The organism is Enterobacter cloacae complex sp. IR53041 (assembly GCF_049238285.1).
GTDB classification, from domain to species: domain Bacteria; phylum Pseudomonadota; class Gammaproteobacteria; order Enterobacterales; family Enterobacteriaceae; genus Enterobacter; species Enterobacter roggenkampii.
On sequence record NZ_JBMKHB010000013.1, the window covers coordinates 56,083 to 111,712 of the forward strand.

General features: G+C 56.3%; 60 protein-coding genes and 1 pseudogene (2 of these 61 running past the window's edge). 40 read left to right on the forward strand and 21 right to left on the reverse strand.

Annotation, left to right across the window (positions count from 1 at the left end; genetic code table 11):
• From ACOTXF_RS11415 to ACOTXF_RS11430, 4 genes are all read right to left on the reverse strand, one after another.
• A protein-coding gene (locus ACOTXF_RS11415; RefSeq protein ID WP_045416238.1) for a MurR/RpiR family transcriptional regulator crosses the window boundary here: on the reverse strand, positions 1-505 show its 5' portion. It extends 266 nt beyond the left edge of the window; the window shows 505 of its 771 coding nt (coding positions 1-505); its start codon is at positions 503-505; the stop codon falls past the left edge of the window.
• Positions 505-1,350, reverse strand: a complete 846-nt coding sequence (sseA, locus tag ACOTXF_RS11420) for a 3-mercaptopyruvate sulfurtransferase (RefSeq protein ID WP_023344686.1) — start codon at positions 1,348-1,350, stop codon at positions 505-507. The genes ACOTXF_RS11415 and sseA overlap by 1 nt, the downstream gene beginning before the upstream one ends.
• 90 nt (positions 1,351-1,440) lie before the next feature.
• Positions 1,441-2,808 (reverse strand): 6-phospho-alpha-glucosidase, encoded by a 1,368-nt coding sequence (locus ACOTXF_RS11425; protein ID WP_048962903.1) that lies wholly within the window; start codon positions 2,806-2,808, stop codon positions 1,441-1,443.
• Positions 2,809-2,820: 12 nt separating this feature from the next.
• Positions 2,821-4,365: a PTS transporter subunit EIIC gene (locus ACOTXF_RS11430; protein ID WP_045335336.1), complete on the reverse strand. Its 1,545-nt coding sequence runs from the start codon at positions 4,363-4,365 to the stop codon at positions 2,821-2,823.
• A gap of 288 nt (positions 4,366-4,653) precedes the next feature.
• Here ACOTXF_RS11430 and ACOTXF_RS11435 point away from each other — a divergent pair, with 288 nt between their 5' ends.
• The 17 genes from ACOTXF_RS11435 to ACOTXF_RS11515 all read left to right on the forward strand — a co-directional run bounded on the left by ACOTXF_RS11435 (position 4,654) and on the right by ACOTXF_RS11515 (position 29,002).
• Complete coding sequence (locus ACOTXF_RS11435; protein ID WP_047746003.1) at positions 4,654-9,606, forward strand: alpha-2-macroglobulin family protein; 4,953 nt, start codon at positions 4,654-4,656, stop codon at positions 9,604-9,606.
• 1 nt (position 9,607) lies between these two features.
• The gene (gene pbpC / locus ACOTXF_RS11440) at positions 9,608-11,935 is read left to right on the forward strand and encodes a peptidoglycan glycosyltransferase PbpC (RefSeq protein ID WP_045416227.1); all 2,328 of its coding nucleotides are present in this window, start codon (positions 9,608-9,610) and stop codon (positions 11,933-11,935) included.
• Between the two features lie 88 nt (positions 11,936-12,023).
• A complete protein-coding gene (locus tag ACOTXF_RS11445; RefSeq protein WP_047746002.1) occupies positions 12,024-14,402 on the forward strand; it encodes a DMSO/selenate family reductase complex A subunit in 2,379 nt (792 codons plus the stop codon).
• Positions 14,399-15,028, forward strand: a complete 630-nt coding sequence (locus ACOTXF_RS11450) for a DMSO/selenate family reductase complex B subunit (protein ID WP_045416223.1) — start codon at positions 14,399-14,401, stop codon at positions 15,026-15,028. The genes ACOTXF_RS11445 and ACOTXF_RS11450 overlap by 4 nt, the downstream gene beginning before the upstream one ends.
• Positions 15,021-15,809 (forward strand): dimethyl sulfoxide reductase anchor subunit family protein, encoded by a 789-nt coding sequence (locus ACOTXF_RS11455; protein WP_232926730.1) that lies wholly within the window; start codon positions 15,021-15,023, stop codon positions 15,807-15,809. The genes ACOTXF_RS11450 and ACOTXF_RS11455 overlap by 8 nt, the downstream gene beginning before the upstream one ends.
• Positions 15,809-16,684, forward strand: a complete 876-nt coding sequence (locus tag ACOTXF_RS11460) for a 4Fe-4S binding protein (protein ID WP_045416218.1) — start codon at positions 15,809-15,811, stop codon at positions 16,682-16,684. The genes ACOTXF_RS11455 and ACOTXF_RS11460 overlap by 1 nt, the downstream gene beginning before the upstream one ends.
• 121 nt (positions 16,685-16,805) lie before the next feature.
• Positions 16,806-17,237 (forward strand): nucleoside-diphosphate kinase, encoded by a 432-nt coding sequence (gene ndk, locus ACOTXF_RS11465; RefSeq protein ID WP_003860625.1) that lies wholly within the window; start codon positions 16,806-16,808, stop codon positions 17,235-17,237.
• Between the two features lie 169 nt (positions 17,238-17,406).
• The gene (locus ACOTXF_RS11470; protein WP_014171168.1) at positions 17,407-18,573 is read left to right on the forward strand and encodes a bifunctional tRNA (adenosine(37)-C2)-methyltransferase TrmG/ribosomal RNA large subunit methyltransferase RlmN; all 1,167 of its coding nucleotides are present in this window, start codon (positions 17,407-17,409) and stop codon (positions 18,571-18,573) included.
• Positions 18,574-18,865: 292 nt separating this feature from the next.
• On the forward strand, positions 18,866-19,882 hold the full coding sequence (gene rodZ / locus ACOTXF_RS11475; protein WP_023325867.1) for a cytoskeleton protein RodZ: 1,017 nt from the start codon (positions 18,866-18,868) through the stop codon (positions 19,880-19,882).
• Between the two features lie 26 nt (positions 19,883-19,908).
• Positions 19,909-21,027, forward strand: a complete 1,119-nt coding sequence (ispG, locus tag ACOTXF_RS11480) for a flavodoxin-dependent (E)-4-hydroxy-3-methylbut-2-enyl-diphosphate synthase (protein ID WP_008502138.1) — start codon at positions 19,909-19,911, stop codon at positions 21,025-21,027.
• 80 nt (positions 21,028-21,107) lie between these two features.
• Positions 21,108-22,382: a histidine--tRNA ligase gene (gene hisS, locus ACOTXF_RS11485; RefSeq protein ID WP_032622984.1), complete on the forward strand. Its 1,275-nt coding sequence runs from the start codon at positions 21,108-21,110 to the stop codon at positions 22,380-22,382.
• 13 nt (positions 22,383-22,395) lie between these two features.
• Complete coding sequence (locus tag ACOTXF_RS11490; RefSeq protein ID WP_008502136.1) at positions 22,396-23,016, forward strand: YfgM family protein; 621 nt, start codon at positions 22,396-22,398, stop codon at positions 23,014-23,016.
• Positions 23,017-23,026: 10 nt separating this feature from the next.
• Positions 23,027-24,205, forward strand: coding sequence for an outer membrane protein assembly factor BamB (gene bamB, locus ACOTXF_RS11495; RefSeq protein WP_008502135.1), 1,179 nt, complete (start codon positions 23,027-23,029; stop codon positions 24,203-24,205).
• Positions 24,206-24,317: 112 nt separating this feature from the next.
• Complete coding sequence (gene der / locus ACOTXF_RS11500) at positions 24,318-25,793, forward strand: ribosome biogenesis GTPase Der (protein WP_008502134.1); 1,476 nt, start codon at positions 24,318-24,320, stop codon at positions 25,791-25,793.
• A gap of 300 nt (positions 25,794-26,093) precedes the next feature.
• Positions 26,094-27,638, forward strand: a complete 1,545-nt coding sequence (locus ACOTXF_RS11505; protein ID WP_232926726.1) for a peptide MFS transporter — start codon at positions 26,094-26,096, stop codon at positions 27,636-27,638.
• Positions 27,639-27,695: 57 nt separating this feature from the next.
• Entirely contained in the window at positions 27,696-28,730 is a 1,035-nt protein-coding gene (locus tag ACOTXF_RS11510; RefSeq protein ID WP_232926724.1) for an oxidoreductase, read from the forward strand.
• Positions 28,731-28,780: 50 nt separating this feature from the next.
• On the forward strand, positions 28,781-29,002 hold the full coding sequence (locus tag ACOTXF_RS11515) for a zinc ribbon domain-containing protein (RefSeq protein WP_023325863.1): 222 nt from the start codon (positions 28,781-28,783) through the stop codon (positions 29,000-29,002).
• Here the strand turns inward: ACOTXF_RS11515 and ACOTXF_RS11520 are convergent.
• The 3 genes from ACOTXF_RS11520 to xseA are packed head-to-tail and all read right to left on the reverse strand — an operon-like array spanning position 28,999 to position 31,801.
• Positions 28,999-29,349 (reverse strand): protealysin inhibitor emfourin, encoded by a 351-nt coding sequence (locus tag ACOTXF_RS11520; RefSeq protein WP_023294287.1) that lies wholly within the window; start codon positions 29,347-29,349, stop codon positions 28,999-29,001. The two genes, ACOTXF_RS11515 and ACOTXF_RS11520, sit on opposite strands and share 4 nt — an antisense overlap.
• Positions 29,350-30,369, reverse strand: a complete 1,020-nt coding sequence (locus tag ACOTXF_RS11525) for a M4 family metallopeptidase (RefSeq protein ID WP_025912812.1) — start codon at positions 30,367-30,369, stop codon at positions 29,350-29,352.
• Between the two features lie 58 nt (positions 30,370-30,427).
• Positions 30,428-31,801 carry an exodeoxyribonuclease VII large subunit gene (gene xseA, locus ACOTXF_RS11530; protein WP_232926722.1) on the reverse strand — a complete coding sequence of 458 codons (1,374 nt, stop codon included), beginning with the start codon at positions 31,799-31,801 and terminating at the stop codon, positions 30,428-30,430.
• 158 nt (positions 31,802-31,959) lie between these two features.
• On the opposite strand from xseA, the gene guaB reads away from it, so the two are divergent.
• The 3 genes from guaB (at position 31,960) to ACOTXF_RS11545 (ending at position 36,517) form a co-directional block, all read left to right on the forward strand.
• On the forward strand, positions 31,960-33,426 hold the full coding sequence (gene guaB / locus ACOTXF_RS11535) for an IMP dehydrogenase (RefSeq protein ID WP_008502128.1): 1,467 nt from the start codon (positions 31,960-31,962) through the stop codon (positions 33,424-33,426).
• Between the two features lie 67 nt (positions 33,427-33,493).
• Positions 33,494-35,071, forward strand: coding sequence for a glutamine-hydrolyzing GMP synthase (gene guaA / locus ACOTXF_RS11540; RefSeq protein WP_008502126.1), 1,578 nt, complete (start codon positions 33,494-33,496; stop codon positions 35,069-35,071).
• A 192-nt stretch (positions 35,072-35,263) separates the two neighbouring features.
• Positions 35,264-36,517, forward strand: coding sequence for a tyrosine-type recombinase/integrase (locus tag ACOTXF_RS11545; protein WP_270588778.1), 1,254 nt, complete (start codon positions 35,264-35,266; stop codon positions 36,515-36,517).
• Here ACOTXF_RS11545 and ACOTXF_RS11550 read toward each other — a convergent pair.
• The 11 genes from ACOTXF_RS11550 to ACOTXF_RS11600 form a co-directional block, all read right to left on the reverse strand.
• Complete coding sequence (locus ACOTXF_RS11550) at positions 36,514-37,065, reverse strand: phage N-6-adenine-methyltransferase (RefSeq protein ID WP_247169859.1); 552 nt, start codon at positions 37,063-37,065, stop codon at positions 36,514-36,516. The two genes, ACOTXF_RS11545 and ACOTXF_RS11550, sit on opposite strands and share 4 nt — an antisense overlap.
• The gene (locus ACOTXF_RS11555) at positions 37,062-37,253 is read right to left on the reverse strand and encodes a DUF1382 family protein (protein ID WP_270588775.1); all 192 of its coding nucleotides are present in this window, start codon (positions 37,251-37,253) and stop codon (positions 37,062-37,064) included. The genes ACOTXF_RS11550 and ACOTXF_RS11555 overlap by 4 nt, the downstream gene beginning before the upstream one ends.
• Positions 37,250-37,408 (reverse strand): DUF1317 family protein, encoded by a 159-nt coding sequence (locus ACOTXF_RS11560; RefSeq protein WP_270588774.1) that lies wholly within the window; start codon positions 37,406-37,408, stop codon positions 37,250-37,252. Before ACOTXF_RS11560 ends, ACOTXF_RS11555 begins: the two co-directional genes overlap by 4 nt.
• A complete protein-coding gene (locus ACOTXF_RS11565) occupies positions 37,401-37,697 on the reverse strand; it encodes a PerC family transcriptional regulator (protein WP_032634921.1) in 297 nt (98 codons plus the stop codon). Before ACOTXF_RS11565 ends, ACOTXF_RS11560 begins: the two co-directional genes overlap by 8 nt.
• Before the next feature lie 109 nt (positions 37,698-37,806).
• The gene (locus ACOTXF_RS11570; protein WP_048982975.1) at positions 37,807-38,070 is read right to left on the reverse strand and encodes a helix-turn-helix transcriptional regulator; all 264 of its coding nucleotides are present in this window, start codon (positions 38,068-38,070) and stop codon (positions 37,807-37,809) included.
• 49 nt (positions 38,071-38,119) lie between these two features.
• On the reverse strand, positions 38,120-39,061 hold the full coding sequence (locus tag ACOTXF_RS11575; protein ID WP_316937083.1) for a RecT family recombinase: 942 nt from the start codon (positions 39,059-39,061) through the stop codon (positions 38,120-38,122).
• Entirely contained in the window at positions 39,058-39,879 is an 822-nt protein-coding gene (locus ACOTXF_RS11580) for a PD-(D/E)XK nuclease-like domain-containing protein (RefSeq protein WP_316937082.1), read from the reverse strand. The genes ACOTXF_RS11575 and ACOTXF_RS11580 overlap by 4 nt, the downstream gene beginning before the upstream one ends.
• The gene (locus ACOTXF_RS11585) at positions 39,876-40,175 is read right to left on the reverse strand and encodes a hypothetical protein (protein WP_316937081.1); all 300 of its coding nucleotides are present in this window, start codon (positions 40,173-40,175) and stop codon (positions 39,876-39,878) included. The genes ACOTXF_RS11580 and ACOTXF_RS11585 overlap by 4 nt, the downstream gene beginning before the upstream one ends.
• A 7-nt stretch (positions 40,176-40,182) precedes the next feature.
• Positions 40,183-41,217, reverse strand: coding sequence for a hypothetical protein (locus tag ACOTXF_RS11590; RefSeq protein WP_316937080.1), 1,035 nt, complete (start codon positions 41,215-41,217; stop codon positions 40,183-40,185).
• Positions 41,214-41,363: a hypothetical protein gene (locus ACOTXF_RS11595; protein WP_162843058.1), complete on the reverse strand. Its 150-nt coding sequence runs from the start codon at positions 41,361-41,363 to the stop codon at positions 41,214-41,216. Before ACOTXF_RS11595 ends, ACOTXF_RS11590 begins: the two co-directional genes overlap by 4 nt.
• A gap of 151 nt (positions 41,364-41,514) precedes the next feature.
• Positions 41,515-42,105 carry a helix-turn-helix transcriptional regulator gene (locus ACOTXF_RS11600; protein ID WP_270588767.1) on the reverse strand — a complete coding sequence of 197 codons (591 nt, stop codon included), beginning with the start codon at positions 42,103-42,105 and terminating at the stop codon, positions 41,515-41,517.
• 154 nt (positions 42,106-42,259) lie between these two features.
• On the opposite strand from ACOTXF_RS11600, the gene ACOTXF_RS11605 reads away from it, so the two are divergent.
• The 15 genes and pseudogenes from ACOTXF_RS11605 (at position 42,260) to ACOTXF_RS11675 (ending at position 50,503) form a co-directional block, all read left to right on the forward strand.
• Positions 42,260-42,490 (forward strand): hypothetical protein, encoded by a 231-nt coding sequence (locus ACOTXF_RS11605; RefSeq protein WP_270588765.1) that lies wholly within the window; start codon positions 42,260-42,262, stop codon positions 42,488-42,490.
• A 149-nt stretch (positions 42,491-42,639) separates the two neighbouring features.
• Positions 42,640-42,849 carry a hypothetical protein gene (locus tag ACOTXF_RS11610; protein ID WP_023242720.1) on the forward strand — a complete coding sequence of 70 codons (210 nt, stop codon included), beginning with the start codon at positions 42,640-42,642 and terminating at the stop codon, positions 42,847-42,849.
• Positions 42,849-43,631, forward strand: coding sequence for a DnaT-like ssDNA-binding domain-containing protein (locus ACOTXF_RS11615; protein WP_247169855.1), 783 nt, complete (start codon positions 42,849-42,851; stop codon positions 43,629-43,631). The genes ACOTXF_RS11610 and ACOTXF_RS11615 overlap by 1 nt, the downstream gene beginning before the upstream one ends.
• Entirely contained in the window at positions 43,628-44,413 is a 786-nt protein-coding gene (locus ACOTXF_RS11620) for a replication protein P (protein WP_421635263.1), read from the forward strand. Before ACOTXF_RS11615 ends, ACOTXF_RS11620 begins: the two co-directional genes overlap by 4 nt.
• Positions 44,414-44,530: 117 nt before the next feature.
• Positions 44,531-44,875, forward strand: a complete 345-nt coding sequence (locus ACOTXF_RS11625) for a DUF1064 domain-containing protein (protein ID WP_270588752.1) — start codon at positions 44,531-44,533, stop codon at positions 44,873-44,875.
• A gap of 61 nt (positions 44,876-44,936) precedes the next feature.
• Positions 44,937-45,278 carry a hypothetical protein gene (locus ACOTXF_RS11630; protein WP_316381502.1) on the forward strand — a complete coding sequence of 114 codons (342 nt, stop codon included), beginning with the start codon at positions 44,937-44,939 and terminating at the stop codon, positions 45,276-45,278.
• Entirely contained in the window at positions 45,275-45,808 is a 534-nt protein-coding gene (locus ACOTXF_RS11635) for a hypothetical protein (RefSeq protein ID WP_270588751.1), read from the forward strand. The genes ACOTXF_RS11630 and ACOTXF_RS11635 overlap by 4 nt, the downstream gene beginning before the upstream one ends.
• Positions 45,809-46,300: 492 nt before the next feature.
• A pseudogene (locus tag ACOTXF_RS11640) lies at positions 46,301-46,612 on the forward strand (dATP/dGTP pyrophosphohydrolase domain-containing protein); the annotation flags it as partial.
• Positions 46,612-46,839, forward strand: a complete 228-nt coding sequence (locus tag ACOTXF_RS11645) for a hypothetical protein (RefSeq protein WP_270588750.1) — start codon at positions 46,612-46,614, stop codon at positions 46,837-46,839. The pseudogene ACOTXF_RS11640 and the gene ACOTXF_RS11645, both read left to right, overlap by 1 nt.
• 67 nt (positions 46,840-46,906) lie before the next feature.
• The gene (locus tag ACOTXF_RS11650; RefSeq protein ID WP_270588749.1) at positions 46,907-47,179 is read left to right on the forward strand and encodes a hypothetical protein; all 273 of its coding nucleotides are present in this window, start codon (positions 46,907-46,909) and stop codon (positions 47,177-47,179) included.
• On the forward strand, positions 47,172-47,501 hold the full coding sequence (locus ACOTXF_RS11655; RefSeq protein ID WP_270588748.1) for a hypothetical protein: 330 nt from the start codon (positions 47,172-47,174) through the stop codon (positions 47,499-47,501). The genes ACOTXF_RS11650 and ACOTXF_RS11655 overlap by 8 nt, the downstream gene beginning before the upstream one ends.
• Positions 47,494-47,832 (forward strand): hypothetical protein, encoded by a 339-nt coding sequence (locus ACOTXF_RS11660; RefSeq protein ID WP_270588746.1) that lies wholly within the window; start codon positions 47,494-47,496, stop codon positions 47,830-47,832. The genes ACOTXF_RS11655 and ACOTXF_RS11660 overlap by 8 nt, the downstream gene beginning before the upstream one ends.
• 210 nt (positions 47,833-48,042) lie before the next feature.
• Positions 48,043-48,372: a hypothetical protein gene (locus tag ACOTXF_RS11665; RefSeq protein ID WP_270588745.1), complete on the forward strand. Its 330-nt coding sequence runs from the start codon at positions 48,043-48,045 to the stop codon at positions 48,370-48,372.
• Between the two features lie 56 nt (positions 48,373-48,428).
• Complete coding sequence (locus ACOTXF_RS11670) at positions 48,429-49,031, forward strand: terminase small subunit (protein ID WP_270588744.1); 603 nt, start codon at positions 48,429-48,431, stop codon at positions 49,029-49,031.
• Positions 49,028-50,503: a terminase gene (locus ACOTXF_RS11675; RefSeq protein ID WP_270588742.1), complete on the forward strand. Its 1,476-nt coding sequence runs from the start codon at positions 49,028-49,030 to the stop codon at positions 50,501-50,503. Before ACOTXF_RS11670 ends, ACOTXF_RS11675 begins: the two co-directional genes overlap by 4 nt.
• 159 nt (positions 50,504-50,662) lie before the next feature.
• Here the strand turns inward: ACOTXF_RS11675 and ACOTXF_RS11680 are convergent, their stop codons facing one another.
• The 3 genes from ACOTXF_RS11680 to ACOTXF_RS11690 form a co-directional block, all read right to left on the reverse strand.
• On the reverse strand, positions 50,663-50,878 hold the full coding sequence (locus ACOTXF_RS11680; protein ID WP_270588739.1) for a hypothetical protein: 216 nt from the start codon (positions 50,876-50,878) through the stop codon (positions 50,663-50,665).
• A gap of 79 nt (positions 50,879-50,957) precedes the next feature.
• Positions 50,958-51,233: a DUF2829 domain-containing protein gene (locus ACOTXF_RS11685; RefSeq protein ID WP_250021023.1), complete on the reverse strand. Its 276-nt coding sequence runs from the start codon at positions 51,231-51,233 to the stop codon at positions 50,958-50,960.
• Positions 51,234-51,551: 318 nt separating this feature from the next.
• Positions 51,552-51,707, reverse strand: a complete 156-nt coding sequence (locus tag ACOTXF_RS11690; RefSeq protein WP_213782868.1) for a hypothetical protein — start codon at positions 51,705-51,707, stop codon at positions 51,552-51,554.
• A 351-nt stretch (positions 51,708-52,058) separates the two neighbouring features.
• On the opposite strand from ACOTXF_RS11690, the gene ACOTXF_RS11695 reads away from it, so the two are divergent.
• The 5 genes in view from ACOTXF_RS11695 to ACOTXF_RS11715 are tightly spaced (at most 14 nt apart) and all read left to right on the forward strand, a layout consistent with a single transcriptional unit that may run on beyond the window.
• Entirely contained in the window at positions 52,059-52,265 is a 207-nt protein-coding gene (locus ACOTXF_RS11695; protein WP_048982097.1) for a hypothetical protein, read from the forward strand.
• Between the two features lie 14 nt (positions 52,266-52,279).
• A complete protein-coding gene (locus tag ACOTXF_RS11700; protein WP_270588723.1) occupies positions 52,280-53,950 on the forward strand; it encodes a portal protein in 1,671 nt (556 codons plus the stop codon).
• Positions 53,947-54,243 (forward strand): hypothetical protein, encoded by a 297-nt coding sequence (locus ACOTXF_RS11705; protein WP_270588722.1) that lies wholly within the window; start codon positions 53,947-53,949, stop codon positions 54,241-54,243. Before ACOTXF_RS11700 ends, ACOTXF_RS11705 begins: the two co-directional genes overlap by 4 nt.
• Positions 54,244-54,245: 2 nt before the next feature.
• Positions 54,246-54,938 (forward strand): peptidase, encoded by a 693-nt coding sequence (locus tag ACOTXF_RS11710; protein ID WP_270588719.1) that lies wholly within the window; start codon positions 54,246-54,248, stop codon positions 54,936-54,938.
• A gap of 14 nt (positions 54,939-54,952) precedes the next feature.
• Positions 54,953-55,630, forward strand: the 5' portion of a protein-coding gene (locus ACOTXF_RS11715) for a major capsid protein (RefSeq protein ID WP_270588716.1). The gene runs 309 nt beyond the window's last position; only the first 678 of its 987 coding nucleotides appear in the window; the start codon lies at positions 54,953-54,955; its stop codon lies beyond the right edge, outside the window.

The following is a 55,630-nucleotide window of genomic DNA, read 5'->3' on the forward strand; positions in this document are numbered from 1 at the left end:
CATTGCTGAGAAAAATGTTCCGGCTGTCGCCCGGTCCGGAGATAAACGCCGTTTTGCCCATTACCTGTAGCTTCTTGGTCAGGTACTCCGCAAACAGATAAGAAAACCCGGCCCCGTAGAGAAAGAAGCTCTCTTTCTGGCGCAGCAGGTCGGAAAACTGCTGGCGTTTGTCCTGGGTAACCCACTGAAAGGTGTGCTGATAGTTGGCGATAAACTGGTTAAACAGCACCGGGAGTTCAGGACGCGACTGCGCCTGAGCGGCAATATGCGGCGTGTCGGAGAGCAGCTGCTTGCAGTGCCAGATGAATTCGCTAAAGCCGCTGAACCCCAGCTTCTGGCACAGCCGCATGATGGTGGCGGTAGAAACGAACGTCGCCTGTGCCAGCTCGCGAACCGTGATGTTGCCCACCAGCAGCGGATGCTCCGTGAGGTGGGCGAGGACGCGATACTCCGCGCGGGTCAATGACGCCCCGCGCGTTAACAGCGTGGCCAGGCGGTTATCCATTATTTCGCGGGTTCAACCGGCAGGTCGTCACGCGCGCCCCATTCGCTCCAGGCACCGTCATAGAGCGTGACGTCGCTTACGCCGAGCGTGGCGAGCGCCAGAATGACCACGCAGGCCGTTACGCCGGAACCGCAGCTGGCGATAATCGGACGATGCAAATCCACGCCCTGACGTTCAAAAATGGCGCGCAGCTCGTCGGTGGTTTTCAGCTCGCCCTCAAACACCAGGTCGCCCCACGGCACGTTCAGCGCGCCCGGAATATGTCCACGCTTCAGCCCTGGGCGCGGTTCATCCGCTTCGGCATTGAAGCGTGGAGCAGGACGGGCATCGACGATTTGCGCCGTTTTTTCATGGCTCACGACCAGCACGTCGGTCAGGCGTTTTACCACGTGGGCGTCAAAGGTCGCATCGAATTCGCCTTCCGGCAGCGTGACGTCACCCTGCTGAAGCGGCAGCTCGTCGCGCTTCCAGCCCGCCAGCCCGCCGGCAAGAATCGAGACTTTTTCCACGCCGAAGTTTTTCAGCATCCACCACGCGCGCGGCGCGGAAAAGAGGTTACCTTCATCATAGACAACGAGGTGTTTGTCTTTGCTGACGCCCAGCTCGCGCATCGCCACGGAAAACGCTTCCGGGCGCGGCAGCATGTGCGGCAGGGGAGAGGTGTGATCGGAGAGGGCTTCGATATCAAAAAATACCGCGCCAGGCAGATGCCCTGCGCGGTATTCACCGGGCACGTCACGATGCTCTTGCCCCGGCGGGGCCATACGCGCGTCGATAATCTGCACTTCCGGATCGCCGCCGTGCTCAATCAGCCAGTCGGCGGCGACAAAATATGAGGTGGACATGGGTTGCCTCCATTCTTTTCCGTAAAAAAGGATTGTCGGTGTTTTTTCTGACACCGACAAGTAAACCACGTTCAACTCGCGAGCAAGCCCCTATTTTTTCACCGGTTCGCCGTCCTGCCAGGCTTTTTGCAGCGCTGGCCAGTAGTCGCGGTTGGCCTCAATCATCTCATCCAGAATCGCTTTTGCATGTTCCATGGTCGGCACGGTGCGGTTCAGGGTAAATGCCTGCAACGCTTTTTCATAGCTGCCTTCGATAGTCGCCTCCACCAGCAGCTGTTCAGACGCGAGCTGCTGTTGCAAAAGGGTCTGATGGAACAGCGGCACCTGGCCGACGCGAATCGGTTCAGGGCCTTCGGCGGTGATATAAGCGGGAACTTCCACCACCGCATCGTACGGCAGGTTGGTAATCGCCCCGCGGTTTTCCACCATCACCAGATGGCGGCTTCGCAGGTTGAACGCCAGCGAACAGGCGACGTCAACGATAAATTCACCGTGGACGCCCACGTGGAAGGCATCCGGTAAAATTCCGGTGCGTTGATATTCTTCGGCGGCGGCGAACAGCTTTTTCTCGCGCCCGTTCATCACTTCGTTGGCGCGGGTATAGTCCGGGTTCTGATGCGCCACAATCTGGTTCGGCATCAGGTAATACTGCAGATACGGGTTCGGCAGATACTCGGGGAAGTTGTCCATGATCGGCTTGATATTGCGCCAGGTTTTCACCCACGACGGATCCGAGTGCTGCGGGTCGGTTTTAGCCGCATCTTCCGTCAGCAGGCCAAACTTCGCGATATGCTTACGCAACTCCGGGAGCTTGTCTTCGCCGTCCACCAGCACGCGGGTAAACCAGCCGAAGTGGTTCAGGCCGAAGTAGTCCACTTCCAGTTTATGACGATCCACGCCCAGAATGGCGCCCATATTGCGCATCGCGGCAACCGGCATATCGCAGATGTTCAGCACCCTTGCGTTCGGGCGCAGGCGGCGCACGCCTTCCGCGACGATCGCCGCCGGGTTGGAGTAGTTCACGATCCAGGCTTTCTCATGCGCGTAGCGATCGACCAGATCGATAAGCTCCACCATCGGCAGGATCGTGCGCAGGCCGTAGGCCAGCCCGCCGGGGCCGCAGGTTTCCTGGCCCACCACGCCGTGACGCAGCGGGATCTTCTCATCCTGCTCACGCATTTTGTACTGGCCGACGCGCATCTGGGCGAAGACAAAATGCGCGTTGCTAAAGGCCACTTTCGGGTCGCTGGTGACGGTAAATGTGATGCGCTGACTGTGGTCGCGAATGACCTTCTCGACGACCGGCGCAATGGTGTTCTGACGCGCTTCGTCGATATCGTAAAGGCGAATTTCGGCCAGCGGGAAATCCTGCAGGCGCACCATCAGGCTTTTCACAATGCCTGGCGTGTAGGTGCTGCCGCCGCCGGCAATCGACAGAATGAATGGGGGTGTTAACATCTTTAGCTCCTTTCAGAGAAACGTCTCAACGGCTTCTCGCATTTTTTTGACATGCAGCCCGTAGACCACCTGAACGTTGTTACCTTGTTTGATAATCCCTTTCGCGCCAGTCGCCTTCAGGCGCGGCTCGTCGATGATGGCGACGTCCTTCACCGTGACGCGCAAGCGGGTGTAGCAGTTGTCCACCACTTCAATGTTTTCCCGACCGCCCAGCCCCACCACGATGGACTCGCCCAGACCGTCGTTATTGCCCTTCGCCTGGTACTCCTGCTTGCTGTAGAGGCGCGTCTCCTGGTCCTCATCTTCACGGCCCGGCGTTTTCATGTTGAAGCGCAGGATCAGGAAGCGGAACACCACAAAGTACAGGGCGAACATGATCAGCCCGACAACGATGTACATCGGCCAGTTGGACTTGGCCGTGCCGAGCGGCAGGTTGTAAAGGATGAAGTCGATAATCCCGTTGGCACCGATGGCGTGAACGCCCAGCAGCGAGAACAGCATCATGCCGATGCCGGTCAGCACCGCGTGCACCATGAACAGCAGCGGGGCGACAAACAGGAAGGAGAACTCAATCGGCTCGGTCACGCCGACCAGCAGCGAAGTCAGCGCCGCCGGGATCAGAATCGCTTTCGCCGCCGCTTTACGCTCTGGCCTTGCGGTCATATACATCGCCAGCGCCGCGGCAGGCAGGCCAAACATTTTGCTGATGCCGCGTGCGTCCCACACCACGGTGCTGCTGAGTTGCTTCACGTCCGGGCAGGCCATCTCGGCAAAGTAGATATTGCGCGCGCCCTGATAGGTTGCGCCGCATACCTCCTGCGTGCCGCCCAGCTCGGTATAGAGGAACGGCGTATAAACCAGATGGTGCAGGCCGGTGGGGACCAGAATGCGTTCCAGGAAACCGTAGATGGCCACGCCAAACGGCCCGGAGCCTTTGATGGCCAGCGCCAGGGCGCTGATGCCGTGCTGGGCAAAGGGCCACAGTTCGCTCATCACCACGCCGAGCAGCATGGAGACGGGGAGCATGACGATGGCGACAAAACAGTGGCCGGAGTAAATCGCCATCGCGCCGTTAAACTGTACGCCGGAGTATTTGTTGTACAGATAGCCGGAAAGCGCTCCGGTCAGTATCCCGGCAAAGACCCCCATCTCCAGCACCTGCACGCCCAGTACCATCGTCTGTCCGGCCGCTTTCATCTGCGCCGCTGGCGCCAGCGCGCCCTGCAGCTGCAGCGTGACGTTCATGGCGTTGATGAATACGACAAAGGTGACCAGGCCAATCAGCGCGGCATAGCCTTTATCGCGCGTTGCCAGGCCAATCGGAATACCGACGGCAAACACCAGCGCCAGGTTAACCAGCACCGACACGGCAGATTTTGCGATCAACTGACCAAGATGCTGAATCAGCGGATGACCGAGAAACGGCAGGTACTCGGCGAGATTACCGTTACCCAGCACGTTACCAAAGGCGATAAACAGACCGACGATCGGTAAGATAAGCACCGGTCCGTACAATGATTTTCCGAAATTTTGTAGGGCGTTCACGGCTCGTTTCATGGCTTTCTCTCTTTTTGAACCGCGCACTCGGGGTGCGTCATGGTTATAAAACTAGCAGCCTTCAGGGACGCTTATCCAGCTATCCTCTTGTTTTAAAAACAAATGACGTGAAAGGTAACATGTGACGTTATGCGCTGTGATCGCGGTTCCATCACGGCGTAGCGGCGTGATGCCCTTCTGCGAGGCGCTTTCCAGATTCTAAAATTGGACTTTTTGAATTAATGAAACTTGCGGATAATACTTATCCGGACGACGACCAACAGGCCCCCTCTGGGCCAGGGACAAAGGATGAAACCGTTTCGCTTAGCCGCGCTCTCTCTTGCGCTGCTTACTACGTTTACGCTTGTCGGCTGTGATAACAGCGACGATAAACCTCAGGCTGCGGCTCCCGCGGCATCCACCGCATCCACACCAAAAGCCGCGGAAAAGCCAAATGCTGAAACGCTGGCTAAGCTAGCCGCCCAGAGTCAGGGAAAAGCGCTGACCCTGCTGGATGCTTCTGAAGTTCAGCTCGACGGTGCCGCCACGCTGGTGCTGACATTCTCGGTTCCGCTGAATCCCGATCAGGATTTCGCGAAAACCGTGCATGTCGTGGACAAAAAAAGCGGCAAAGTTGACGGGGCGTGGGAACTTGCGCCTAACCTGAAAGAGCTTCGCCTGCGTCATCTGGAGCCCAACCGCAACCTGGTCGTCACCGTTGAACGGGGCCTGCAGGCGCTGAATAAGACGACGTTCGGCATTGATTATGAAAAAGCTCTGACCACCCGGGACGTCGAGCCTACCGTCGGGTTTGCCAGCCGCGGCTCGCTGCTGCCGGGCAAGGTGGTGGAAGGGTTGCCGGTAATGGCGCTCAACGTCAACAATGTTGACGTGAACTTCTACCGCGTGAAGCCGGAATCGCTGGCCTCTTTTGTCAGCCAGTGGGAATACCGCAACTCCCTCACCAACTGGGAATCCGACAACCTGCTAAAGATGGCGGAGCTGGTTTACACCGGTCGCTTCGATCTTAATCCGGCGCGCAACACGCGCGAAAAATTGCTGTTGCCCCTGAAGGATATTAAACCACTCCAGCAGTCTGGGGTTTACATCGCGGTCATGAACCAGGCCGGGCACTATAACTACAGCAACGCCGCAACGCTCTTTACCTTAAGCGATATTGGCCTGTCCGCTCACCGTTATCATAATCGCCTGGACATCTTCACTCAGAGTCTGGAGAACGGTGCGGCGCAGTCTGGCGTCACGGTCACCCTGCTGAATGACAAAGGGCAGACCCTTGCCGAAGCGAAAAGCGACGGCGATGGCCACGCAAAGCTTGAGACCGACAAAGAGGCTGCCCTGATTCTGGCCAGTAAAGACGGCCAGACCACGCTGCTTGACCTCAAGCTACCGGCCCTCGACCTGGCGGAGTTTGATATCGCCGGGAGTCCGGGCTACAGCAAGCAGTTCTTCATGTTTGGCCCACGCGATCTCTATCGCCCGGGTGAAACGGTGATCCTCAACGGCCTGCTGCGCGACAGTGACGGTAAGCCGCTTCCCGATCAGCCCGTGAAGCTTGACGTGCTGCGCCCTGACGGTCAGGTGGCTCGCTCGATCGTTGTTCAGCCTGAAAACGGTCTCTACCGATTCAACTACCCGCTGGACAGCGGGGCGCAGACCGGCATGTGGCATATCCGCGCCAACACGGGCGATAACCTGCAGCGCCTGTGGGACTTCCACGTCGAAGACTTCATGCCAGAGCGCATGGCGCTCAACCTGAGCGGACAAAAAACGCCGGTTTCACCGCAGGATAACGTCGACTTTAACGTGGTCGGCTATTACCTGTATGGCGCACCGGCCAACGGTAACTCTCTGCAGGGCCAGCTCTTCCTGCGTCCGCTGCGTGACGCGGTGGCCGCGCTGCCGGGCTTCCAGTTTGGTGATATCGCCGAAGAGAACCTGAGCCGCAGCCTGGATGAAGTTCAGCTTACGCTGGACGAGCAGGGGCGTGGGCAGGTTTCTACCGAAAGCCAGTGGAAAGACGTGCACTCTCCGCTGCAGCTGATCCTGCAGGCCAGCCTGCTGGAGTCGGGCGGTCGTCCGGTGACGCGTCGCGCTGAGCAGGCTATCTGGCCTGCGGCTGAGCTGCCGGGTATTCGCCCTCAGTTCGCCAGTAAAGCCGTTTACGACTACCGCACCGATACGACCGTCAACCAACCGATTGTTGATGAGAACGGCAACGCCAGCTTCGACATCGTGTATGCCGATGCCAGCGGAGCCAAAAAGGCCGTTTCCGGATTACAGGTACGACTGATTCGCGAGCGTCGTGACTACTTCTGGAACTGGTCTGAGAGCGAAGGCTGGCAGTCTCAGTTCGATCAGAAAGACCTCGTCGAAGGCGAGCAGGAGCTGACGCTTAAGGCCGATGAGACGGGTAAAGTCACCTTCCCGGTGGAGTGGGGCTCTTATCGTCTGGAAGTCAAAGCGCCTGATGATATGGTGAGCAGCGTGCGCTTCTGGGCAGGCTACAGCTGGCAGGATAACAGCGACGGCACCGGAGCCGCGCGCCCTGACCGCGTGACGCTGAAACTGGATAAGCCAGCCTATCAGCCAGGCGACACCATCCAACTGCACATCGCCGCGCCAGCCGCAGGAAAGGGCTATGCGATGATCGAGTCCAGCGAAGGGCCGCTGTGGTGGAAAGAGATCGACGTACCGGCAAACGGACTGGATCTCGCTATCCCGGTCGACAAGGCCTGGAAGCGTCACGACCTCTACCTGAGTACGCTGGTGGTACGTCCCGGAGATAAATCCAAATCCGCCACGCCGAAACGTGCGGTCGGTCTGCTGCATCTGCCGATGGGCGATGAAAATCGCCGCCTGAATATTGCGCTCGATAACCCGCAGAAAATGCGTCCAAACCAGACGCTCTCGGTGAAGGTGAAAGCCAGCGTGAAAGAGGGGGCCGTGCCGCAGAAGGTGAACGTGCTGGTCTCGGCGGTGGACAGCGGCGTGCTGAACATTACCGATTACGTCACGCCGGATCCGTGGCAGGCTTTCTTTGGCCAGAAGCGCTACGGCGCGGATATCTACGATATATACGGCCAGGTCATTGAAGGGCAGGGCCGTCTGGCCGCGCTGCGCTTCGGTGGCGATGGGGATGAACTGAAGCGCGGCGGCAAACCGCCGGTGAACCACGTGACCATCATTGCCCAGCAGGCACAGCCGGTTACGCTGGATGCCAACGGGGAAGGCACGATTACGCTGCCGATTGGTGATTTCAACGGCGAACTGCGTCTGATGGCGCAGGCCTGGACAGAAGACGATTTCGGCAGCAGCGAAAGCAAGGTTGTGGTGGCCGCGCCGGTTATTACCGAGCTTAACACGCCGCGCTTCCTGGCAAGTGGAGACACCTCACGCCTGACGCTGGATCTCACCAACCTGACCGACCAGCCGCAAACGCTGAACGTTGCCCTGACCGCGACAGGCAAACTGTCGCTGGAAGGTGGACAGCCGCAGCCGGTTCAGTTGCCGCCAGGGGCGCGCAGCACGCTGTTTATTCCCGTGCGCGCACTGGACGGTTATGGTGACGGTGAAGTGACCGCGCAGGTGACCGGTCTGCAGCTTCCGGGCGAGACTTTCGCACCGCAGCAAAAGAGCTGGAAAATCGGCGTGCGTCCGGCGTTCCCGGCGCAGACGGTGAATACCGGTGCCATGCTGAACCCTGGCGAATCCTGGACCGCACCGGCGCAGCACAGTAACGGTTTCTCTCCTGCCACTCTGCAGGGGCAACTGCTGCTGAGCGGCAAACCACCGCTCAACCTGGCGCGCTATATTCGCGAACTGCAGGCCTATCCGTATGGCTGCCTGGAGCAGACCACCAGCGGCCTGTTCCCGTCGCTCTACACCAACGCGGCGCAACTGACGGCGCTTGGCATCAAAGGTGATACGGACGATAAACGCCGTGCCGCCATTGATATCGGTATTTCCCGTCTGCTGCAGATGCAGCGTGAAGACGGCGGGTTCGCGCTGTGGGATAAAAACGGTCCGGAAGAGTACTGGCTGACGGCCTACGTGACCGACTTCCTGGTGCGGGCGGGCGAGCAGGGCTATAGCGTGCCTGCCGATGCGGTGAATAACGCCAATAGCCGTCTGCTGCGCTACCTGCAGGACCCGGGCATGATGTCCATTCGCTATAGCGATGATACTCAGGCCAGTAAATTTGCCGTTCAGGCCTATGCCGCGCTGGTGCTGGCTCGTCAGCAAAAAGCGCCGCTGGGCGCGCTGCGTGAAATCTGGGATCGTCACGCTCAGGCGGCGTCCGGCCTGCCGCTGATGCAGCTGGGCATGGCGCTCAGGCTGATGGGCGATGCCCCGCGCAGCCAGCAGGCGCTGGATCTGGCGCTCAAAACGCCGCGCAACGACAGCAAAACCTGGATGGCCGATTACGGCAGCCAGCTTCGCGATAACGCGCTGATGCTCTCCCTGCTGGAGGAGTACAAACTTCTGCCGGATGCGCAAAATACGCTGCTGAATGCCCTGTCTGAACAGGCCTTCAGCCAGCGCTGGTTGTCCACTCAGGAGAGCAACGCGCTGTTCCTGGCCGGACGTTCGCTGCAAACTCTGTCCGGTGCATGGCAGGCGAAAACCTCCCTGTCAGATTCCGCATCAGGTGGCGATAAAGCGCAGGTACAAAACGTGAGCGGCGACCAGCTTGGCGCGCTGCAGGTCACCAATACCGGAACGACACCGCTCTGGGTACGTTTGGACAGCACCGGCTATCCGGAATATGCCCCTCAGCCGAGCGCGAACGTGTTGCAGGTCGAACGTCATATCCTGGCAACCGACGGCAGTACGAAATCACTCTCTTCGCTGAAGAGCGGCGAGCTGGTGCTGGTGTGGCTGGAAGTTAAAGCCAGCCAGAACGTGCCGGACGCGCTGGTGGTAGATCTCCTGCCTGCGGGTCTGGAGCTGGAAAACCAGAACCTGGCAAGCAGCAGCGCCAGCCTGCAGGACAGCGGCAGTGAGGTGCATAACCTGCTCAGCCAGATGCAGCAGGCGGACATTCAGCATATGGAATTCCGCGACGACCGCTTTGTGGCCGCCGTGCCGGTAAATGAAGGTCAGCCGGTCACGCTGGTTTATCTGGCGCGCGCCGTGACGCCGGGAACCTACCAGGTGCCGGTTCCGATGGTCGAGTCTATGTATGTGCCGCAGTGGCGGGCAACGGGTGCGGCCAGCGGCCCGCTGATTGTTGTTCCGTAATATGCGAATGGCACGTCTGACACGCTCCCGCTGGCTATGGCTGGCGGGAGCGCTTCTCGTTTTAGGGGGGCTGATTGTCGCCGCCGACCGCCTGTGGCCGTTGCCGCTGAAAGAGGTTAACCCTGCCCGGGTGGTGGTGGATGAGAAGGGCACGCCGCTCTGGCGTTTTGCCGATAGCGACGGGATCTGGCGCTATCCGGTGACGATCGAAGAGGTCTCTCCCCGTTATCTTGAGGCGCTGATCCAGTACGAAGATCGCTGGTTCTGGGATCACCCCGGCGTAAACCCGCTCTCTGTCCTGCGCGCCGCCTGGCAGGATCTCAGTTCCGGGAAAGTCATCTCTGGCGGAAGCACGCTCACCATGCAGGTCGCGCGACTGCTGGACCCGCATCCGCGCACCTTTGGCGGCAAAATTCGCCAGCTCTGGCGTGCCATGCAGCTGGAGTGGCATCTTTCCAAACGCGAAATCCTGACGCTCTATCTCAATCGCGCCCCCTTTGGCGGTACGCTGCAGGGCGTGGGAGCGGCAAGCTGGACGTATCTGGGCAAGCCGCCGTCGCAGCTCAGCTATTCCGACGCGGCGCTGCTGGCGGTGCTGCCGCAGGCACCGAGTCGATTACGCCCGGACCGCTGGCCTGAACGGGCCGAAGCGGCGCGCAATAAAGTGCTCGACCGCATGGCGACGCAGGGGGTCTGGTCCGCAAAGCAGGTCAAAGAGTCCCGTGAGGAATCAGTATGGCTGGCGCCCCGGCAGATGCCGCAGCTGGCGCCGCTCTTTGCTCGGATGATGCTCGGCAAAAGTCGCGACACGAAAATTGTCACCACGCTGGATGCCGGACTGCAGCGGCAGCTGGAAGAGCTGGCGATGAACTGGAAATCCCGCCTGCCGGCCCGCAGCTCGCTGGCGATGATCGTGGTCGATCATACCGATATGAAAGTGCGCGGTTGGGTTGGATCGGTGGATATCAACGATGACACGCGTTTTAGCCATGTGGATATGGTCAATGCGATCCGATCGCCGGGATCGGTGTTAAAACCCTTTATCTACGGCATGGCGCTGGATGATGGCCTGATCCATCCCGCCTCGCTGCTTCAGGATGTGCCAAGAAAAACCGGTGATTATCGTCCCGGGAATTTTGACAGCGGGTTCCATGGACCGGTCAGCATGAGTGAAGCGCTGGTCCGCTCCCTCAACCTGCCGGCCGTTCAGGTGCTGGAAGCCTACGGACCAAAACGATTTGCCGGGATGCTGAGCAACGCAGGCTTGCCGCTGATCCTGCCTGCGGGGGCACAGCCGAATTTGTCTCTGATCCTCGGCGGGGCGGGCGCGCGGCTGGCAGATATCGCTGCGGCCTATAGTGCCTTTGCCCGACACGGTAAGGCGGGAAGGCTGCGGTTACAGCCGGTCGATCCGCTGACTGAACGCCCGCTGTTATCGCCAGGCTCGGCGTGGATTATTCGCCGTATTCTGGCCAATGAAGCGCAGCCGCTGCCGGATAATGCGCTACCGCAGGTTGCGCCGCTGGCGTGGAAAACCGGCACCAGCTACGGGTACCGTGATGCCTGGGCCATCGGTCTGAATGCCCGTTATGTGATAGGCATCTGGACCGGACGACCGGACGGCACGCCCGTGGCGGGACAGTTTGGGTTTGCCAGCGCGGTTCCGCTGTTAAACCAGGTCAATAATCTGCTTCAGTCACGTTCAACGGTAGACGAAGCCCGCCTGCCGCGCGATCCGCGTCCGGAGAGCGTCGGGCGGGGCGTGATCTGCTGGCCGGGCGGCCAGTCGCTACCGGAAGGCAGTGAAAACTGTCGACGTCGCCTGTCGACCTGGCTGCTGGAAGGGAGTGAACCGCCCACGCTGCTTCTCCCTGAACAGGAGGGCATACGCGGCATTCGTTTCCCGGTCTGGCTGGATAAAACTGGCAAACGCGTGGCCGCAGATTGCCCGGATGCTACTGAAAAAGTCCTGGATGTCTGGCCGCTGCCGCTGGAGCCCTGGCTGCCCGCCGCGGAAAAAAGGGCTGCGCGTCTTCCTGCCCGATCAACTGACTGTCCGCCTCTGGACAATAACAATGTGGCGCCGCTTATGATTTCGGGTATCAGAGAGGGGGCTGTTATTAAGCGACTTCCCGGCGAAGGTAATGTCACGCTTTCTGTTATGTCAACAGGAGGGGAAGGGGAGCGCTGGTGGTTTTTAAATGGAGAGCCTTTAGCGGGGCGGAATTATAATTATTCATTAAAATTATATTTGCCGGGTGAATATCAATTACTGGTAATGGATAAATCAGGCCAAACGGCAACGGTCAATTTTGAATTAGACCGTTAAGTATTACCTCTGAAGAGTTAGCTTGATAATTATCAATATGCGTTCCTGAAAAAAAACGAGAATGCGTTTTTATTTGTAGGAACGAGCAATGAAAGAGAATAACAATCAGGAAGAGGGTCTTATTCCTGCCCTGTCCCGGCGGCATTTTATTCAGGCAGGATCGGCTCTGGCCACACTCCCGTTTGTGGTGACAACCAGCAAAGCACGGGCGCAGGGCACGGTGGCGGCAGACGTGACGCCTGAAGAAAAAGTCGTGCAGACCTGTAGCACGTTTGACTGTGGCGGGAAGTGTGATATTCGTGCTCACGTTAGTGAGGGCGTTGTAACCCGAATTTCTACCCGCCCGGACAATGCGTTAGATCCGGAAATGCCGATAATGCGCGCCTGCGTTCGCGGACGCGCGTATCGGAAATTTGTTTATCATCCCGATCGGCTTAAATATCCAATGAAACGCGTGGGTAAACGTGGCGAAGGAAAATTCGAACGTATTACCTGGGATGAAGCCACAACGCTTATTGCGAATCAATTAAAAACCATTACGCAAAAATACGGTGCTGCTTCGCGCTATGTGCATGTTGGCACCGCAGTTTCGGGAGGAACGTTCTCCGGCGATAAAATGGTTCGTCGTCTGCTTAATTTAACGGGTGGCTATCTCGAAAGCTATCACTCGGTCAGTATGGGCAACACCGCAGCGGCAACGCCCTATACCTACGGTACCGCCGCCAGCGGCAGCTCGCTGGACACGTTACTGGACACCAAGCTGGTCATCCTCTGGGGGCATAACCCGACGGAAACGATTTTTGGTCACAGCAACTACTTCTTCCAGAAGATGAAGCAAAACGGCACCCGCTTCATCGTTGTCGATCCGCGCTATTCAGATACGGTGTCCTCCCTTGCTGACCAGTGGGTCCCGCTGCTGCCAACAACCGATAACGCCCTGATGGACGCCATGATGTACGTGATCGTCACGGAGAACTTGCACGATCGCGACTTTATTCAGCGCTATACCCTGGGCTTTGATGAAGACGCTATGCCGGAAGGCGTTCCGGCCAATGAATCCCTGATGGCTTATCTGAGCGGCGCAAAAGATGGCGTGGCGAAAACGCCCGAGTGGGCAGAGAACATCACCCACGTGCCTGCGCAGACCATTCGTCAGCTGGCGCGCGATTATGCCACGACGAAGCCCGCCGCGCTGATCCAGGGTTGGGGACCGCAGCGCCATAACTGCGGCGAGCGCACCGCGCGCGGCTCGACGATACTGGCCACGCTGACGGGTAACGTTGGGGTGAAAGGCGGCTGGGCGGCTGGCTATGGCGGCTGTGCTAACCGTAAATTTGCCGCAGGCCCGGAGATGCCGGATAACCCGGTGAAAGCCAAAATATCGGTGATGAACTGGGTGCAGGCCGCCGACGATGCCTCTAAGGTAACGGCGGAAGTCGGCCTGAAGGATGCCGAAAAGCTGGACAGCAATATCCGCATCCTCTTCTCGCTGGCGGGCAATTATCTGGCTAACCAGAACCCGGATCTTCATCAGGCAACCCGCGTGCTGGAAGACGAGTCGAAAATCCAGTTTATCGTCGCGAGCGATCTGTTTATGACGCCGAGCGCCCGATACGCCGATCTTCTCCTGCCGGAAACCAGCTTTATGGAACGCTGGAATATCGGCGAAACCTGGGGTACCGCAAGCTATCTGATCCTGTCCGAAAAGCTGATTGAGCCTGAATTTGAGCGCCGTTCAGACTACGACTGGCTGCGGGAGGTCGCTGCTAAGCTTGGTGTCGAACCGGCATTCAGCGAAGGGCGTGACGAAAAGGCGTGGATTGAGCACATCTGGGAGCAGACAAAGCTGTCGATGCCGGAGGAAAACCTGCCAGACTTCGCGACGCTGCAAAAGACGCGTCAGCATCTCTTCAAAAGCGCGCCGTACGTTGCTTTTGAAGACAACATTCGCGACCCGCAAAATCATCCGTTCCCGACGCCGTCCGGAAAAATTGAGATCTTCTCGAAGCGTCTGTACGACATGCAGCACCCGGAAATTCCGGCGCTGTCGCACTACGTGCCTGCCCACGAAGGGCCGGAAGACGAACTGGCGAAAACCTTCCCGCTGCAGCTGATCACCTGGAAAGGGAAAAACCGTGCTAACTCAACCCAGTACGCCAACCCGTGGCTGATTGAGGCGCAGCAGCAAAAGCTGTGGATTAACCCTCAGGACGCGCAGAAGCGCGGCATTGCGCAGGGAGATACCGTGCGTATCCATAACGCACGCGGCATTTGTGAGATCCCGGCGGAGGTTACGCCGCGCATCATTCCTGGCGTGGTAGCCATGCAGGCAGGTGCCTGGTGGCAGCCGGATGAGAAGGGCATTGATAAAGGCGGCTGCGCGAACGTGCTCAGTTCGGCTCGTATTACCGCGCTTGCGAAAGGGAATTCACATCAAACCATGCTGGTGGAGGTGGCAAAAGCATGAGTCAGTTTAAACACTACGCGCCGGTGAGCGACAAACAGCTGGGCTTTTACATCGACTCTTCACGCTGCTCAGGGTGTAAAGCCTGCCAGGTGGCATGCAAAGATAAAAACAACCTTGAGGTCGGACGTCGTTTCCGTCGCGTGTACGAAGTCAACGGCGGGAATTTCATCCCAACCGGGCAGGGCGGCGTCAGCAACAATGTGTTTGCCTACACGCTCTCTATTTCCTGTAACCACTGTGCAGACCCCATCTGCACTAAAAACTGTCCGACCACGGCGATGCACAAGCGTCCGGGAGACGGCATTGTGCGCGTTGATACAGATAAGTGCGTCGGCTGCGGCTACTGTGCGTGGTCATGCCCTTACGGCGCGCCACAGCTCAACGAGCAGACCGGGCAAATGTCAAAATGCGATTTCTGCGTGGATCTCCAGGCGAAGGGGGAGCAGCCCGTCTGTGTGGCAACCTGTCCACTCGAAGCGATTAAATTCGGGCCGATTGATGAACTGCGGGCGAAGTATGGTGCGGTCAGTGACGTGAAAGGCTTGCCTGATTCTTCCATCACAAAACCGAATCTGGTGATCAAAGCGCATCAGGGTGCAGAGAAAGAGGGCAAACGCCATGCATGAGTTACCGCTGCTGATTTTTACATTGTTCCTGCAGGGCTCGGTAGGCGTGACGCTCTGGCTGGTGTTCGGGGGGGCGCATGCTTCGCAGCGTAGCGCGCTTCTGCCTGCTGCCGGGGCGTTTGTGCTCGCAAGCCTCGGATTGCTCGCCTCGGCGCTGCACATGGGCTATCCGCTCAATGCTCTCAACGCGCTGCGCCATGTCTCCAGCTCCTGGCTGAGCCGTGAGATTATCTTTGCCAGCCTTTACCTGGCGGCGCTGGGTCTCGCGACGCTGCTGATGTTCGCCAAAAAGCCAGGCTGGAAGCTGCTTCTGGCGGCGGCGGGCCTTGTCGGGCTGGTGGATGTGTTCTGCATGGCGCAGATCTACATGCATGCGTCCGTGGTGACGTGGCAGCATATCAACACGCTGGTGCTGTTTATCGGCTCGGTGGGCATTATTGGTTCAGCCTGCATGGCGGTTGGGATGCGTTCCCGGGCTACTCTGCGTGCGGCGGTGGTCATTATCACGCTGCTGGTGCTTGTGCGTCTGGTGATGCAGCCCGTCTGGCTGGCCGACATCTCGGCTATGGACAACACCGTGGTGACGTTCCCTCATGCGCCGTTACAGATGCTGCAACAACTGCGCACCGTGCATCTGCTGAGCTGGTGTGTGTCTGTCGTGGGTATGCTGTGCTTTGCTGCAGGCGGGTTAAAAGCGGCGCGAGGCACAATGCTGCTGGGCAGCGCCTTGCTGATTGCGGGTGAGCTGATGCTGTGCTTCGTTTTCTTCAGTATTGGCTGATGGGCAGATTGACGTTTGGCCCGGCGATGGACGTGACGCATGCGTGCGTCCGTCGCCGTTTTCGCCATGCTTCCTGTTGTGCCTGCGCTGACGTTTGTCCCGTGCAGGCTTTTTCTTTTACGGACGCAGATATCTCGGTTGATGAGAACCGCTGTATTGAATGCGGTGACTGCCTGTTTGTTTGCCCCACTGAGGCCATCACCGGCATCACGCCGCGAAAACGCTTTTTGTGTGGCGATACGCTTGTCGGGCCTTTTACTGAACGTGCGCCGAATGTGAATGAGCTGCTGCTCTGGCATGCACAGCACCATGTTCGTTTTATCAGTATCGACGTGGAGCAGTATCCTGACTGGCTGCTGGCGATTGCCCGGCTTAATCTTGTGCTTCGTCGACGCGGTGAAGCGGCATGGGCGTTTAAACTTTTACCCGTCAACGAGGTTAATATCGCCCGCCGTGCGCTGATGCACGTTCCCCGTGAGGATGCCCGGACCTGTAGCGTCGTGCCCGGTCAGCGTGAACTGCGCAGAGCGTTTTCTGGGGTTAGTGAGGCAGAGATAGATCTCGACGCCGGAACGTGCGTATTGTGCGGCGCGTGCTGGCGGAGTTGTACGGAAAACGCGATTCGGTTTGAGAACGCTGAACTGGTCGTCGAAACTGGACGTTGTACCGGTTGCGGCGGCTGCGAAGCGGTATGCCAGCATGCGGCGATAAAAGTGACGCAAACAGAAGGAACAGCGAAAAACGTGGCCATACTGGCATATGAAGCCGTTTGCCTGACGTGCCACCGTCATTTCTGGTCATTTACGCCTGATGAAAAGCAGTGTCCGCTCTGTTTTCACCATCAACACGATATGCGAAACCCGGACTGTTGCTAATCTTCGTCTCATTTTAAAAAAATGTTATGCAGAACCATAGGCAATAGCGCTATAGCTCTTTATAATCCGCGCCACACCATACTCAGGTATGCAAAACAACAGAACATTGACAGAGGTTATCATGGCTATTGAACGTACTTTTTCCATCATCAAACCAAACGCGGTGGCAAAAAACGTTATTGGCAGCATCTTCGCTCGCTTTGAATCTGCAGGGTTCAAAATTGTTGGTACCAAAATGCTGCACCTGACCGTTGAGCAGGCGCGCGGCTTCTACGCTGAGCACGAAGGTCGCCCATTCTTTGACGGCCTGGTGGAGTTCATGACCTCCGGTCCAATCGTGGTATCCGTACTGGAAGGCGAAAACGCCGTACAGCGTCACCGCGACCTGCTGGGCGCAACCAACCCGGACAACGCGCTGGCAGGTACTCTGCGCGCTGACTACGCTGACAGCTTCACCGAGAACGGTACCCACGGTTCTGACTCTGTTGAATCTGCCGCACGCGAAATCGCTTTCTTCTTCGCAGAAGGCGAAGTGTGTCCACGTACCCGTTAATTTAACGGTTTCGTTTACACATTATTTTCGTAAATGCCGCGTCCAGACGTGGCATCCCTGCGCCAGACTTTGTACAATGCAACGCCCCGGACGAGCAGACCGCTTTCCGGGGCGTTTCTATTCAACCCTCCATGGGCCATAACGTGTAACAACGAGGCCGGTAAATATTATGTCTGAATTAGTGAATACCTCCGAAGTCGCCATTCCTGCGGTTCCCAATAAAAATGGAAAAATCAACCTGCTGGATCTGAACCGTCAGCAGATGCGCGAGTTCTTCAAAGAGATGGGCGAAAAGCCGTTTCGTGCCGATCAGGTCATGAAGTGGATGTACCATTACTGCAGCGACAATTTTGATGACATGACTGACATCAACAAGGTCCTGCGCAATAAGCTCAAAGAAGTGGCTGAAATCCGCGCCCCGGAAGTGGTGGAAGAGCAGCGCTCCGCAGATGGCACCATCAAATGGGCGATTGCGGTCGGCGATCAGCGCGTTGAAACCGTCTACATTCCGGAAGAAGACCGCGCGACGCTGTGCGTCTCCTCTCAGGTGGGCTGTGCGCTGGAGTGCAAATTCTGCTCAACCGCGCAGCAAGGCTTTAACCGTAACCTGCGTGTTTCAGAAATTATCGGCCAGGTCTGGCGTGCTGCGAAAATCGTCGGCGCGGCAAAAGTGACCGGCACTCGCCCAATCACCAACGTGGTGATGATGGGGATGGGTGAGCCGCTGCTGAACCTGACCAACGTCGTTCCGGCGATGGAAATCATGCTGGATGACTTCGGGTTTGGTCTGTCCAAGCGTCGCGTCACGCTGTCGACCTCAGGCGTTGTGCCTGCGCTGGACAAGCTCGGCGATATGATTGACGTCGCGCTGGCGATCTCCCTGCACGCGCCAAACGATGAAATTCGTGACGAAATTGTGCCGATCAACAAAAAGTACAATATCGAAACCTTCCTCGCTGCCGTACGTCGCTATCTGGAGAAATCCAACGCCAACCAGGGTCGCGTCACTATCGAGTACGTGATGCTGGACCACGTCAACGACGGTACCGAACATGCGCATCAGCTGGCTGAACTGCTGAAAGATACGCCATGTAAAATCAACCTGATCCCGTGGAACCCGTTCCCGGGCGCGCCGTATGGCCGTAGCTCGAACAGCCGTATCGACCGTTTCTCCAAGGTGCTGATGGAATATGGTTTCACCACCATCGTGCGTAAAACGCGTGGTGATGATATTGATGCCGCATGTGGACAGCTGGCTGGTGATGTTATTGACCGTACCAAGCGTACCCTGCGTAAACGCATGCAGGGCGAGACGATCGCGGTTAAAGCTGTTTGATTATTATGCACTCACGGCGCATTATCTGCGCCGTGAGACATAACCTTACTGAATAATCAGTCAGATTCGTGAAGACTGATCAATAATTACGGTGCGTTTCATCCGACTTTCGGGCAGTATGTAACGACGTAACAACAGTTTAGCCGTACGGGCAGGGCTGTACTGTCATCTCCGGGCTGACAGTCTTATACTCTGTGTTCAAGGTTAACTGACCAGAAGTTTCGCGGTGCGGGTGGCATTGTGACTCACCGGCGCCTGAACCCTTTTTTTCACGTACCAGTAGTTGTAGCGAATGAATACTGAAGCCACTCACGACCAACATGAAGCACTCTCCACTGGCGTTCGTCTTCGCAACGCCCGTGAACAACTCGGACTCAGCCAGCAAGCCGTCGCAGAACGCTTGTGCCTGAAGGTTTCCACGGTTCGCGATATTGAAGAAGATAAGGCACCCGCCGATCTGGCTTCAACGTTCTTGCGCGGTTATATCCGCTCTTACGCAAAACTGGTGCACATCCCCGAAAACGAATTACTGCCAATGATGGAGAAGCAGGCGCCGGTCCGTGCAGCAAAAGTTGCGCCGATGCAGACCTTCTCCTTGGGGAAACGTCGTAAAAAACGTGATGGCTGGCTGATGAGCTTTACCTGGCTGGTGCTGTTTGTGGTGGTCGGTCTGACCGGTGCGTGGTGGTGGCAAAACCACAAGGCGCAGCAGGAAGAGATCACCACCATGGCCGATCAATCCTCCGCCGAACTCAACCAGGCCGGAACGGATAACGCCCAGAGCGTGCCGCTGAATACCGACGGTGCAGCGACTTCCAGCGAGCCACAGACCGCAGCGCCAGATGCGACAGCGACCAATGCTGCGCAGGCTCCGGCAGCAACGGCTAACACCGCTGCGCCTCAGGCTCAGGATCAAAACGCGGTGGTTGCCCCTTCTCAGGCGAATGTTGATACTGCGGCGAACGCGCCTGCGGCTACTCAGCCTGCAGACAATACCGCAGCGTCTCTGCCAACCAGCCCGGCGGGTACGGCGACACCCGCAGCCGATCCTAACGCGCTGGTAATGAACTTCAGCGCCGACTGCTGGCTGGAAGTGACTGACGCGACAGGTAAAAAACTGTTCAGCGGCCTGCAGCGCAAAGATGGCACGTTAAACCTAACGGGCCAGGCGCCTTATAAACTTAAAATCGGCGCTCCGGCAGCGGTACAGATCCAGTATCAAGGAAAACCTGTCGACCTGAGCCGCTTTATCAGAACTAACCAGGTTGCACGTCTTACCGTTAATGCCGAACAATCAGCAGCACAGTAACAGACGGGCAACGCGGGAGATTTTTCATGCATAACCAGGCTCCGATTCAACGTAGAAAATCGAAACGGATTTACGTTGGGAATGTGCCAATCGGCGATGGGGCACCTATCGCCGTTCAGTCGATGACCAATACGCGCACCACCGATGTGGAAGCGACGGTCAATCAAATCAAAGCATTAGAACGTGTCGGCGCGGATATTGTTCGCGTCTCCGTCCCGACCATGGATGCGGCTGAGGCGTTCAAACTGATCAAACAGCAGGTCAGCGTTCCGCTGGTGGCGGATATTCACTTCGACTACCGCATCGCACTGAAAGTGGCCGAGTACGGCGTCGATTGCCTGCGTATTAACCCGGGCAACATCGGTAACGAAGAGCGTATCCGCATGGTCGTGGACTGCGCCCGCGATAAAAATATTCCTATCCGTATCGGCGTTAACGCCGGTTCCCTGGAAAAAGATCTGCAGGAAAAATACGGTGAGCCTACGCCGCAGGCGCTGCTCGAATCCGCGATGCGTCACGTCGATCATCTCGATCGCCTTAACTTCGATCAGTTCAAAGTCAGCGTAAAAGCGTCCGACGTGTTCCTGGCCGTAGAATCTTATCGCCTGCTGGCAAAGCAGATCGATCAGCCTCTGCACCTCGGGATCACCGAAGCGGGCGGCCTGCGTAGCGGCTCGGTAAAATCCGCGATCGGTCTGGGGCTGCTGCTCTCTGAAGGGATCGGTGACACCCTGCGCGTCTCGCTGGCGGCGGATCCTGTCGAAGAGATCAAGGTCGGCTTCGATATTCTGAAATCACTGCGTATTCGCGCGCGTGGGATCAACTTCATTGCCTGCCCAACCTGTTCACGTCAGGAGTTCGATGTGATCGGTACGGTGAATGCCCTGGAGCAACGTCTGGAAGACATTATCACCCCGATGGACGTCTCCATCATCGGCTGCGTGGTGAACGGTCCGGGTGAAGCCCTGGTGTCAACCCTGGGCGTGACCGGCGGTAACAAGAAAAGTGGTCTCTATGAAGATGGCGTTCGAAAAGATCGTCTGGATAATAGTGACATGATCGACCAGCTTGAAGCCCGCATCCGCGCCAAAGCCGCCATGATGGACGAGACACAGCGTATCAACGTTCAGCAGGTTGAAAAATAACGTGATGGGAAGCCGTGAGCTTCCCATGTATGATTGAACCCATTCTTTGGGTTTTTTTTGTATATAGAAAGAGAATAAACGTGGCAAAAAACATTCAAGCCATCCGCGGCATGAACGATTATCTGCCTGGCGAAACCGCCATCTGGCAGCGCATTGAAGGCACGCTGAAGCAGGTTCTCGGCAGCTACGGTTACAGCGAAATTCGTTTGCCGATTGTAGAGCAGACCCCGTTATTCAAACGCGCGATCGGTGAAGTGACCGACGTGGTTGAAAAAGAGATGTACACCTTTGAGGACCGCAACGGCGACAGCCTGACCCTGCGTCCGGAAGGGACGGCGGGCTGCGTACGCGCCGGCATCGAACATGGTCTTCTGTACAATCAGGAGCAGCGTCTGTGGTATATCGGCCCGATGTTCCGCCACGAACGTCCTCAGAAAGGGCGTTATCGCCAGTTTAATCAGCTGGGTGTGGAAGTCTTTGGCCTGCAGGGCCCGGACATCGACGCTGAACTGATTATGCTGACCGCCCGCTGGTGGCGTGCGCTCGGTATCGCCGATCACGTTTCCCTCGAGCTGAACTCTATCGGTTCTCTGGAAGCGCGTGCGAACTACCGCGATGCGCTGGTGGCGTTCCTGGAACAGCATAAAGAGAAACTGGACGAAGACTGCAAACGTCGCATGTACAGCAACCCGCTGCGCGTTCTGGATTCCAAAAACGCCGATGTTCAGGCACTGCTGAACGATGCGCCTGCGCTGGGTGATTACCTGGATGAAGAATCTCGCGAACACTTCGCGGGCCTGTGCAAGCTGCTTGAAGCGGCGGGTATCGCCTATACCGTAAACCAGCGCCTGGTGCGCGGTCTGGACTACTACAACCGTACCGTGTTTGAGTGGGTGACCACCAGCCTCGGCTCTCAGGGCACCGTGTGCGCGGGCGGTCGTTACGACGGTCTGGTTGAGCAACTTGGCGGTCGCGCTGCGCCTGCGGTTGGCTTCGCGATGGGTCTTGAGCGACTTGTTTTGCTGGTTCAGGCAGTTAATCCGGAATTTAAAGCAGATTCCGTTGTCGATATATACCTGGTGGCCTCAGGCGCGGAAACGCAGTCTGCGGCAATGCAGCTTGCCGAACGCGTGCGCGATGCGCTGCCGGGCGTTAAGCTGATGACCAACCATGGCGGCGGCAACTTCAAAAAACAGTTTGCTCGTGCCGATAAGTGGGGCGCAAGTATCGCACTGGTGCTGGGTGAGTCCGAAGTGGCCAACGGCGAAGTGGTGGTGAAAGACCTGCGCTCTGGTGAGCAGACAACGGTAACGCAGGACGGCGTTGCGGCGCACTTGCGCACTCTATTGGGCTAAGGAGAAGGACTGCGTGGAAATTTACGAGAACGAACACGATCAGGTCGACGCGATTAAACGCTTCTTTGCTGAAAACGGCAAAGCGCTGGTTGTTGGGGTTATTTTAGGTGTCGGTGCGCTGGTAGGCTGGCGTTACTGGAACAATCATCAGGCGGATTCCGCGCGCGGCGCGTCCCTGTCCTATGAAAATACCGTGAGCGCAATTCGTGCCGATCAGCCGCAAACGCTGACGGCGGCAGAAAAATTTGCGGCTGACAACAAAAACACCTACGGTGCACTGGCTGCGCTGGAAGTGGCTCAGCAGTACGTTGATAAGAACGAACTGGATAAAGCCGTTGCTCAGCTGTCTCAGGGCCTTGCTGCCGCCAGTGATGAAAATCTGAAAGCGGTGATCAATCTGCGCCTGGCACGTATTCAGGTTCAGCAGAAAAAAGCTGACGATGCGCTGAAAACGCTCGATACCATCAAAGGCGAAGGTTTTGCTGCCATCGTTGCCGATCTGCGCGGTGAAGCACTGCTGAGCAAAGGTGACAAAGCGGGCGCGCGTAAAGCGTGGCAAGCTGGCGTCGAGAGCAATGCCTCACCTGCGCTGAGCGAAATGATGCAGATGAAAATAAATAATTTGTCCGTCTGAGAGGGACCCGATGCAATTGCGTAAATTACTTCTGCCAGGACTGCTTTCTGTTACGTTATTGAGTGGTTGTTCACTGTTCAGTGGCGAAGAAGACGTTGTGAAAATGTCCCCACTGCCGACGGTTGAAAACCAGTTTACCCCATCCACCGCGTGGGATGTCTCCGTGGGCAATGGGATTGGTGATTTCTATTCCAACCTTCATCCTGCGTATGCAGACAGCGTTGTCTATGCGGCCGATCGCAAAGGTACCGTGAAAGCGGTGAACGCGGATGACGGAAAAGAAGTGTGGTCCGTTAACCTGGCGGAAAAAGACGGCTGGTTCTCCCGTAAGCCTGCACTGCTGTCTGGCGGCCTGACCGTTGCCGGTGGCCACGTCTACGTGGGCAGCGAAAAAGCGCAGGTTTATGCCCTGAACAGCAGCGACGGTTCCATTGCCTGGCAAACGACCGTGGCGGGTGAATCCCTCTCTCGTCCGGTGGTGAGCGATGGCCTGGTGCTGATTCATACCAGCAACGGCCAGCTGCAGGCGCTGAACGAAGCGGACGGCCTGGTGAAATGGACCGTTAACCTGGATATGCCTGCGCTCTCTCTGCGTGGCGAATCTGCCCCGGCTACCGCATTTGGTGCTGCCATTGTCGGCGGCGACAACGGTCGCGTAAGCGCCGTGCTGATGCAGCAGGGCCAGATGATCTGGCAGCAGCGTATCTCTCAGGCCACTGGCTCAACGGAAATTGACCGTCTGAGCGACGTGGACACAACGCCGGTCATCGTTAACGGTGTGGTTTACGCGCTGGCCTACAACGGCAACCTGACCGCGCTGGATCTGCGCAGCGGCCAGATCATGTGGAAACGTGAGCTGGGCTCGGTGAATGATTTCATCGTTGAGGGTAACCGCATCTATATGGTTGACCAGAACGACCGTCTGCTGGCCCTGAGCACCGAAGGCGGCGTGACGCTGTGGACGCAAAGCGATCTGCTGCACCGTCTGCTGACTGCGCCAGCGCTGTACAACGGTAGCCTGGTTGTCGGCGACAGCGAAGGGTATATGCACTGGATCGATCCGGATAATGGCCGCTTTGTTGCACAGCAAAAAGTCGACAGCTCTGGTTTCCTGACCGACCCGGTCGTGGCCGACGGCAAACTGCTGATTCAGGCAAAAGACGGCACGCTGTACGCGATCACGCGTTAATTACCCGGCGGTTGTAGTATACTAAACGGCTCCTGTTCACTCAGGAGCCGTTTTGACATTTTTAAAAACGCCGCGAAAGCGACGTTATTTTGAATTTTATGAGGCTTCAAACATGGTACCTGTGGTCGCGCTTGTCGGGCGCCCTAACGTTGGAAAATCCACTCTTTTTAACCGTTTAACACGCACCCGTGATGCGCTGGTTGCGGATTTCCCGGGGCTGACGCGTGACCGTAAGTACGGTCGTGCAGAGGTGGAAGGACGCGAGTTCATCTGTATTGATACCGGTGGTATTGACGGCACAGAAGACGGCGTGGAAACCCGCATGGCGGAACAGTCGCTGCTGGCGATTGAAGAAGCGGACGTGGTGCTGTTCATGGTGGACGCGCGCGCTGGCCTGATGCCGGCGGACTCCGCTATCGCAAAACACCTGCGTTCACGTGAAAAGCCAACCTTCCTGGTGGCGAACAAAACCGACGGCATCGATGCCGATCAGGCTATCGCAGATTTCTGGTCACTGGGTCTGGGTGAGATCTACCCTATCGCGGCATCGCATGGCCGTGGCGTCACCAGCCTGCTGGAAACCGTTCTGCTGCCGTGGGTTGACGAAGTGAACCCGCCGGAAGAGGTGGACGAAGACGCGGAATACTGGGCGCAGTTTGAAGACGGCGAAGCGGGCGAAGAAGAAGAGCCTGAAGACGACTTCAACCCGCAGGATCTGCCGATCAAGCTGGCCATCGTGGGCCGTCCAAACGTAGGTAAGTCTACACTTACTAACCGTATTCTGGGTGAAGAGCGCGTGGTCGTTTACGATATGCCGGGTACCACCCGCGACAGTATCTACATCCCGATGCAGCGCGATGAGCGTGAGTATGTCCTCATCGACACCGCCGGGGTGCGTAAGCGCGGGAAAATCACCGATGTGGTGGAAAAATTCTCCGTTATCAAAACCCTGCAGGCGATTGAAGATGCCAACGTCGTGCTGCTGGTTATCGACGCACGCGAAGGGATCTCCGATCAGGACCTCTCTCTGCTCGGCTTTATCCTCAATAGTGGGCGCTCACTGGTTATCGTGGTCAACAAATGGGATGGCCTGAGCAATGAAGTGCGAGAGCAGGTGAAAGAGACCCTCGACTTCCGTCTGGGCTTTATCGACTTTGCTCGCGTACACTTCATCTCTGCGCTGCACGGCAGCGGCGTGGGTAACCTGTTCGAATCCGTGCGCGAAGCGTACGACAGCTCCACCCGTCGTCAGAGCACCGCCATGCTGACCCGTATCATGAATATGGCTGCGGAAGACCATCAGCCGCCGCTGGTGCGCGGCCGTCGCGTGAAGCTGAAATACGCCCACGCCGGTGGTTATAACCCGCCAATTGTGGTGATTCACGGCAACCAGGTGAAAGACCTGCCGGATTCCTACAAGCGCTACCTGATGAACTACTTCCGTAAATCGCTGGACGTGATGGGCACGCCTATCCGTATCCAGTTCAAGGAAGGGGAAAACCCGTTCGCCAACAAGCGCAACACCCTGACGCCGAACCAGATGCGCAAGCGTAAACGTCTGATTAAGCACATTAAGAAAAGCAAATAAGCTTTGCTGAACGCACGAAAGCCCGCGACTATCGCGGGCTTTTTTTTGCCCATTCATACCGCCGGTTTTCTCTGTGTGAAGTCAATCACTATTCACTTTTAACCAAGTTTAAATCTAAGAAAGTAGACAATCGTCGAATTTTCATCTTAAAGTCCAGGGTCCGGTACTAGACAAAACTAGCGCCTGGTTATCAAATGGTTAACCAACTTTTCGCCGCATGTAAAAAATCGGCCAGATACGTAACTGGCCGGCGTACCTGCTGGTGTTTACAAGCACGACGACATACCTTTCGGGAGAATTATGCAATCCTCTGTTAATCAAAAAGAAAGCCGAACGTTCTTCGGCCATCCGTATCCGCTCAGTTCCCTGTTCTTCACCGAGATGTGGGAGCGTTTCTCGTTTTACGGCATTCGTCCGTTACTGATCCTGTTTATGGCCGCCACCGTCTATGACGGCGGGATGGGCCTGGCGCGTGAAAACGCCTCGGCGATTGTCGGTATCTTTGCCGGTACAATGTACCTGGCCGCGCTGCCGGGCGGCTGGCTGGCGGATAACTGGCTCGGCCAGCAGAGAGCCGTCTGGTACGGTTCGATCCTGATTGCGCTCGGTCACCTGTCGATTGCGCTCTCGGCCATCATGGGCAATAACCTGTTCTTTATCGGCCTGATGTTCATCGTGCTCGGCTCCGGGCTGTTTAAGACCTGTATCTCGGTAATGGTCGGTACCCTTTATAAAAAAGGCGACGCGCGCCGTGACGGCGGTTTCTCGCTGTTCTATATGGGCATCAACATGGGCTCGTTCATTGCCCCGCTGATTTCCGGCTGGCTGATCAAAACCCACGGCTGGCACTGGGGCTTTGGTATTGGCGGTATCGGGATGCTGGTGGCGCTGATTATCTTCCGCGTGTTTGCCGTTCCGGCAATGAAACGCTATGACGGCGAAGTCGGCCTCGACTCCACCTGGAACAGCCCGGTGGTGAAGCGTAACGGCGTGGGCGCCTGGCTGCTGGCGCTGGCGGCAGGCGTGGCAACGATCGTGACGCTGATTGCGCAGGGTGTGATTGTGATTAACCCGGTCGCGGTAGCCAGCGTGCTGGTCTACGTGATTGCGGCATCCGTTGCCCTCTACTTTATTTATCTGTTTGTTTTTGCAGGACTGAACCGTAAAGAGCGCGCCAGACTGCTGGTCTGCTTTATTCTGCTGATCTCCGCGGCGTTCTTCTGGTCCGCGTTCGAGCAGAAGCCAACCTCGTTCAACCTGTTTGCCAACGACTACACTAACCGCATGATCGGCGATTTCGAAATCCCGGCGGTGTGGTTCCAGTCAATCAACGCCCTGTTCATCATCCTGCTGGCACCGGTGTTCAGCTGGGCGTGGCCGAAGCTGGCGAGCATGAACATTCGTCCGAGCAGCATCACCAAGTTTGTTATCGGTATCCTGTGTGCCGCAGCGGGCTTTGGCCTGATGATGCTGGCGGCACAGAACGTGCTGAGCAGCGGTGGGGCGGGCGTATCGCCGTTCTGGCTGGTGGGCAGTATCCTGATGCTGACGCTCGGCGAGCTGTGTCTCAGCCCGATTGGCCTGGCGACCATGACGCTGCTGGCGCCGGAGAGAATGCGCGGCCAGATGATGGGGCTGTGGTTCTGTGCGAGCGCGCTGGGTAACCTGGCGGCGGGTCTGATTGGCGGCCACGTGAAGGCCGACCAGCTGGATATGCAGCCGGATCTCTTTGCGCGCTGCTCCGTCGCGCTGCTGATTTGTGCCGCGGTACTGATCGTCCTCATTGTTCCAGTACGCCGCATGCTGGAAAATGCGCAGACTAAACCGGCTGCTAACGCCTCATAAACCTCGGGCTTGCCGGGGCGGCGTTATGCCCCGGCATCGATTCCCTGAGGTGAAACTATGCAGTTAGGATTTGTCGGTCTTGGTGCGGTCGTGGAAACCGCGTATCTTCCCGCCTTACGTCGCCTTTTTGGTCACACTGTTCATTGTTTTGGATTTGATGTTCTCCCCACCAGGCAGCCTGAAGGCGTCACGTGCTGCGCTTCGCTTACGGAACTTCTCGGCGTACCGCTTGATACTCTTTTTATTACCACCGCATCGCTGCACCACCTCGAGGTGCTGGAACAGGCCATAGCCTCGGCCGTTCCGCGGATTGTGATTGAAAAACCGATCGTCGCCACGCTTCCCCAAATCGAAAAGCTCAACGCGCTGCTGGCAAACCCCGACGCTGCTTCCCGCGTGCTGGCGCTCGATCACTGGATGGCGCGCATCGAAACGGTAAACCGGTCGCAGGTTGGCAGTGTCTCTGACATCGTCAAAATCGACGGCTTTTTGCAGGAACCGAGCGGAGTTAACGCCGCAGGAGAACCCATCGCGCTTAACTTTGCTACCGGCGAGCCGGACGCGCGTATGCTTCGCCACCCGGACGGCGTAATCCTGGATATCGGTACGCACGTGCTGGCGATGCTGCGCGAAACGGTGCGTTATCTGGGCGGAAGTGATGATATGACCCTGCAGGTCGTCACGGCTAAAGACCGCCTGGGCCGCGCTATCGCAAAAGGCGACCTGTCCACGGCGGAGGGCGAGGCGCATCTTCAGGGCCGCATCAGCGGCGTGCCGGTGGATATCTGGCTGAACAAATACGCGGGACCCGCGGGCGGGCAAAAAGGATTACGGCTCTGTTTGCGCGACGGGCGCATCATCAGCCACGACCGGCGCGGCGCGGAGGATGTGCTTGAGCTGATTGAGGGTAAGGATATTGAGCGCTGGCATATCCCCGGGACACTCTACGAGCATTGTCTTGCCGGACACATTCTGGGCACCAGCAGTCTTTTTGAACGGGATCCGCACGAGGTGAGCCGCACGACGCGTCGCCGAATCGAGGAAGTTGAGCTGCTGCTGACCTTGCAGCAACAGCTGCGTGGCCCGCACTGAACGCGACGTGGTAAAATGATCGCAGACCAGAATGCTTTTAAGGAGTCACCATGACGATTACCTGCCCGGATTGCCAGGCACCGCTTGAGCCCCTGAACGGGGTGGCACACTGCGAGAGCTGTAATAAGGATATTGCGCTTGAAGCCCGCTGCCCGGAGTGCCATCAGCCACTCCAGGTCTTAAAAGCCTGCGGGGCGGTGGACTACTTCTGCCAGAACGGCCACGGTCTTATCTCTAAAAAACGCGTGGAGTTTGTTCGGACCGAAGGTTAATCACACACGCAGCCTTCGCCTTTCTTCCACAGCTCGACCAGCGACTCGGGAGCTTCCTGCTCCGGCACCAGCACGATGATATCTGCGTAGTGCGCCTGATTTTGCCCGGTCCAGATAATCTGGATGCGGAAATAGCGCTGGTCGCCGCTGCCGGGGGAAGAGACTTGTCCGGGCGGCTGGCCGCGCGGGAAGGCCTGCTCGAGGATGCTCACCAGGCGCTGGCGCTGGGCCTCATTGAGCGAGGAGAGCGCGATGGTGCGCTGGCCGCTCAGCTTGGGAATAAAAGCGACGCCGCCTTCCCGGGCCAGCTCAACCACGGCGTCATCCGTCAGTTCCGGAACCTGCATTTACAACACTCCCACCTGTTCCCAGGCTTGTTTTATGGCCGCCCCAACGTCACCGCCGGAGCGTTTTTCTCCGTGTGCTACCGTCAGTTTTGCGAAGGCCTCAAAATCCGCATCCTGCGCCAGATTGCGATCGCAAACCGTGTCGTACCAGGCATAACCCGCTTTTTCCCAGGCGTAACCGCCGATCGCCGTCGCGGCCAGATAAAATGCCCGGTTGGGGATGCCGGAGTTCAAGTGCACGCCGCCGTTATCCTCGCGCGTTTTGATGAAATCCTTCATGTGTGCAGGCTGCGGGTCTTTGCCGAGCAGCGGATCGTTGTAGGCGGTGCCCGGTTCAGACATCGAGCGCAGCCCTTTGCCGTTGATGCCTTTTGCCAGCAGCCCTTCACCAATCAGCCAGTCTGCTTTATCGGCGGTTTGCTTCAAATGGTACTGCTTCACCAGTGAGCCAAACACGTCCGACAGCGACTCGTTCAGCGCGCCGGACTGCTCAAAGTAGATAAGCCCGGCTTCGGTCTCGGTCACGCCGTGGCTCAACTCATGCGCCACGACGTCTATGGCGATGGTAAAGCGGTTAAATATTTCCCCGTCGCCGTCGCCAAATACCATCTGCTGACCGTTCCAGAAGGCGTTCTGATATTCCCGACCGTAGTGAACGGTGCCGGTTAAAATAAGCCCTTTGTTATCGAGCGAATCGCGCTGATATTCCTTCCAGAAGAAATCATGGGTAATACCCAAATACTCGTACGCTTCGTCTACCGCCACATCGCCGTTCGACGGCTGACCTTCATAACGCACCTGCGTACCAGGTAGCTCCTGGGTCTGCTTCGCGTCGTAGATATCACGCTCCAGCTGTCCGGCTTTATTCACGTGCGGCGCGGCGGGTTTGCCCGGCATATGGGCCATCAGCGTCTGGACGTGGGTTAAGGTCTGGCGGGCACAGCGCTGCTGCGGTTCGGAACCGCTTTCGATAATACGACGAAGAATATACGGGGGAATAACGCTATGAAGATGGGGCATGCTGCTCTCCTTATTAAAAAAGGGAATAGCAGCAGTATAGTAAGTAACCGGCGAAGAATTATCCGGTTTTACGCTGACGCGTCTTTTTCACCGGTTTAATTGATTTCACTTCGCTTTCTACCCAGCCGTCTGACAGACGCGTCGTCAGCACATCGCCGGTATTCACCTGTTTAGTTTGCTTCAGCACCTTGCCGTCCGTTGCCGTCGTCACGCTATAGCCGCGCGCCAGCGTGGAGAGGGGGCTGACCGCTTCAAGGTGGGTCACCGCATTGCCAAAGCGTTCCCGGGTCGTGCTCAGTCGCGCGCGGAGATTTTCCGCCAGACGGTACTCCAGCTGCTGAATCCGCGTTTGCGCACGATAAATTTTCGGCTGCGGATTCTGCTGGTTCAGACGCTGCGTCACGCGCTGCTGGCGCGACACCGCGCGCTTGATCTGGGTGTCCATCGCCACGTTCATGCGCTGGCGCAGGCGCTCCAGTACGGTCTGCTGACGCGCCAGGCGCAGCTGCGGGTGCTGCTGCTGTAGACGGTGATGAAGCTGGGTAAAGCGCCGGGTCCGGTTGGCGAGGTAGTAGTCCATCGCCATCTCCAGACGCTGCTGGCCGCTCTGGATCTGACGCAGCAGCTCCAGCTGGTTGCGGCTGACCACTTCCGCCGCCGCGGACGGCGTCGGCGCGCGGAGATCCGCGACAAAATCGGCGATCGTCACGTCCGTTTCGTGGCCGACGGCGCTCACCACGGGGATAAGGCTGGCAAAGATTGCCCGCGCCACGCGCTCGTCGTTAAAGCTCCACAAGTCTTCCAGCGAGCCGCCGCCGCGTCCGACGATTAAGACGTCGCACTCCTGACGCGCGTTCGCCAGCGCTATGGCGCGCACAATCTGCCCCGGCGCATCGTCACCCTGCACGGCGGTCGGGTAGATAATGACGGGGAGGGAAGGGTCGCGACGCTTCAGAACGTGCAAAATATCGTGCAGTGCCGCACCGGTTTTCGAGGTGATGACCCCCACGCAGTGGGCAGGCGAGGGCAGCGGCTTTTTGAACTGCTGGTCGAAAAGTCCCTCTTCCGAGAGCTTAGCCTTTAACTGTTCGTACTTCTGCTGCAGCAGACCTTCGCCCGCAGGCTGCATGCTCTCGACGATAATCTGATAATCACCGCGCGGCTCATACAGGGTGATATTGGCGCGCACCAGAACCTGCTGGCCGTGCTGTGGACGGAACGTCACGCGGCGGTTGCTGTTGCGGAACATCGCACAGCGCACCTGGGCGGTATCGTCTTTTAGCGTAAAGTACCAGTGGCCGGAGGAGGGCTGCGTGAAGTTAGAGATTTCACCGCTGATCCAGACCTGCCCCATTTCCTGCTCAAGCAGCAAACGCACCGTCTGATTAAGGCGGCTGACGGTATAAATTGAGGGGGATTGAGAGGATAACATGTGAGCGGGATCAAATTCTAAATCAGCAAGTTATTCAGTCGATAGTAACCTGCTGAGAGGCAATCGCAAGCTTTTTTATAAAAAAGTGTAGATGCAATCGGTTACGCTCTGTATAATGCCACGGCAATATTTAACCACCCAGGTCAGAGATATTGCCCATGCTACGTATCGCTAAAGAAGCACTGACGTTTGACGACGTCCTCCTCGTTCCCGCTCATTCCACCGTTCTGCCGAATACTGCCGATCTCAGCACGCAGTTGACGAAAACCATTCGCCTGAACATTCCTATGCTCTCTGCGGCAATGGACACCGTGACTGAAGCGCGCCTGGCAATTGCCCTGGCACAGGAAGGTGGCATTGGATTTATTCACAAAAACATGTCTATCGAACGTCAGGCAGAAGAAGTTCGCCGCGTGAAGAAACATGAATCCGGCATCGTGTCCGATCCACAGACCGTTCTGCCAACCACCACCCTGCACGAAGTGAAAGCCCTGACCGAGCGTAACGGCTTCGCCGGTTACCCGGTGGTGACCGAAGAGAACGAACTGGTCGGTATTATTACCGGTCGTGACGTGCGTTTCGTGACTGACCTGAACCAGCCTGTCAGCGTGTACATGACGCCAAAAGAGCGTCTGGTTACCGTTCGCGAAGGTGAAACCCGCGACGTGGTGCTGGCAAAAATGCACGAAAAACGCGTTGAAAAAGCGCTGGTTGTTGACAGCAACTTCCACCTGCGCGGCATGATCACCGTTAAAGATTTCCAGAAAGCAGAACGTAAGCCTAACGCCTGTAAAGACGAGCATGGCCGTCTGCGCGTAGGCGCTGCGGTAGGCGCAGGTGCCGGTAACGAAGAGCGCGTTGACGCGCTGGTTGCCGCGGGCGTTGACGTCCTGCTGATTGACTCCTCTCACGGCCACTCCGAAGGCGTTCTGCAGCGTATCCGTGATACCCGTGCCAAATACCCTGACCTGCAGATCATCGGCGGTAACGTAGCTACTGGCGCAGGCGCTCGTGCGCTGGCTGACGCTGGCTGCAGCGCGGTGAAAGTGGGTATCGGTCCTGGCTCTATCTGTACCACGCGTATCGTGACCGGCGTGGGCGTTCCGCAGATCACCGCGGTGTCTGACGCGGTTGAAGCGCTGGAAGGCACCGGTATTCCGGTTATTGCTGACGGCGGTATCCGCTTCTCTGGCGACATCGCGAAAGCGATCGCTGCGGGCGCAGCGGCGGTGATGGTAGGCTCCATGCTGGCCGGTACCGAAGAATCCCCGGGCGAAATCGAACTCTACCAGGGCCGTTCTTACAAATCTTACCGCGGTATGGGTTCCCTGGGCGCGATGTCCAAAGGTTCCTCTGACCGTTACTTCCAGACCGATAACGCCGCAGACAAACTGGTGCCGGAAGGTATCGAAGGTCGCGTTGCCTATAAAGGCCGTCTGAAAGAGATCATTCACCAGCAGATGGGCGGCCTGCGCTCCTGTATGGGTCTGACCGGCTGTGGTACCATTGACCTGCTGCGTACTAAAGCGGAATTCGTACGCATCAGCGGTGCGGGTATCCAGGAGAGCCACGTTCACGACGTGACGATCACCAAAGAGTCCCCGAACTACCGTCTGGGCTCCTGATTAATTTCCGCGCCCGGCTTCTGCCGGGCGCTCTGTTTTTGTTTCACTTGCCTCGGAATTAGCGTCAATGACGGAAAACATTCATAAACATCGCATTCTCATCCTGGACTTTGGTTCTCAGTACACTCAGCTGGTGGCGCGTCGCGTGCGTGAACTGGGCGTTTACTGTGAGCTGTGGGCGTGGGATGTCACGGAAGCACAGATTCGCGAATTCAATCCAAGCGGCATCATCCTGTCCGGCGGCCCGGAAAGCACCACCGAAGAAAACAGCCCGCGCGCGCCGCAGTACGTATTCGAAGCTGGCGTGCCGGTATTCGGCGTTTGCTACGGTATGCAGACCATGGCCATGCAGCTGGGCGGCCACGTAGAAGGCTCCAGCGAGCGCGAGTTCGGCTATGCGCAGGTTGAAGTGGTTAACGACAGCGCGCTGGTGCGCGGTATCGAAGACTCCCTGACCGCAGACGGCAAACCGCTGCTGGACGTGTGGATGAGCCACGGCGACAAAGTCACCGCTATCCCGTCTGACTTCGTGACCGTTGCCAGCACCGAGAGCTGCCCGTTTGCCATCATGGCGAACGAAGAAAAACGTTTCTACGGCGTGCAGTTCCACCCGGAAGTGACCCACACCCGTCAGGGTATGCGCATGCTGGAGCGCTTCGTGCGCGACATCTGCCAGTGTGAAGCCCTGTGGACCCCGGCAAAAATTATCGACGACGCCGTTGAGCGTATCCGCCAGCAGGTTGGCGATGACAAAGTGATCCTCGGCCTCTCCGGCGGCGTGGACTCCTCCGTGACCGCGATGCTGCTGCACCGCGCCATCGGCAAAAACCTGACCTGCGTCTTCGTGGACAACGGCCTGCTGCGTCTGAACGAAGCCCAGCAGGTTATGGACATGTTCGGCGACCACTTCGGTCTGAACATCGTTCACGTGGAAGGCGAGCAGCGCTTCCTGGACGCGCTGAAAGGCGAGAACGATCCGGAAGCGAAACGTAAGATCATCGGCCGCGTGTTCGTTGAAGTGTTCGACGAAGAAGCGCTGAAGCTGGACGACGTGAAGTGGCTGGCGCAGGGTACCATCTACCCTGACGTGATTGAATCTGCGGCCTCCGCAACCGGTAAAGCACACGTCATCAAATCTCACCACAACGTGGGCGGCCTGCCGAAAGAGATGAAGATGGGCCTGGTTGAACCGCTGCGCGAGCTGTTCAAAGACGAAGTGCGTAAGATCGGTCTGGAACTGGGTCTGCCGTACGACATGCTCTACCGCCACCCGTTCCCGGGTCCGGGTCTGGGCGTGCGCGTGCTGGGTGAAGTGAAGAAAGAGTACTGCGACCTGCTGCGTCGTGCGGACGCGATCTTCATCGAAGAGCTGCACAAAGCTGACCTGTACAACAAAGTAAGCCAGGCATTCACCGTGTTCCTGCCGGTTCGCTCCGTCGGCGTAATGGGCGATGGCCGTAAGTACGACTGGGTTGTTTCCCTGCGTGCGGTGGAAACCATCGACTTCATGACCGCGCACTGGGCGCACCTGCCGTATGACTTCCTGGGCCGCGTGTCTAACCGCATTATCAACGAAGTGAACGGCATTTCCCGCGTGGTGTATGACATCAGCGGTAAGCCACCGGCTACGATTGAGTGGGAATGATGTATAGCTAGTTCATAGAACATCATATCTATTCAATCTCATCTCTAACCCTCTGTAATCACAGAGGGTTTTTGTTTATATCTACTCATATCTATTCAATCTACACCACATTTTTCGACGGTACAGGTGACGGTATTACCCGAAAGGTATACTCTCATACCGACAAAAACATGGATGCATTACGGGTGAATTGTGCTTACCGATACCAAACTGAAAAACCTCAAGCCGCAGGAGAAACTGTATAAGGTTTCCGACCGTGACGGGCTGTATGTCGCCGTGCTCACGTCAGGCTCTGTCTCGTTCCGCTACGACTACCGCATTAACGGCCGCCGGGAAACCCTGGTGATTGGCCAGTACGGTCGTGACGGTATCAGCCTGGCGGAGGCACGCGAGGAACTCATTGCCGCCAAAAAGCTGCTGAAGGCAGGCCAGTCGCCAGCTGCGGCGAAGCGTGACGGTATCAGGCAGATCGCCGGTGCCGAAACATTCGCGGTATATACCGACGCCTACATGAAACACGTCACCCTGGCCGACAGCACCCGCGCCATGAAGCAGGCGGTGATTGAACGGGATATCATTCCGGCTCTCGGCAACAAGATGATGACTGAGATCACCACCAGAGTGGTGCGAGACCTGTGCGATCGTATCGTAGAGCGTGGCGGCCGGGCGACTGCGATTCAGGTCAGGGAGATAATCAGCAGCGTATACAGGTACGCCAACGACCGCGGGCACGGCCTGTTCAATCCGGCGGCCGACATTAAGCCATCATCAATTGCCATGTTTAGGGCGCGCGAAAGGACGCTGTCGCCTGAGGAGATCGGCATATTCTTCCGCGCGCTGGATGACGTCGGCGCTATGGGCACCATGAAGATGGCGCTGAAGTTGGTGCTGCTGACGTTGGTTAGAAAAAGCGAATTCACTTACGCGACATGGCAGGAGATCGATTTCAAGAACTGGACATGGACGATCCCAGCAGACCGAATGAAGGCCAGGCGCGCGCATGTGATTTACCTGCCGAAGCAGGCGCAGGATCTGCTGGTCGGCTTGCAGATGTGTGCTGGTGGCAGTGAATACCTGGTGCCCGGTCGCTACAACTTCCGCAAACCATTATCGAATGCCGCGCTGAACTCGCTGATAGACCGGACCGTGGAAACCATAAACAAAGACGGCGAGAAAATACAGGATTTCACCGTACATGACCTGCGGCGGACGGCCAGCACGTTGCTGCACGAAGCGGATTATCCGTCAGACTGGATAGAGAAGGCGCAGGCTCATGAGCAGAAGGGCGTGCGTGCGGTGTACAACAAAGCGGAGTATGCCCGTCAGCGCGCCTATATGTTGCAGCAGTGGGCGGATATGGTTGATGCCTGGATTAACGGGGAGCACACCGATCTGGTGCCGTTCTCCCCGTCTAAATTTGAGAAGTGGTTGGAAGGAAAGGATTAAGCTGCCTCCCGTCTTGCCAGGCGGGAGTTGCCATATGCCATAAGAGTATCGCGTTCAACCGTTGTAAACTCGCAATGGGTTCTCGGGTATGGCTTCCAGATGAGCAGTAAGGATCCTTTGTTATTTCCTGATACTGGTTTGCCGGTGACCGGATTAATAAATGCCAGCCTCCCGGCGGTGATGAATCGAACCTCGCTGGCGGTCTGGATTGCCTCTTTGAACCAGCCAACCGATGTGTCTGCCGGAACCAGCATGACAGTGCCGATCTGATTAGCGCTTTCGACTGCGGCCTTCTTTACGAACGGCATAATGTCGCTGTACGGCGGATTCATCCAGACGTAGCCAGGAACATTTAGGTAATCAGCCCATGGCGTTTCCAGGGTGTTCTGCTCGACAGTGATGAACTTGCGGCACAGTGCGTTATGTGGCGCCGCGGCTGCATCCAACTGGAAGCAGAACTCGGCATCTAGCGCTGAGAAGATAGCTGGTGGCGTGCGCCATAAATCACGCTGATCAGCTGGCGTATTACTTCCGGCGAAATCAGTCATGCTTCACCGCCTTCCGACTTCTCAGATTCTACAGCAAGAGACTCCAGCTTATCCATAAACATTGCGGACAGCATTGCGTACTCCGCGTCTGTGGCTGCTGGCATTGGAACAAATCGGATGCCGAACGAGGCGAGCATATTTGCAGCCTCGAGGCACTTTCTTAAATCTGCTGGTGATGCTTTGTTCATGCCGCCACCTTCTCGTTGTTCATCAGCTCAGCCAGGCGCTGAGCCTTCAATGGGTTTCTGATAACGTCGCCGTTCGGTGCTACCCATCCACGGCGAATGATGGAATAGGGCAGCGTCACACTGCCCACGGTGATCCCGTCGTGCGGGTTAGTCATAAACCACCCCGCGACATCCGATCCCGCTGTAGTCCAGATGCGGTGTGCGGTTCCCTTTGGTGATGCACTGCTGTCGGCGCACCGCGATACGGGCGCGCTCAACTTCACCAACAGCCGCATCCAGGCACTGTAGCCAGAGACGGGCTGCGATTCGGTAGTGCCCGCGGCGCTCGCGCTCGATGGCCCGGCTTTCGATCTCCATTGCTTCCGGCGTTACTGCCACCACTCTTTCAACACGGCGCTGCGACACGTAGTCTTCGTGATAGCGCTCAAGCTTCGTCTTTTTCATCTGATCCTGACCTCTAAACTGATTACCGCCGCTAGCCACATCAGGTAGGCGACCACGGCCAGACACATGTACACATCTGACCATCTTCCGATATGCTTCTTCAGCTCCGTCATGCTGCTGCACTCACTGATGCACCCTTCACTGGCCGATACTTCCGCAGCTCAACCGGTGGCTTTTTTCCCTGGAATTCGTCCGGGCTGTTCTTTCTGCGATCGTCAAGCCACTTCTCCACTTCTTCCTGGGTCCATGCCACTTTCCCATCAGTGATGTACCAGCGTTTAGGGAATTCGCCATCACGCTCCAGTCTGTCAATCGTGCTCCATGACAGTGGCACCACCTCAAGGAGTTTTTTCTTACTCAATGCACCTTTCATAAATACCTCTCTTGGTTGCAGGTGTGGCGCCGTGGCGCCACGGTGGTGATTACATAGGGACTTCGTTCAGCTCATCGCGGCGGATGGTGTACACGTCAGTGGCTTTAGCCAGTCGGTCATCATCATTGGCGAGCTTGCTGGCAACGTATTTGTATGCCTTATCGAGATCCTTCAGCGTGTTGTAGTTCATCGCTGCGTCAGTGAATGCGTACAGTATTTCTTCCGGATCGCGGTCATCACTGCCCTTTTGTTTCTCTTCCTGGTGCTGTTCAGGCTTGGAGTTGATCAGCTTGTTCATGCCTGATGCGGTGGCCGGTACTGGCGTGATATCGCGCTCAACGCGCGGCGCTGTCTCCTGCAATTCGTCAGGGGTGTACACGCCCATAATGACGTCTGGGCAATGCAGGCGTGACCAGCGTTTTGTCGCCAGGTATGCTAGCTGTTGTTTCGGATCGCTTGCCCAAAGCGTGGAGTTTCTTACCTGAGCCTGAGACAGCATTAACTCAAGCACTCGAGGCTGATCCTCTCCCTTCATGGTTGCCCATACGCGAACACCGCAGCCTTCTTCGTCTTTAAGGGTCCATCCAGGTGCGATATATGGGTTGCCGTTTTTGGATGTTTTCTCAACAAACTTTCCGATCACGCGTTCCCACGGACCGAACCACTCATAGTTGATGCGATCTTTTGTTGGGGACATGGTTGAGATAACTGCGTTTACCAACTGGGCTTCATAGCCTAGCGTTCCGCTCACAACATGAGTTTTCTGTGCCACGGCGAACGGGTTCATTCCCCACTGCGCAGCCTGCATTGCTACAGCCATGCAATCAGCTGGCTTCCCGGCGAGGTGAGCAGGTACCGCCACACGGCTTTGTGCCATAACTTCGGCGAACTTCATCAGTTGGTTCAAACCCTCAGGGCTGAAAATTGTTGCAGCAGTTCCAGCGATTGCCGTGTCTACTGGTGCATTGATGTTTGCGATGTCGTTGCTCATACGTACATATCCTGTTTGCGTGCCCACTCAGGGCGTTTAATAATTTCAAATCCACCCCATTCGCCTGACTCCCGGCACTGGTGGTAGGTATTCAGATCCAGGCGGAACAGTGTGTGCCCGGCATCTACGTCCAGCGCATCCAGTTCAAACACACGAACCGGGTAGCGCCCGCAGTCGATGGTTTCGCTCACTGCCAGGAAGAAGAATCCGTGAGGTTCTCCGGTGGTCTGCTGCGCGCCTTCGCGGTACATGGCATCCTGAACGTGGTACCGGAATTCCTCGATGTGGCGGGCGAACCTCTCCATGTCTGCAACCTTCTTCACGTCCAGCAGAACCGGATGATTCTTCAGGCGCTTATCTGGGCGAATGCGGCACAGTTCGCCAGTCTCAGGATCCGTCCAGTAATGCGATGCTTCGCAGAAACCTTCCGCTTCAAGCAGCCAGCGCGCAGCCGGGTGTGCCATCGCGCTGTCGCGCATAAGTTTCAGCTTGCGGCCCTGTTCGGCATCCATCACCGTCATGCCCATGTTCTCAACATCTTTCAGGAAGGCTTCCTGATCTGCTTTCCCCTGATTGGTTCTGAGGTTGAACTGCGGCGCCACAATAAAACGCTTATCGAATTCTTCCGGCTCCAGCAGCAGGCAGTGCAGGGCAGTACCCATATCCAGCGCCTTCAGCTTTTCGGTGTCGACCGGTGCTGCCTTCTGCCACTGCAACAGGGCCGGGCTCAACGCAACCATATCCAGTTGCGACTTACTCACGCCGTCGCCTGCGTGGTAATCCTCGTTGCTGATGTCGAAATAAATGCCTGGCTTCATGCCGCGTTCCTCGCCGTGTCAAGCTGGTCAGCCAGATCCCACTTAGCGATGATGCTGGTGAGCGCGCTCTGGAATGCAGCGAGAGTTTCTTCAAACTCCGGGCTCATCATCAGCTCTTCAAGAATCTCGGTGCGCACGCCTTTGCGCTCCAGCTCGTAGAAAGGTTTCTGCAGCTGGTGGTGCTTAATAGCATCGATCAGCTCTACCTGGCGCTCGTAGTGCAACTGGCTCAGCTGGTAGTCGCTGTCGATGCTGGTCATGATGCTTTTCAGGTTATTGATCTGCTGAATGTTCATACGCACCTCAATACTTGATAGAAACTGCAGACACCTTCCCGCTGACTATGGCGATCAGCGCTTTCTCTGCCATTTCCTGCGGAAGACCGCTTTCGATCAGGTCTGCAATAGCCTGACGGTTGATGGCGCGGCGGTGCTCTTTGTCAGCTGCGCGGCGAGCTTCTTCGTCGGCGATGCGTTTCTGTTCTGCCAGGCGCGCGGTTTCAGCCTCCTCCTGACGGCGGCGCTCAGCTGCGATAGCGTCATTCTTTTCCTGCTCCGCTTTTTCCGCAGCAGCTTTTGCTTCACGCTCTGTTCGTTCAGTTGCAGCTCGGGCTTCAGCTTCACGGCGTACAGCAGCATCAATCTCGGCCTGTGCTTTTGCTTCTGCATCACGCCTGGCCTGCTCTGCTGCTTCCCGGCGAATAGCCTCTTCTCGTTCGAGACGTGCTTTTTCTTCAGCCTCTTTGCGCAGACGTTCAAGCTCAGCTGCTTCATGCTCGCGCTTTTGTGCCACTGCCAGCGATGCTTCCAGCTGCTGAATGGTTGAGTCTTTCGCAACACCAGCCTCGGCTGTACGTTCCTGCCAGCATTCATCCAGCACCACGGATTTAGCTTCCTGAATGCGAGCCTGTATATCAGCAGATGGCAGGTAGTTACCGGCGGTGTCTGTCACGTCAGCCAGTGAACGCAAATCCACAAGACGCTGCTGCAGTGCTTCTGTGCGTGATTTTTCCGCGTCTTCCCACTCGGTGAGTGGGCGGCGTACTTCATCGCGAAGCTGATCACATTCAGTCACAAAGCGGCGCAGCTCGGCCTCAACCACTTTCGGTTGTTCCTTCAGGCGTTTCAGGTAATCACGGCCTGGCTTTTCAACGGCAGTTTTGCTGCGCGATACCTGGGCGGCCAGTGATGCGATACGGGCGCGACCTTTAGCAGTGCTCAGGTCAGGAACTTCGTTGACGCCTTCACGAATCTGTTCAAGGAACTTATCCAGACCGTTTTCAACGTAAATGCTTGGCGCCAGGTCCGGCGCGATTTCGATGATTGCCAATTCACTCACTTGCTCACCCCCATATCCATTTCAGTTTTGACTGCCATCTTGGTGACAAACGCCCAATTGATGGCCTCATGCAGAGTGCGGCACTTGGTGCTCATCAGCCCGCACGCCGTAACGCAGTACCAACCGTTGATGATTTTCCACTGCATAATTCGTTACCTCAGTGTTACCGTTGAGGTAATAATTATCCCTATGTGGTTTGAAGTCAATAGGTATGATTATAAAAAATTACCCGTGTGGTAATGATGCGGGCAATAAAAAAGCCGCTCAATGGCGGCTTAGTGTCTGAAATCTATAGTTTTACTGTTGTGATTTACCGTTCTGAACAATCACAAAATCGACGTAGCTCTCAATCTTGCTTTTCTCACTCTCAGGTAACAATGCGTAGCGGGCCCGGTCGTAATGGATAGTCGCCGGGTCGCGGGGATGGATGAGCAGCTCATAGCCGCGGCGCCCGAACGCGCTGGCAATCGCCTCCAGGGTGGAGATGGAAACACTAACCTCATTGTTCAGCATGCGCTGGATTGTCGCCTGGGCAACTCCGGACGCTTTCGACACCTTGCCCTGAGACGACAGGTCGCGGTTGTTCTGCATCCACGCTTCGAGATTATGGGCCGCCAGCTGGCCGATATCGGATGGGGTGATCTCCTCCTGGGGGATGGCAACAGCAGATAAAGAGTGGTCAACGTCCAGCCAGTTTGACGGCTTGTTGGCCGCCTTCTCAATCTTTCGCGCCACCGTTTCGCCGACAACCTTCTGCCCGCGGACCCAGCGGTTCACCAGGTTTGCCTGAGTTCCCAGTTTTTCCGCCAGACGAGTCTGCACCCCGTTAAAGTCACGGTCGATGATATCGTTAATATTCTGCCTGCGGATATCCTGAATACTTTTCATGTTCTGGTGAATCGCCTCATATATGAATTAGTTAGTGGTTCAATTAAAAGCGAATTTACCTCACAGGTAAATGCACCCGACAGGTAACAAACCTTGATTTTTATTACCTTCTGGGTGAATATTTGTTATCTGAAATTAATATCAGGCAATAGCTATGAGCGAGAACGAAAAATTCGACTTCAAAAAACACTGGTTGCAACTCACTCCTGATGAGCGAAATGCCTTTGCTGACGAGGCCGGAACGACCAGTCATTACATCCAGACGCATCTGACAGGCCGCCGGAAAATGCCCGGTAAGACATTGATGAATGGACTGTTTAAGGCATGCAAACTACGCGGCTGGGTAAGAACAAAGCCGGAACTGGCTATCTTTTTCTACGAATAAAACCTCCTTCAAACCCCCATCAGGCCGCCTTCTGGCGGTCTTTTCATATCTATTCAGCCCTCTCAGGTAATAATGATCCGAATATGGTTGATCTTTTTTCGGCCATCGCACAAAATTACCGTAATAGTAAACGTCAATGAGGTCGCGCAATGGAGATTATCACTCGTCTGGACGCTGCAAAGGCAGGTCTTAAGCGTTATTACACCGGTAAAAAGTGCAAGCACGGTCATGACAGTGAGCGCTACGTCTACAACGGTCATTGCGTTGAGTGCGCCATCAACTCCAGCCTGCGCCGCCAGGCGGAAATTAAACGGATTATGGATGAAGCTGCGAAAGGCAACGTGCCGGAGGTGATCTGATGGCCAGCAGCTGGATTAAGGTCGAGGTTATCACCCCTGATAAGCCTGAAATATTTCAGATAGCCGAGCTACTGAACATCGACCCGGATGCCGTTCTCGGGAAGCTGGTTCGAATCTGGGCATGGGCCGATCAGCAGACAATAGACGGTAACGCTGGCAGCGTTACAAAGGGAGTACTGGACAGACTCGCTTTTATTACAGGATTCGCTGATGCACTGATCACTGTTGGCTGGCTCGCATATGTCGACGAAAAGCTGGTACTGCCTAACTTTGAGCGTCACAACGGTGAATCATCGAAAAAACGGGCACTTACAAACAGAAGAGTCGCAGAACACCGGAAACGTGAAACGCAAAATGTAACGCGCACAGCGTTACAAAAAGAGTTACCAGAGGAAGAGGAAGAGGAAGAGGAAGATATAAATAAAACCCCTCTCTCTGCGCGCGAAGAAATTCAAATCCCTCCCGTTGTCATTTCAGGTATCGGAGAGCCAATCGGCAAATTCACCATGCATGAAAACTGGCAACCGTCAGATGACTTTGTCATGCGCGCCAGAATGTGGGGGCACGCACTGCCAGCTGACGGGTACAAGAAATCAGACCTGATTGAATTCATCACCTACTGGATGGCGGAAGGCAATGTGATGCAACACGTGCAGTGGGAGCAGAAGTTTGCCCGGCTGCTGATGAACAGGAGAAAAAGAGCGGCAGGAAAGCGCGGTGACAGCTCTGACGATGACGTACCACACTGGAACAGCCCTGAAGGCTGGAAGGATTTCTTATGAATAACGTATTCGCAGCAATTCAGAATCGTGATGCTGGTGCAATGGCTCGCATGATGGGACCGGATAATCACCACGATCAGCAGGACAACGTTGTAAACATGAGCGCAGAGCGTCTCGTCGATGCCCTGTTCAAACAGCTTAAGCAACTTTTCCCGGCGGCAGAGCAGACCAACCTGAAGACCGTGCAGCAGGAAACCGACGCGAAGCGCCAGTGGATCGCCGCATTTGCCGAAGGTGGGATCCGTACCCGCGAGCAGGTATCAGCAGGTATGCGCCATGCCCGCGCCAGTGAATCACCGTTCTGGCCGTCGCCCGGACAGTTCATCAAGTGGTGCAAGGACAGCAAGATGGTGCTGGGCGTGAGCATCGAGGACGTGATGGGGGAGTTCCACCGTTACGCCAAAGAGAAAAGCCTCCAGCCTGGCGGACCGGAACGGTTCCCGTGGCGCCACCCGGTCATGTACTGGATTGTGTGCGATACCCGCCGTGCGATGTATCAGCGCCAGCTGAGCGAGATTGAAGTCGAGAAGCATGCGCGCAAACTGCTGGAGGAATGGGCTGCGAAAGTGGCGGCCGGTCACCAGATTCCGGATCCGGTTCTGAGCATCCAGGCGAAGCCAGAGCCGATACAAACGCCAGCGGACACAGGGGGGAATGCTTACCACCCTCCAGGAAAAAGCTTCGGCTGCATGCCGAATGCCGCAACCCTGGGAGGACTGACATCGGCCCAGTGGCTGATGGAGGAGTACCGGCGAGGGAAAGCGGCAGGACTCATCAGGTAGCACCGGCGCGGCAGCGCATTTTTTTACGCCAGTATAATTACCTTACAGGTAACAAAAAATGCGCATAGCTATTGATTTTAACTCTAATGTGGATTTAAATTACCTAATGGGTAAATCATGAGAAAGCAGTTACAGGCTCTTGGTCGACTCAAGACAGGCCAGATGAACAAGACGGAATCTGCGTACTACCAGCACCTAGAGCAGCGCAAACATGCCGGGGAAGTGGTCTGGTACAGGTTCGAAGGTATCAAGCTGAGACTGGCTGACAACACGTTTTACACGCCTGACTTCGCAGTGATGCTTACCACCGGTGAGATGGAACTGCACGAGGTGAAAGGTTTCTGGACCGACGACGCCAGGGTGAAAACCAAAGTCGCAGCAGATCAGTATCCGTTCCGCATCATCGGCGTGACAGTGAAGCCGAAGAAAGCCGGTGGCGGATGGAATGTCGAAGTTTTCTAAATCGACGATCCTTTTTCATATCAACGTAATCAATAACTTATACGGGTAAGCGGGGGTAAAGATGAAACCGAGTTATGAAGAACTTGAAGCCAGATGCGCGGCGCTGGCTGCGGAGCTGAGTGCAGTTGAAACAATTCACAACGACGCCGTGTTCATCACAGACGAACACTATGAGCAATGCCCGCCGGAAGTGCAGAAAATGATTCGTTCACTGGCGGTGTTGCAGATTCCTGCGTACCAGGCTTTCCTGGCTGAAGTGCGAGCCGCCGCGGTAGACGAAGTTTGCCTGAAAATTAGCAACGCAATTATTAATTGCTATCAAGATGAAATGGTCGGGCTTGATGAAGCAGCAACTATCTGCGGTGAATTCGCCGCCCAGCTTCGCAAAGGAGTGCAGTCATGAGCATTCAACCAAAATACGGGAAATTATCCCCAGAGCAGCAAGCGATAGCCGATGAGCTATTCGGTGGTATGCCGATTTACAAGCCAGAGCGACCTGAGATGAATATTCCTCAAATTACTGAGACTGGCCGCCCAATGAGCAACATCGACAAAAAGGCGCGTGATATGGAACGTGAATATTTCATTCTGAGCACTGCACACACCCAGCGTGGCGACCCGTACATCACGCTGTGGGCAGCGGATGATAGCGGCTACCGGTGTCGATGCCACACAGCAGGGCGTTATGCTGAAAGCCATGTGCTATCCAACCTCGGCTACTACAACAACGGCGTTCAGACTGTGGCGGTTCCGTGCGATGTCGCCGAGCCATTGTCTCACTCGGTCGCTAAAGGCTTCTTTGACGATAACGATGGTCGCTGGCTTCGTAATAACGCAGCGACCTGGAAAGAACTGCTGAAGCATGTCATTGCCGCGCCTAAGCACGTTCCGGCACCAGAATATCGCGGAGCACCGCGCAAGGTTGAGGAATAACCCATGAGCACTATTACCAAAGAACAGGCCAAAGACCTCCGAAATGCATTCGAGTGCTGGCAGCAGGACTATGACCCGGTAGAAGACAAAGAGCAGTACGATATGTTTGAACTCGGCATGGTAGCCATGGATGCGCTGCTGGCATCGCTCGAAGTGGAGCCGGTGGCGTATGTCATTCAGGATAAAGCAGACAGAAAAGAAGGAAATCGAGGACAATTAAGCTTTAAATCAGTCGAGCAATATCATGAGAGAGATATTAACGAGCATGAGTTAACTGCAACACCGCTCTACACCGCCCCGCCAGCGCCGGTATCTGTACCTCCCCAAAAATCCTACATGGATTTCATGGAGCAGTACGCTGGCATGACATCGCAAGAGGCGATTGAGCGATCGTATGGATGGAACGCCTGCCGCGCCGCCATGCTTCAGGGTGCCGATCCTGTAACGAAGGCTTACAAGTTGCCGGAAGAAACAGGCTCATCGCTGCAGTTACGCAATCTCATCCGGCAGCGCCATGCTGAGTGGTCACAGGCCACGTTCGGCGATGTTGGCCCAGTAGGTCCGCTTAAACACCTCAGTAAAGAAGCACTGGAAGCAGCGGAGGAGCCTGAATACCTCAGCGAGTGGGCTGATATGCAGTTCCTGTTGTGGGATGCCCAGCGTCGCGCCGGTATCAGTGATGGTGAAATCACAGCAGCGATGGAAGAAAAGTTGAAGGTGAATATGGCTCGCCAGTGGCCAGAGCCCAAAGACGGTGAGCCGCGACTGCATATCAAAGCAGCACCGCAGCAGGAGGTGAAGCCGTGAGCAAATCAGAATTACTTCAAAAGTTAGCCTCGCTTGCTACAGAGTGTCACGCACTGGCCTGTGAATTGGATCTTGGCGATGAACGTACTGAGATGTTCGAGATATACAACGTGCTGAGAAGTCTTGGACGCAGCGGATATGCAAGCCAGATAAGCAAAGCTACTAACCCGCTTCTGTGGGCTGTTGACGATAACGACGATGATTGGGATGAGGATGATGATTGATGCCTAACCCATTCTACATAGTGATGTTGGCCATTCTGTGTATGGCAGTGATTTATGGTTGGCTGCCATGGTGAGCAAACTCAAACAGCGGCGCTTGCGCCGCCTTAAAGCCGACGTGGAATGGTGGCGCGAAGAGGCTGAGTATTGCCGCTCCCGCCTGATGGAGCTGGCCGGGGAAATCGACAGGCTCAAAAAGCAAGTTATACACGTGCCGATGCCGGTGGTGGTGCCAGCGGAGATCAACCAGCGCATCAACGTGAAAGGTGCGTTTGCCATGGGGATCGAACGCTATAGCGACGCGATGCTGAAACTGGCGAAGAAGGAGGATGGTGATGGTTAACGTAACCCAGGAATCGCTGGCCGCCCGCATCGCGGAACTGGAATCCGGCCCGCGCTCGCTGAAAGAGGATTTTGCGTTGCAGGCGTACCGGATGCTGTTGCCGCATATCAGCGCGGACCCGAATGAGTTCACAGAGGTCTGCGGGCCGGTATTCTATGATGCTGTTCATGCCCTGGAAGCAAATATGTACCACCTGAACATGGATGATGTTGCATTCGAAATTGATGGCGAGACGATTGCACGCAGAACAGGACCCAGAAGTCGTCACGAGCCTGAAACTTTTTACCTCAAAAGAAAATTTGTCGGGGTGAGCAATGGCTAAGACAGCAGCAGAGCGCAAAGCAGCGCAGCGCGCGCGCCAGGCTGAAGCCGGTGAACGCAAGCTGGAGCTGGTGCTCGACGAGCAGGAAATGGAAATGCTGGCGCGCAACTGCGCCGGGCGCCGACCAGGCCGTGAGCCATACGAACTGAGCGAATATATAGCGCTGCTTATCCGCCAGGATGATGCGCGGGTGCGTGGCCGCATCAAAGCTATCAGCGCCAATCGGTGCGGCAGGTGCGGTGACAAATTACCGGTTGCTGACTGCTGCCTGAAGGAGGAGGAATCCTGCTGGGCAAGACTTGGCTGGCATGAAACGAAACTTGCAGTGTGACAGGTCACGAATTGGAGAGAGGGTGGCTATCAGATCTTGGCCTAGGAAACTAAGGATTCTGATAGCCAACGGAACTCAGTAAAGCAGTTGGGATTATGCACCAATAAATCCACGTTACCAACCTATTTGTCTTCATAGCGGCAAATGTTGACTAAATCCTCACATGATTATACTGTTTAAATGTACAGTATTTTTATGTGAGGTTCTATTATGGGCTTTCCATCTCCGGCAAAAGACTACGCAGAAGCAACTCTCACCATCACCAGCCTGTGCGGCTACGACGGCAACTGCCGCACCATCGAGACGTCGGCGGGCTATGCAATCATCAACGTTTCGCACAAACCACATCCGGGTGACACCGTGCTGATTTCGTATTGCGGCCGCACGGAGTTCGCCGTTGTGCAGGGCAAGGCGCTGATCACTCCTGACGGTGAGGCGCTGGAAGGCGAGGCGCTCGACGACACGACAGTATATGGCGTGGTGACCCACTTCCTGAACCGGGTAGACAATCAGCGGCCCGACCCGATACCAGTCATGTAACATCTGCGCGGGCGTGATAGTATTACCCTCATGGTAATAAAATTACTCAGGTGGTAATGATGCCCGCAACGCCAAAAACCCACAAACGCAAATCAACGCAATATAAGCCTCTTACAGCGATGCAGGAGGCTTACTGCCAGTCCTACATTAAGTCACCTGAAAATCAGTCTCAGGCGGCGATTGACGCAGGATTTTCGCCTAATACGGCAGCCGTCAAAGCCAGCGTGATGATGCGCGACGAAAGAATCCAGAAACGAATCGCCGAGCTGATGGAGGAACGCAACAAGCGAAACCGCGTCAGCGCTGATTACGTCCTCATGCGCCTGGTGGAAATCGACCAGATGGATGTGATCGACATTCTCGACGATGAAGGCGGACTGAAGCCGATTAGTCAGTGGCCTAAGGTATGGCGCACCTCGCTCAGTGCTATGGATATCAACCGGATTCGGATGGCCGGCAAGGATGACGAAGATGATATCGAGTCTACGCTGCAGAAAATCAAATGGCCGGACAAGGTGAAGAACCTCGAGCTGATTGGTAAGCATGTCGACGTTAATGCGTTCAAAGAGCGCCTGGAGGTTTCTGGCACTGTCACCATCGCTGACCGCATGGCCGCAGCGCGCCGCCGCGTCAAAGAGCAGGCTGGTGGTGAAGAATGACAGCAGCAGCCATGTCGCCGGAAGAGCAGCTCGTCGAGGATATTGCTTCGTTCACGTATGACCCGCTGGGGTATGCGCTGTATGCGTTCCCGTGGGGTGAGGAAGGAACAGAGCTAGCACACGCCACCGGTCCGCGTAAGTGGCAGGCTGATGCATTCCGCGAGATACGGGATCACCTTCAGAACCCCGCGACGCGTCACCAGCCGCTGATGCTGGCCCGCGCATCTGGCCACGGCATCGGAAAGTCCGCTTTCATCTCGATGCTGATTAACTGGGGTATGTCTACCTGCGAGGACTGCAAGGTGGTGGTGACCGCCAACACCGACAACCAGCTGCGCACCAAGACCTGGCCGGAAATCATCAAATGGTCGAACCTGGCCATAACGAAAGAGTGGTTCACCTGCACCGCCACGGCGATGTACAGCAACGATCCGGGCCACGATAAACGCTGGCGCGCTGACGCAATCCCGTGGTCTGAGCACAACACCGAAGCGTTCGCCGGGCTGCACAACGAGCGCAAGCGCATCATTGTGGTATTCGACGAAGCGTCCAATATTGCCGATCTGGTCTGGGAGGTTGCCGAAGGTGCGCTGACGGATGAGGACACAGAAATTATCTGGGTGGCGTTCGGGAACCCGACCCGTAACACCGGGCGTTTCCGCGAGTGCTTCCGTAAATATAAACACCGCTGGAAGTGCGCGCAGATTGATTCACGCACCGTGGAAGGCACGAACAAACAGCAACTCCAGAAATGGGTGGACGACTACGGCGAGGACAGCGACTTCGTGAAGGTCCGTGTGCGGGGGATATTCCCTGATGCGTCAGAACTCCAGTTTATCCCGACCGGGCTCACTGACGAGGCTATAAAGCGCGTAGTGACCGCCGGGCAGGTGGCGCACGCACCGGTGATTATCGGCGTCGACCCGGCATATTCCGGCGTGGATGATGCGGTGATATACCTGCGCCAGGGGCTGCACAGCAAAGTGCTCTGGACCGGCAACAAGACCACCGACGATCTGATTATGGCGAAGCGCATCGCTGACTTTGAGGACCAGTACCAGGCTGACGCGGTATTCATCGACTTTGGCTACGGTACCGGGCTGAAGTCCATCGGTGACGGCTGGGGCCGGATGTGGCAGTTAATACCGTTCGGTGGCGGCTCTACCGATCCGCAGATGCTCAATAAGCGCGGCGAGATGTTCAACAGCTGCAAAACGTGGCTGAAGTTGGGCGGCGCGCTGGACGACCAGGAGACGGCGGACGACCTGTCAGCGGCAGAGTACAAAGTCAGGGTGGATGGCAAGATCGTCATTGAGCCGAAGGAAGATATCAAAGAGCGCTTGGGCCGCTCGCCGGGCAAAGGTGACGCTCTGCTGCTGACGTTTGCTTTCCCTGTCACGAAGCGCCTGCGCATCCCTGGGCAGGAGAGTCAGCAGGGGAAAGCGGTCACAGATTACGACCCGTGGAAATAACAAAGCCCGCATTAGCGGGCTTGTTCGATGAAACAAACAGACAAAATAGGTTCTGTCCGAGCTGGAGAAAAACCACTAATCTGTGGTTTTTACTGCCAGCTGGTTACACGGCGGAACCTATCTCTTGGCAATGATTTGCCTCAGCTCATCGCGGATAAATTATTTAAATTCCTTCAGTTGAAGATTGCTTCTGAGGTAGATGCTTTCCTGGGTAAAATGCCAGTCAATACCATCAGGAAGGATGAAATCCCACTGCACGTATCCCGCACCAGTAAGGTGAACACGTTGCTTTGTGAAAAGCTCTTGGTCACCATCAGCGTTAAGCGGCGCCATTGCTAACAACTCGTTTTCGTGTGAGAAGTGTTGCTCTTGCATATTCGGTTCCCGTTAATCTCATTCAGGCAGTATACACAAAGCCCGCGCATCGGCGGGCTGATTGTGACATGTCACGGCGTTATTTTGCTGGTTCTGCCAGCCAGTCATCAGCGAACAAATCACCCTGAGATGGAACCCAACCAGGCTGCATAATTCCCTGTGCGTTTTTCAGGTCGAGATGTGGCGCGATAGTGAATTCACCAGTAATTCCAGCCTTAGCATAGTCACTACCTGGTCGAGGTTCGCTGACTGTATATCCGCCTGCTTTAATGACAAACTGACCTTTGCCATTCCATCCTTCGCGATAAATTTTTGCGCCGGATTTAACTGCCTCAAGAGCTTCACCAAATTTCATTCTCATCACCTTAAAAAAATGCCCGGACGAACCGGGCGAATGATCAACGGAGTGCCTTCCTTAGCAGTTACGGGTTTACAGCGCAACGTCATCGGAATGGCGTTCTGCTGTAAAAAGGGCGGTGGTCAGAAGTGGGAGCAACTGCCACCGCCAAAGCTACACGCATTGCCTGGTACTGCCGTATCACGGTCCTAACGTGATTCTTTTGTGGTGGCTGGTGCTGAACTCCAGCTCAGTGGCGCGGTGTTTCAATATCGTAACCGCCCGTTCCATCCGCGTTCGATCAGTCCATATGCTCGCTTAGAACGTTTCGCCTGCTTATCTTTTCTCAACCGTTTGACGGTCAGCCCCGCCATTCACCACAACTGAAAAAGAGCGGTCCACCTTCACCATGCTTTGCCTGCCACCATTGGGATTGGTTACTTCAGCAGTCGAAGGGTACAGTTTTTCACGCCCGCGCTCTTTCAGTTGCATCCTCGTCTCTTCCGAGGTGTCACACCGTATCGCCACGATGGTGAGTCGTCATGTCGTGCATACCGATAACACTGACTTGCACATTCCGGTTACCCGCTCAGGGGATAAGGAAACCAAGGAACCCTGCCGGACCGCTGCGGCACATGTGCCATATACCGTACTGCTCACACCTAAAAGCGCACTCACCAGTTTTGATTTAGCGACAAGACCTCACAAACCGATATCGAAGTGCGCTTTCATGTTGTGTTACCTTAAGGGTAATAATTGCACGGCATTCTGTCAATACACTACGTAAAATAATCCGTATATGGTTAAATTGGTAATAATTTAATCGTGTGTGAGGTTATCGCTATGTGTATCGGCAGCAAGCCATCAGTGCCAGCGGCACCAGAAGTTCAGGCCGCACCTCAGGAGCAGGACGCTGCTGTGGTCAGTGCCCGCGATGACGAAGAGCGCCGCCGCCGCGCAGCAGCAGGCACCAAGTCGACAATGCTGACCGGTGCTCAGGGCGACACCTCCGCAGCCAACACCAGCGGTAAAACGCTGCTCGGTCAGTAACGGAGCGCGCAGAGATGGCGGAGACCGAAAAAGAGCGGCTGCTGAAGCAGCTCGCACAGCTGAAGAATGAGCGCACATCGTTCGAGCCACACTGGCGCGACCTGAGCGACTTTATCAATCCGCGCGGTTCCCGCTTCCTGACGTCAGACGTTAACCGTGACGATCGCCGCAACACCAGAATTGTTGACCCGACAGGCTCAATGGCTCAGCGCATTCTGTCCAGTGGCATGATGTCCGGCATCACCAGCCCGGCCCGTCCATGGTTCAAGCTGGCTACGCCTGACCCTGACATGATGGATTACGGCCCGGTTAAGATCTGGCTGGAAGTCGTACAGCGCCGCATGAACGAAGTGTTCAACAAGTCGAATTTGTACCAGTCTCTGCCCGTTATGTACGCCAGCCTGGGTACTTTCGGTACCGCCGCCATGGCTGTGCTGGAAGATGACCAGGACGTGATCCGCACAATGCCTTTCCCGATTGGCAGCTACTACCTGGCAAACAGCCAGCGCGGCAGCGTCGACACCTCATTCCGCCAGTTCTCCATGACCGTGCGCCAGCTGGTGCAGGAATTCGGCCTGGACAACGTGAGCACGTCAGTCAGGAGCATGTGGGATAACGGCACGTATGAGACGTGGATAGAGGTTAACCACTGCATCACGCCAAACATCAACCGCGACAGCGGCAAGATGGACAGCAAGAACAAACCGTATCGCTCTGTCTATTTCGAGACAGGCGGCGACGCCGACAAATTGCTGCGTGAATCTGGTTTCGATGAATTCCCAATTCTGGCGCCGCGCTGGGAAGTTAATGGTGAAGACGTTTATGCGTCCTCGTGCCCTGGCATGCTGGCACTCGGTCAGGTTAAAGCACTGCAGGTTGAGCAGAAACGTAAGGCTCAGCTCATCGACAAAGCCACTAACCCGCCAATGGTTGCGCCGTCGTCGCTGAAGAATCAGCGCGTTTCCCTGCTGCCAGGTGATGTGACTTATATCGACGTGGTGAGTGGCCAGGACGGTTTCAAGCCTGCTTATCTGGTCAACCCGAATACCGCCGACCTGCTGGCTGACATTCAGGACACCCGCCAGACCATCAACAGCGCCTACTTTGTAGACCTTTTCATGATGCTGCAGAACATCAACACCCGCTCAATGCCGGTGGAAGCGGTGATCGAGATGAAGGAAGAGAAGCTGCTGATGCTCGGCCCGGTGTTGGAGCGTCTGAACGACGAAGCGCTTAACCCGCTTATTGATCGCGTGTTCTCCATCATGGCGCGCAAGAACATGCTCTCTCAGCCTCCGGACGTTATGCAGGGCATGCCGCTGCGCATCGAGTACATCTCCGTTATGGCGCAGGCGCAGAAATCTATCGGGCTCACCAGCTTGTCGCAGACCGTTGGATTCATCGGACAGCTCGCACAGTTCAAACCTGAAGCGCTCGACAAGCTCGACGTGGATCAGGCTATCGACGCGTTCTCTGAAATGTCAGGCGTATCGCCAACCGTCATCGTTCCGCAGGAGCAGGTGCAGGGAATTCGTGAAGAGCGCGCCAAACAGGTTCAGCAGGCACAGGCCATGCAGATGGGTATGGCAGCGGCGCAGGGTGCCAAGACGCTCAGCGAGACGCAGACCACTGACCCAAGCGCGCTTACCGCTCTCACTAACGCAGCAGGAGCGGCGCAGCAATGACGTATATCGACGATGAAGAACGCAAAGCGGAACTGGAAGCTAAGCAGGAGTTGCTGGCTCAGCGCGACATCGACGACATCCAGTTTGTTATGGGTAGTGAGCATGGTCGCCGGGTCATATGGTCGCTGCTGGAGAAAGGCCAGGTATTCGGCACCTGCTTCAAAGTAGACCCGTACATCACCGCATTCAACGAAGGGCAGCGCAACCTGGCGCTGGTGTTACTGCAACGCGTCATGACGCACTGCCCCGATCAGTATCTGAAGATGGCCGCAGAGGCCAGTGAACAGGAGTAACCATGAATTTATTTGAACGTTTGCTGCATCGCCGTCTTTGCAATGAGCAACCAGCTGATGGTGGCGCTGCACCGGCGCCGTCTGAGCCAGCAGCACCTTCCGCCGAAGCTCCAGCACCTGCAGGCGAACCGGCGAAACAAGAAGGCGAACAGCCCCAGGCTGGCAAGCCTAAGGACGACAAACCCGCTGATGGTGAAAAGCCAGCAGACAAGCCTGCTGAAGAAAAAGACCAGAAGCAGGAAGGCGCGCCGGAGAAATACGAATTTACAGCTGGTGAAGGCGTTGAGCTGGACACCGAAGCGCTGAAGGACTTTGAGCCGGTTGCCCGCGATCTGAACCTGACCAATGAGCAGGCGCAGAAGTTGGTGGACGCGTACCCGAAAATTCTGGCCGGTGTTCAGCAGCGTCAGGCAGAAGCCTGGCAGGCACAAACAGAACAGTGGGCCGCTGACGTGAAGGCTGACAAAGAGATCGGCGGCGACAAGCTGACCGCAAACCTCAGCGCAGCGCAGCGCGCTCTGGACCAGTTCGGCACGCCTGAGCTCAAAGAATACCTGAACACTACCGGTCTTGGTAACCACCCTGATCTGGTTAAGACGTTCGTGAAAATCGGTAAAGCCATGTCTGAAGACGGCATGGTCGATGGCAGTAATCAAGGCCAGCGTAGTGCGGCCGAAGTGCTCTATGGCAAATAAGAGAGGATATAACCATGGCTGTTAAAGGCTTAACTGCGCTGACGCTGGCAGACTGGGGTAAGCGCATCGACCCAAACGGGAAAATCGATAAAATTATCGAGCTTCTCGGTCAAACCAACCCGATCCTGCAGGACATGCTGATCGTTGAAGGCAACCTGCCAACCGGTCACCGCACCACCATTCGCTCAGGATTGCCGCAGGCCACCTGGCGACTGCTGAACTATGGTGTGCAGCCAAGCAAATCAACCACCGTCCAGGTGACCGACTCAGTCGGCATGCTGGAAACCTATGCCGAAGTCGATAAGTCTCTGGCCGATCTGAATGGCAACACCGCTGAATTCCGCCTGTCTGAAGACCGTGCGTTCATCGAAGGCATGAACCAGCAGATGGCGCAGACGCTGTTCTATGGTGACACCAGCGTGAACCCACAACAGTTCATGGGGCTGTCCTCCCGTTACTCCAGCAAGTCTGCTGGCAACGGCCAGAACATTATCGACGCTGGCGGTACCGGTACCGATAACACCTCCATCTGGCTTGTGGTATGGGGTGAAAACACCGTGCATGGCATCTTCCCTAAAGGTCAGAAGGCTGGCCTGCAGATGGAAGATAAAGGCCAGGAAACCCTGTTTGATGCCAATGGCTGGCGTTATGAAGGCTACCGCACCCACTACAAGTGGGATAACGGACTTTCC

Bases quoted from the DNA above. Each gene is read 5' to 3' on its own strand.
- ACOTXF_RS11655 (WP_270588748.1), top strand. From the start codon at position 47,172: ATGGTTAACGTAACCCAGGAATCGCTGGCCGCCCGCATCGCGGAACTG.
- ACOTXF_RS11650 (WP_270588749.1), top strand. From the start codon at position 46,907: ATGGTGAGCAAACTCAAACAGCGGCGCTTGCGCCGCCTTAAAGCCGAC.
- ACOTXF_RS11565 (WP_032634921.1), bottom strand. From the start codon at position 37,697: ATGAAAAAGACGAAGCTTGAGCGCTATCACGAAGACTACGTGTCGCAG.
- ACOTXF_RS11430 (WP_045335336.1), bottom strand. From the start codon at position 4,365: ATGAAACGAGCCGTGAACGCCCTACAAAATTTCGGAAAATCATTGTAC.
- ACOTXF_RS11635 (WP_270588751.1), top strand. From the start codon at position 45,275: ATGAGCATTCAACCAAAATACGGGAAATTATCCCCAGAGCAGCAAGCG.
- ACOTXF_RS11690 (WP_213782868.1), bottom strand. From the start codon at position 51,707: ATGCAACTGAAAGAGCGCGGGCGTGAAAAACTGTACCCTTCGACTGCT.
- ACOTXF_RS11580 (WP_316937082.1), bottom strand. From the start codon at position 39,879: ATGAAGCCAGGCATTTATTTCGACATCAGCAACGAGGATTACCACGCA.
- ACOTXF_RS11685 (WP_250021023.1), bottom strand. From the start codon at position 51,233: ATGAAATTTGGTGAAGCTCTTGAGGCAGTTAAATCCGGCGCAAAAATT.
- ACOTXF_RS11520 (WP_023294287.1), bottom strand. From the start codon at position 29,349: ATGCAGGTTCCGGAACTGACGGATGACGCCGTGGTTGAGCTGGCCCGG.
- ACOTXF_RS11695 (WP_048982097.1), top strand. From the start codon at position 52,059: ATGTGTATCGGCAGCAAGCCATCAGTGCCAGCGGCACCAGAAGTTCAG.
- ACOTXF_RS11630 (WP_316381502.1), top strand. From the start codon at position 44,937: ATGAAACCGAGTTATGAAGAACTTGAAGCCAGATGCGCGGCGCTGGCT.
- ACOTXF_RS11550 (WP_247169859.1), bottom strand. From the start codon at position 37,065: ATGACTGATTTCGCCGGAAGTAATACGCCAGCTGATCAGCGTGATTTA.
- ACOTXF_RS11445 (WP_047746002.1), top strand. From the start codon at position 12,024: ATGAAAGAGAATAACAATCAGGAAGAGGGTCTTATTCCTGCCCTGTCC.
- ACOTXF_RS11515 (WP_023325863.1), top strand. From the start codon at position 28,781: ATGACGATTACCTGCCCGGATTGCCAGGCACCGCTTGAGCCCCTGAAC.
- ACOTXF_RS11660 (WP_270588746.1), top strand. From the start codon at position 47,494: ATGGCTAAGACAGCAGCAGAGCGCAAAGCAGCGCAGCGCGCGCGCCAG.
- ACOTXF_RS11605 (WP_270588765.1), top strand. From the start codon at position 42,260: ATGAGCGAGAACGAAAAATTCGACTTCAAAAAACACTGGTTGCAACTC.
- sseA (WP_023344686.1), bottom strand. From the start codon at position 1,350: ATGTCCACCTCATATTTTGTCGCCGCCGACTGGCTGATTGAGCACGGC.
- ACOTXF_RS11450 (WP_045416223.1), top strand. From the start codon at position 14,399: ATGAGTCAGTTTAAACACTACGCGCCGGTGAGCGACAAACAGCTGGGC.
- ACOTXF_RS11675 (WP_270588742.1), top strand. From the start codon at position 49,028: ATGACAGCAGCAGCCATGTCGCCGGAAGAGCAGCTCGTCGAGGATATT.
- ACOTXF_RS11575 (WP_316937083.1), bottom strand. From the start codon at position 39,061: ATGAGCAACGACATCGCAAACATCAATGCACCAGTAGACACGGCAATC.
- bamB (WP_008502135.1), top strand. From the start codon at position 23,027: ATGCAATTGCGTAAATTACTTCTGCCAGGACTGCTTTCTGTTACGTTA.
- ACOTXF_RS11570 (WP_048982975.1), bottom strand. From the start codon at position 38,070: ATGAAAGGTGCATTGAGTAAGAAAAAACTCCTTGAGGTGGTGCCACTG.
- ACOTXF_RS11555 (WP_270588775.1), bottom strand. From the start codon at position 37,253: ATGAACAAAGCATCACCAGCAGATTTAAGAAAGTGCCTCGAGGCTGCA.
- ACOTXF_RS11455 (WP_232926730.1), top strand. From the start codon at position 15,021: ATGCATGAGTTACCGCTGCTGATTTTTACATTGTTCCTGCAGGGCTCG.
- ACOTXF_RS11620 (WP_421635263.1), top strand. From the start codon at position 43,628: ATGAATAACGTATTCGCAGCAATTCAGAATCGTGATGCTGGTGCAATG.
- ispG (WP_008502138.1), top strand. From the start codon at position 19,909: ATGCATAACCAGGCTCCGATTCAACGTAGAAAATCGAAACGGATTTAC.
- ACOTXF_RS11560 (WP_270588774.1), bottom strand. From the start codon at position 37,408: ATGACTAACCCGCACGACGGGATCACCGTGGGCAGTGTGACGCTGCCC.
- ACOTXF_RS11710 (WP_270588719.1), top strand. From the start codon at position 54,246: ATGAATTTATTTGAACGTTTGCTGCATCGCCGTCTTTGCAATGAGCAA.
- ACOTXF_RS11470 (WP_014171168.1), top strand. From the start codon at position 17,407: ATGTCTGAATTAGTGAATACCTCCGAAGTCGCCATTCCTGCGGTTCCC.
- ACOTXF_RS11585 (WP_316937081.1), bottom strand. From the start codon at position 40,175: ATGAACATTCAGCAGATCAATAACCTGAAAAGCATCATGACCAGCATC.
- xseA (WP_232926722.1), bottom strand. From the start codon at position 31,801: ATGTTATCCTCTCAATCCCCCTCAATTTATACCGTCAGCCGCCTTAAT.
- rodZ (WP_023325867.1), top strand. From the start codon at position 18,866: ATGAATACTGAAGCCACTCACGACCAACATGAAGCACTCTCCACTGGC.
- pbpC (WP_045416227.1), top strand. From the start codon at position 9,608: ATGCGAATGGCACGTCTGACACGCTCCCGCTGGCTATGGCTGGCGGGA.
- guaB (WP_008502128.1), top strand. From the start codon at position 31,960: ATGCTACGTATCGCTAAAGAAGCACTGACGTTTGACGACGTCCTCCTC.
- ACOTXF_RS11665 (WP_270588745.1), top strand. From the start codon at position 48,043: ATGGGCTTTCCATCTCCGGCAAAAGACTACGCAGAAGCAACTCTCACC.
- ACOTXF_RS11425 (WP_048962903.1), bottom strand. From the start codon at position 2,808: ATGTTAACACCCCCATTCATTCTGTCGATTGCCGGCGGCGGCAGCACC.
- ACOTXF_RS11625 (WP_270588752.1), top strand. From the start codon at position 44,531: ATGAGAAAGCAGTTACAGGCTCTTGGTCGACTCAAGACAGGCCAGATG.
- ACOTXF_RS11610 (WP_023242720.1), top strand. From the start codon at position 42,640: ATGGAGATTATCACTCGTCTGGACGCTGCAAAGGCAGGTCTTAAGCGT.
- ACOTXF_RS11615 (WP_247169855.1), top strand. From the start codon at position 42,849: ATGGCCAGCAGCTGGATTAAGGTCGAGGTTATCACCCCTGATAAGCCT.
- ACOTXF_RS11510 (WP_232926724.1), top strand. From the start codon at position 27,696: ATGCAGTTAGGATTTGTCGGTCTTGGTGCGGTCGTGGAAACCGCGTAT.
- ACOTXF_RS11680 (WP_270588739.1), bottom strand. From the start codon at position 50,878: ATGCAAGAGCAACACTTCTCACACGAAAACGAGTTGTTAGCAATGGCG.
- ACOTXF_RS11525 (WP_025912812.1), bottom strand. From the start codon at position 30,369: ATGCCCCATCTTCATAGCGTTATTCCCCCGTATATTCTTCGTCGTATT.
- ACOTXF_RS11705 (WP_270588722.1), top strand. From the start codon at position 53,947: ATGACGTATATCGACGATGAAGAACGCAAAGCGGAACTGGAAGCTAAG.
- ACOTXF_RS11600 (WP_270588767.1), bottom strand. From the start codon at position 42,105: ATGAAAAGTATTCAGGATATCCGCAGGCAGAATATTAACGATATCATC.
- ndk (WP_003860625.1), top strand. From the start codon at position 16,806: ATGGCTATTGAACGTACTTTTTCCATCATCAAACCAAACGCGGTGGCA.
- ACOTXF_RS11595 (WP_162843058.1), bottom strand. From the start codon at position 41,363: ATGCAGTGGAAAATCATCAACGGTTGGTACTGCGTTACGGCGTGCGGG.
- ACOTXF_RS11505 (WP_232926726.1), top strand. From the start codon at position 26,094: ATGCAATCCTCTGTTAATCAAAAAGAAAGCCGAACGTTCTTCGGCCAT.
- ACOTXF_RS11670 (WP_270588744.1), top strand. From the start codon at position 48,429: ATGATGCCCGCAACGCCAAAAACCCACAAACGCAAATCAACGCAATAT.
- ACOTXF_RS11700 (WP_270588723.1), top strand. From the start codon at position 52,280: ATGGCGGAGACCGAAAAAGAGCGGCTGCTGAAGCAGCTCGCACAGCTG.
- ACOTXF_RS11435 (WP_047746003.1), top strand. From the start codon at position 4,654: ATGAAACCGTTTCGCTTAGCCGCGCTCTCTCTTGCGCTGCTTACTACG.
- der (WP_008502134.1), top strand. From the start codon at position 24,318: ATGGTACCTGTGGTCGCGCTTGTCGGGCGCCCTAACGTTGGAAAATCC.
- ACOTXF_RS11460 (WP_045416218.1), top strand. From the start codon at position 15,809: ATGGGCAGATTGACGTTTGGCCCGGCGATGGACGTGACGCATGCGTGC.
- guaA (WP_008502126.1), top strand. From the start codon at position 33,494: ATGACGGAAAACATTCATAAACATCGCATTCTCATCCTGGACTTTGGT.